The 43714-nt window shown below is 67.4% G+C and carries 42 protein-coding genes; 12 read left to right on the top strand and 30 right to left on the bottom strand.

Going from position 1 to position 43714, the window contains the following annotated elements; all coding sequences use genetic code 11:
- Window positions 1-179 precede the first annotated feature (179 nt).
- The 3 genes from QH195_RS14905 to QH195_RS14895 all read right to left on the bottom strand — a co-directional run bounded on the left by QH195_RS14905 (window position 180) and on the right by QH195_RS14895 (window position 3076).
- Window positions 180-1343, bottom strand: a complete 1164-nt coding sequence (locus QH195_RS14905) for an anti-sigma-D factor RsdA (RefSeq protein ID WP_280435800.1) — start codon at window positions 1341-1343, stop codon at window positions 180-182.
- Window positions 1336-1914, bottom strand: a complete 579-nt coding sequence (locus QH195_RS14900) for a sigma-70 family RNA polymerase sigma factor (RefSeq protein ID WP_033243420.1) — start codon at window positions 1912-1914, stop codon at window positions 1336-1338. The genes QH195_RS14905 and QH195_RS14900 overlap by 8 nt, the downstream gene beginning before the upstream one ends.
- 127 nt (window positions 1915-2041) lie before the next feature.
- The gene (locus QH195_RS14895; protein WP_280435799.1) at window positions 2042-3076 is read right to left on the bottom strand and encodes a hypothetical protein; all 1035 of its coding nucleotides are present in this window, start codon (window positions 3074-3076) and stop codon (window positions 2042-2044) included.
- Between the two features lie 764 nt (window positions 3077-3840).
- Here QH195_RS14895 and QH195_RS14890 point away from each other — a divergent pair.
- Window positions 3841-4134: a WhiB family transcriptional regulator gene (locus tag QH195_RS14890; protein WP_062973464.1), complete on the top strand. Its 294-nt coding sequence runs from the start codon at window positions 3841-3843 to the stop codon at window positions 4132-4134.
- Window positions 4135-4278: 144 nt separating this feature from the next.
- On the top strand, window positions 4279-4893 hold the full coding sequence (gene sigK / locus QH195_RS14885) for an ECF RNA polymerase sigma factor SigK (RefSeq protein ID WP_280421633.1): 615 nt from the start codon (window positions 4279-4281) through the stop codon (window positions 4891-4893).
- Between the two features lie 57 nt (window positions 4894-4950).
- Here the strand turns inward: sigK and groL are convergent, their stop codons facing one another.
- A complete protein-coding gene (gene groL / locus QH195_RS14880; RefSeq protein WP_280435798.1) occupies window positions 4951-6558 on the bottom strand; it encodes a chaperonin GroEL in 1608 nt (535 codons plus the stop codon).
- Between the two features lie 105 nt (window positions 6559-6663).
- Window positions 6664-6966, bottom strand: coding sequence for a co-chaperone GroES (gene groES / locus QH195_RS14875; protein WP_033243423.1), 303 nt, complete (start codon window positions 6964-6966; stop codon window positions 6664-6666).
- A gap of 508 nt (window positions 6967-7474) precedes the next feature.
- On the opposite strand from groES, the gene QH195_RS14870 reads away from it, so the two are divergent.
- Complete coding sequence (locus QH195_RS14870; RefSeq protein ID WP_280435797.1) at window positions 7475-9058, top strand: Hsp70 family protein; 1584 nt, start codon at window positions 7475-7477, stop codon at window positions 9056-9058.
- A gap of 99 nt (window positions 9059-9157) precedes the next feature.
- Here QH195_RS14870 and tsaD read toward each other — a convergent pair whose 3' ends face one another.
- The 7 genes from tsaD to QH195_RS14835 are packed head-to-tail and all read right to left on the bottom strand — an operon-like array spanning window position 9158 to window position 15700.
- A complete protein-coding gene (gene tsaD / locus QH195_RS14865) occupies window positions 9158-10195 on the bottom strand; it encodes a tRNA (adenosine(37)-N6)-threonylcarbamoyltransferase complex transferase subunit TsaD (protein ID WP_280435796.1) in 1038 nt (345 codons plus the stop codon).
- On the bottom strand, window positions 10192-10704 hold the full coding sequence (gene rimI, locus QH195_RS14860) for a ribosomal protein S18-alanine N-acetyltransferase (RefSeq protein WP_280421643.1): 513 nt from the start codon (window positions 10702-10704) through the stop codon (window positions 10192-10194). The genes tsaD and rimI overlap by 4 nt, the downstream gene beginning before the upstream one ends.
- 2 nt (window positions 10705-10706) lie before the next feature.
- Window positions 10707-11414 carry a tRNA (adenosine(37)-N6)-threonylcarbamoyltransferase complex dimerization subunit type 1 TsaB gene (gene tsaB / locus QH195_RS14855; protein ID WP_280435795.1) on the bottom strand — a complete coding sequence of 236 codons (708 nt, stop codon included), beginning with the start codon at window positions 11412-11414 and terminating at the stop codon, window positions 10707-10709.
- Window positions 11415-11465: 51 nt separating this feature from the next.
- Complete coding sequence (gene tsaE / locus QH195_RS14850) at window positions 11466-11966, bottom strand: tRNA (adenosine(37)-N6)-threonylcarbamoyltransferase complex ATPase subunit type 1 TsaE (protein WP_432278478.1); 501 nt, start codon at window positions 11964-11966, stop codon at window positions 11466-11468.
- On the bottom strand, window positions 11959-12981 hold the full coding sequence (locus tag QH195_RS14845) for an alpha/beta fold hydrolase (RefSeq protein WP_280421642.1): 1023 nt from the start codon (window positions 12979-12981) through the stop codon (window positions 11959-11961). The genes tsaE and QH195_RS14845 overlap by 8 nt, the downstream gene beginning before the upstream one ends.
- Window positions 12982-13037: 56 nt before the next feature.
- Window positions 13038-14186 (bottom strand): alanine racemase, encoded by a 1149-nt coding sequence (gene alr / locus QH195_RS14840; protein WP_280435794.1) that lies wholly within the window; start codon window positions 14184-14186, stop codon window positions 13038-13040.
- Window positions 14165-15700 carry an NAD(P)H-hydrate dehydratase gene (locus tag QH195_RS14835; RefSeq protein ID WP_280435801.1) on the bottom strand — a complete coding sequence of 512 codons (1536 nt, stop codon included), beginning with the start codon at window positions 15698-15700 and terminating at the stop codon, window positions 14165-14167. The genes alr and QH195_RS14835 overlap by 22 nt, the downstream gene beginning before the upstream one ends.
- Window positions 15701-15765: 65 nt before the next feature.
- Between QH195_RS14835 and QH195_RS14830 the strand changes: the two genes are divergently transcribed.
- Window positions 15766-16167, top strand: coding sequence for a cupredoxin domain-containing protein (locus QH195_RS14830; protein ID WP_280435793.1), 402 nt, complete (start codon window positions 15766-15768; stop codon window positions 16165-16167).
- Between the two features lie 158 nt (window positions 16168-16325).
- On the opposite strand, the gene glmS is transcribed toward QH195_RS14830, so the two are convergent.
- Window positions 16326-18209, bottom strand: a complete 1884-nt coding sequence (gene glmS / locus QH195_RS14825) for a glutamine--fructose-6-phosphate transaminase (isomerizing) (RefSeq protein ID WP_280435792.1) — start codon at window positions 18207-18209, stop codon at window positions 16326-16328.
- A 36-nt stretch (window positions 18210-18245) separates the two neighbouring features.
- Between glmS and QH195_RS14820 the strand changes: the two genes are divergently transcribed.
- The 5 genes from QH195_RS14820 (at window position 18246) to QH195_RS14800 (ending at window position 25443) form a co-directional block, all read left to right on the top strand.
- The gene (locus tag QH195_RS14820; protein ID WP_280435791.1) at window positions 18246-19130 is read left to right on the top strand and encodes a dienelactone hydrolase family protein; all 885 of its coding nucleotides are present in this window, start codon (window positions 18246-18248) and stop codon (window positions 19128-19130) included.
- Between the two features lie 212 nt (window positions 19131-19342).
- Window positions 19343-21523 carry an amidase family protein gene (locus tag QH195_RS14815; protein ID WP_280435790.1) on the top strand — a complete coding sequence of 727 codons (2181 nt, stop codon included), beginning with the start codon at window positions 19343-19345 and terminating at the stop codon, window positions 21521-21523.
- A 76-nt stretch (window positions 21524-21599) separates the two neighbouring features.
- The gene (locus QH195_RS14810; RefSeq protein WP_280435789.1) at window positions 21600-22952 is read left to right on the top strand and encodes a cytosine permease; all 1353 of its coding nucleotides are present in this window, start codon (window positions 21600-21602) and stop codon (window positions 22950-22952) included.
- Entirely contained in the window at window positions 22949-24445 is a 1497-nt protein-coding gene (locus QH195_RS14805; RefSeq protein ID WP_280435788.1) for an amidase, read from the top strand. Before QH195_RS14810 ends, QH195_RS14805 begins: the two co-directional genes overlap by 4 nt.
- Window positions 24442-25443, top strand: coding sequence for a formamidase (locus QH195_RS14800; RefSeq protein ID WP_280435787.1), 1002 nt, complete (start codon window positions 24442-24444; stop codon window positions 25441-25443). The genes QH195_RS14805 and QH195_RS14800 overlap by 4 nt, the downstream gene beginning before the upstream one ends.
- Window positions 25444-25594: 151 nt before the next feature.
- Here the strand turns inward: QH195_RS14800 and QH195_RS14795 are convergent, their stop codons facing one another.
- The 8 genes from QH195_RS14795 to QH195_RS14760 are packed head-to-tail and all read right to left on the bottom strand — an operon-like array spanning window position 25595 to window position 33258.
- Complete coding sequence (locus tag QH195_RS14795) at window positions 25595-26542, bottom strand: ABC transporter substrate-binding protein (protein WP_280435786.1); 948 nt, start codon at window positions 26540-26542, stop codon at window positions 25595-25597.
- Window positions 26543-26564: 22 nt separating this feature from the next.
- A complete protein-coding gene (locus QH195_RS14790; protein ID WP_280435785.1) occupies window positions 26565-27272 on the bottom strand; it encodes a class II aldolase/adducin family protein in 708 nt (235 codons plus the stop codon).
- A gap of 10 nt (window positions 27273-27282) precedes the next feature.
- The gene (locus QH195_RS14785) at window positions 27283-28440 is read right to left on the bottom strand and encodes an LLM class flavin-dependent oxidoreductase (RefSeq protein ID WP_280435784.1); all 1158 of its coding nucleotides are present in this window, start codon (window positions 28438-28440) and stop codon (window positions 27283-27285) included.
- A complete protein-coding gene (locus QH195_RS14780; RefSeq protein ID WP_280435783.1) occupies window positions 28437-29483 on the bottom strand; it encodes an LLM class flavin-dependent oxidoreductase in 1047 nt (348 codons plus the stop codon). The genes QH195_RS14785 and QH195_RS14780 overlap by 4 nt, the downstream gene beginning before the upstream one ends.
- Complete coding sequence (locus tag QH195_RS14775; RefSeq protein ID WP_280435782.1) at window positions 29480-30529, bottom strand: ABC transporter substrate-binding protein; 1050 nt, start codon at window positions 30527-30529, stop codon at window positions 29480-29482. Before QH195_RS14775 ends, QH195_RS14780 begins: the two co-directional genes overlap by 4 nt.
- A gap of 11 nt (window positions 30530-30540) precedes the next feature.
- Window positions 30541-31338 (bottom strand): ABC transporter ATP-binding protein, encoded by a 798-nt coding sequence (locus tag QH195_RS14770; protein WP_280435781.1) that lies wholly within the window; start codon window positions 31336-31338, stop codon window positions 30541-30543.
- The gene (locus QH195_RS14765; RefSeq protein WP_280435780.1) at window positions 31335-32198 is read right to left on the bottom strand and encodes an ABC transporter permease; all 864 of its coding nucleotides are present in this window, start codon (window positions 32196-32198) and stop codon (window positions 31335-31337) included. Before QH195_RS14765 ends, QH195_RS14770 begins: the two co-directional genes overlap by 4 nt.
- Window position 32199: 1 nt before the next feature.
- Window positions 32200-33258 carry an NrtA/SsuA/CpmA family ABC transporter substrate-binding protein gene (locus tag QH195_RS14760; protein WP_280435779.1) on the bottom strand — a complete coding sequence of 353 codons (1059 nt, stop codon included), beginning with the start codon at window positions 33256-33258 and terminating at the stop codon, window positions 32200-32202.
- 268 nt (window positions 33259-33526) lie between these two features.
- On the opposite strand from QH195_RS14760, the gene QH195_RS14755 reads away from it, so the two are divergent.
- Both QH195_RS14755 and QH195_RS14750 read left to right on the top strand, forming a co-directional pair.
- A complete protein-coding gene (locus QH195_RS14755; protein WP_280435778.1) occupies window positions 33527-34282 on the top strand; it encodes an IclR family transcriptional regulator in 756 nt (251 codons plus the stop codon).
- A 127-nt stretch (window positions 34283-34409) separates the two neighbouring features.
- Window positions 34410-35600 (top strand): NAD(P)/FAD-dependent oxidoreductase, encoded by a 1191-nt coding sequence (locus tag QH195_RS14750; RefSeq protein ID WP_280435777.1) that lies wholly within the window; start codon window positions 34410-34412, stop codon window positions 35598-35600.
- Window positions 35601-35890: 290 nt separating this feature from the next.
- Here the strand turns inward: QH195_RS14750 and QH195_RS14745 are convergent, their stop codons facing one another.
- The 5 genes from QH195_RS14745 to QH195_RS14725 all read right to left on the bottom strand — a co-directional run bounded on the left by QH195_RS14745 (window position 35891) and on the right by QH195_RS14725 (window position 39195).
- The gene (locus QH195_RS14745) at window positions 35891-36283 is read right to left on the bottom strand and encodes a hypothetical protein (RefSeq protein ID WP_280435776.1); all 393 of its coding nucleotides are present in this window, start codon (window positions 36281-36283) and stop codon (window positions 35891-35893) included.
- Window positions 36284-36338: 55 nt separating this feature from the next.
- On the bottom strand, window positions 36339-38009 hold the full coding sequence (locus tag QH195_RS14740) for a hypothetical protein (protein WP_280435775.1): 1671 nt from the start codon (window positions 38007-38009) through the stop codon (window positions 36339-36341).
- A 5-nt stretch (window positions 38010-38014) separates the two neighbouring features.
- Window positions 38015-38332, bottom strand: coding sequence for a hypothetical protein (locus QH195_RS14735; protein ID WP_280421607.1), 318 nt, complete (start codon window positions 38330-38332; stop codon window positions 38015-38017).
- 131 nt (window positions 38333-38463) lie between these two features.
- Window positions 38464-38772, bottom strand: coding sequence for a DUF6802 family protein (locus QH195_RS14730; protein ID WP_280421606.1), 309 nt, complete (start codon window positions 38770-38772; stop codon window positions 38464-38466).
- Window positions 38773-39003: 231 nt separating this feature from the next.
- Complete coding sequence (locus QH195_RS14725; protein WP_280421605.1) at window positions 39004-39195, bottom strand: PspC domain-containing protein; 192 nt, start codon at window positions 39193-39195, stop codon at window positions 39004-39006.
- Window positions 39196-39626: 431 nt separating this feature from the next.
- Here QH195_RS14725 and QH195_RS14720 point away from each other — a divergent pair, with 431 nt between their 5' ends.
- Window positions 39627-40097, top strand: a complete 471-nt coding sequence (locus tag QH195_RS14720) for a hypothetical protein (protein ID WP_280435774.1) — start codon at window positions 39627-39629, stop codon at window positions 40095-40097.
- A gap of 13 nt (window positions 40098-40110) precedes the next feature.
- Here the strand turns inward: QH195_RS14720 and glmM are convergent, their stop codons facing one another.
- The 4 genes from glmM to QH195_RS14700 form a co-directional block, all read right to left on the bottom strand.
- The gene (glmM, locus tag QH195_RS14715) at window positions 40111-41493 is read right to left on the bottom strand and encodes a phosphoglucosamine mutase (protein WP_280435773.1); all 1383 of its coding nucleotides are present in this window, start codon (window positions 41491-41493) and stop codon (window positions 40111-40113) included.
- A 195-nt stretch (window positions 41494-41688) separates the two neighbouring features.
- Entirely contained in the window at window positions 41689-42201 is a 513-nt protein-coding gene (rpsI, locus tag QH195_RS14710; RefSeq protein WP_280421602.1) for a 30S ribosomal protein S9, read from the bottom strand.
- The gene (rplM, locus tag QH195_RS14705) at window positions 42198-42641 is read right to left on the bottom strand and encodes a 50S ribosomal protein L13 (protein WP_033243446.1); all 444 of its coding nucleotides are present in this window, start codon (window positions 42639-42641) and stop codon (window positions 42198-42200) included. Before rplM ends, rpsI begins: the two co-directional genes overlap by 4 nt.
- A 151-nt stretch (window positions 42642-42792) precedes the next feature.
- Window positions 42793-43293, bottom strand: a complete 501-nt coding sequence (locus tag QH195_RS14700; protein WP_280435772.1) for a hypothetical protein — start codon at window positions 43291-43293, stop codon at window positions 42793-42795.
- Between the last annotated feature and the right edge of the window lie 421 nt (window positions 43294-43714).

The raw sequence follows: 43714 nt of genomic DNA, 5'->3' as shown, positions 1-43714 counted from the left end.
ATCCGGCATGATCGACCGCCATACGACGGCCGATCGTTTTCGCATGCCCGCACCAGGGTCTGAACGCACAGCCCGCCGCATCACGCGTAAAACCCGTGTGGCCGTCCACCTCGGGGTTAACGGCCACACGGTGATATCAGTTCACGAACCGCGCCCGAATTCGGGAGGCGAGCCGCGTTTCAGTTGGTGGGCGTGCCGGGAACGATCGTCGTCGGAGCCGACGGCACTCCGGTCTGCGGAACCTGCGGAACCTGCGGCACCGACGGCTCGGCCGGGCCGGGTGAGCTGATCGTGGACGGTGGGGCCTGCGTGGTCGGCTCCACCGAATCTGCCCCGGGCCCGGCCGGAGTGGTCGGGCCAGGGGTGTTCGCGTCGGTGGTGTCGTCCGGTGCGATATCGGGCGCCTGGGTATCCGGCGCCTGGGTATCCGGAGCGTCCGTATCGGGTGCCGGCCGGTCCGGCGACGGCAGGACCGGCGCGGTGGCATCGGGCGCCGTCGGCCGATCGTCTCCGGAGCCGGGAGCCTGCATCGGGAGTTGCTGACCCGGCGCGGGCGTGGTGGTCACCGTGGCGCCGGGACGCTCGGAGGTGCCCCCGGGCGTGACCGGCTTCACCGGCGCCTCCGGATCCGGCGCGGGAGCCTTCTCCTCCAGCTCTGCGGCGATCTCCGGAGCGACTTGGCCGACCTTGTCGACCAGCTCGCGCCATCGGGCCACGAGCTCGTTGCGTTTGACCGGATCGTCGATCTGCGAGGCATTGGCCGACGCCTGTTCGAGGCGGGCCTTGGCCTGATCCGGTTTGTCCTCGTCGAGCAGCTCCTGCGCAGCGGCCAGATTGTCGTCGGCGTACTGCACAACGGTGCTCTGTGCTTGTTCGCTGAAGACCACCTCTTTGACACGCCAGAGCGCATCGCCGGGTTCGGCCTGATACGAGAACACCGAAAGCCCACCGAACACCAGAGCCAGCGCGGCCGCCGTCGTGGCGATCGGGCGGAGCAGCCGCAGCCGCCCGCCGGATTGCGCGCTGACCCGCGCCTGCCGGGCACCGATCTCCTGATTGACCGCCGCGACGACGGTATCGAGATCGGGCGCGTCCGGTAGCGGCGGAGCCACGATCTCGGCCCGCCAATCCGCCAGCAATGTCGCCAGCTGGAGTTCCTCGGTGCTCTCGGTGGGTATGGGCCCGCCCCGGGCGATAGCGTCGATCAGTTCGTCATCACGACGAACCGCGCCGATATCGACCGGTTCGGACCCGGCACCGGAGCCCTCGGCGTAGGGATCGGTGTTCCGCGATACGCGCCGCGCCCACTTGTCGCCCCGACCGCGCCCGCCATCCCTAGCCATATATTTCACCTGCCCTCGCCACTTGTGCCTTCAGTTTTGCGAGCGCCCTGTGCTGGGCGACCCGTATCGCTCCCGCCGTACTGCCCACGGCGGTCGCGGTTTCCTCCGCTGACAAACCCATCACCAGTCGCAGGATCAGGATCTCCCGATGTTTCTCCGGCAACGTGGCCAGCAGAGTGTTCATCTGCCGGCTCGTTTCGGATTCGAGAGCTCGCTGCTCCGGTCCGTGGTCGGTGGATATGACATCTGGTACTTCGGCCATCGCCTCCGCCTTGTTACGGGAGGCGTTGCGATGGGCGTCGGCGACCTTGTGCGAAGCGATTCCGTATACGAAGGCCATGAACGGCCGACCCTGGTCCTGATACCTGGGTAGGGCGGTCATGACCGCTAGACAGACCTCCTGCGCGACGTCGTCCGCGGAGAGTTGTCCACGCTCCGCAGCACCGATCCGCGCGCGGCAATATCGCATCACCAGCGGACGGACCAATTTCAGTACCTGAGCTAGAGCAGACCTGTCGCCCTGCGCGGCAGCGGCGACGGCGCGGTCCAACTCTTCGCCCGTGTGCGTCATCGTCAGCGGATTTCCTGGCGTTACAAAGTGGCACGGCCGGTGACGACCTGTGCTTCCGCCGGTCCAGCGGAACGGGATCAACAATAGGACACGGCCGCCCGCGCGGGTCGAGACGGTAGAACCTGGGTTACCTTCCGTTGTCGCGAAATCGCCCGCCACGCCTGGAGATGAGGGCACGACACGCCTCCGCGTCGGCCGCCGCCGACGCGTGTCCGGCGGCCGGTCCCGCGCCGGGCGCAGGTAGTCCGGTTCGTAACATGGCGCAGGCCCAGCGCAGCGGCACCAGGCCCGCTTCCCGGCATTGCTCCTCGACCAGAGCTGCGAGCTCGACGGCCCGCGCGGTATCGCCGGTCACGCCGGCGGCCGCGGCGACCAGCAGTCGCGATTTCACCCGGTGCCGGATCGAGGGGCCGTGCTCGGCCGATGCCAGCGCGACCTCCGCCGCGGCCAGGGCTGCTTCACCCCGGCCACCGGCCAGTGCGGTTTCGGCACGTACCCAGTGCAACCGGACGAGCGCACGGGAGCGATCGACCGCCGCGCCCCCCGTCTCCCCCCGCGCGATCCCCTCACCGGTCGAGCCGGAGGGACACTCGTCCTCCAGTAGCGCGGCGCAGCGGTCCAGCAACCTGGTGGCGAGCGCGAGCCTGCCGGTGCCCAGCGCGTCGGCGGCGAGGCCGATGAGGGCATCGGCCGCGGCGTCGATCGAGTCCGGAACGCGCTGATAGCCGGCCGCCTCCGTATCGTCCGGTCGCCGAGGTGCGGCGCCCGCAGCGTCCAGGGCGTCCACGCCGAGCCCAGCACTCGCGGCGGCGACCCCAGCACCCGCGCAGACCCCACCGCACGCAACACCCGGGGCGATCTCACCGCCTGCGGCACCCGCGGCATCGAGCAGACCGTCCGGATTGCGGCGCCCCGGGGCGTCCGGATAAATGAGCGCCGGGCGCGGAAGTCCGGCCGGCGAGACGCCGGACAATCGCGGCAGTACCAGCGCGGCGGCGAGCCCGTCGTCGTGCGCGGCCCGCGCATGCCAGCCGAGTTGACGCCGCAAGGAACCCTCGGTGGATGCGGCGAGCGAGAGCAGCACCGGATCGGTGGTGCTCGCCCGCAGCCGGCGCAATGCGGTACGGGCGGCCGCATAGTGGCCTGTACCACCCAACGCCACGGCTCGCCACCATATTTCGACACTGCAGCCCGGCTCCGGCAACTCGGCAGCGGACCAGTGTTGCCGCGAGCCGAAAGCAAAGCCGGCAAGCCGGTGGGAAGGGGTTTCGGAGGGGAGAACCGGGGCGGACACCGGTGCACTGTACCGAGACACACCCGGATCGGCGCCCGGCGAATCGGCCGGACGGATCCGCTGCGAGTGTTTCAGCAATCTTTCAGCATTAATCGAATCACCAGTGTTTCGATCAGGTTAAACTCCACCCATCAATCCATGAGCGGATACGCATCGAATTCCGCAACGTTTCGCTTAATTAACCTGGAAGCCGCCCGGCCGCCATCTGTAATCGTACCGAGATCAGCGATTCCCGCCCCGGTCCGCGCTCCGATCGTGTACGCATTCCGGTCCGGACCGATCCCGCGACCCCGGCCGTAGATCCTCACCTGCGAAAAGGCCGACCAGCGCCGACGGATCGAGAATCAGGCATCGGGGTAACCACACAGTATCGCCGGAAGATTAGCGGAAGTAAACAGCCGGACGGGTTAAATTCAAGCCGCAAAATATTCGACAAATCAGCGCGCCGAACTGTTGACGGAATTTCCCCGTTACCCCTAACGTAACTCATCGCCACGAACGGCGCCGGGCGAAAAATCGCCCGGTATGCCTACGGTCCGCGCGTTCATACGGACGCCGGGCACCACCCGAGAAGTTGACCCATCACTCGCTCGACAATGCCGACGAGCTCGCGTCTACGAGGAGTTCAACCCATGCCCATGCCCACCCACCTTCCCGGACCGAACGCCGATGTCTGGGACTGGCAGATGCGCGGTTCCTGCCGGGGTGTGGACTCGGCGGTGTTCTTCCATCCCGACGGGGAGCGCGGCCGGGCCCGGGCAGCTCGCGAGCTGCGCGCGAAGGAAATCTGCCGGACCTGCCCGGTGCTCATGCAGTGCCGGTCTCATGCGCTGAAGGTCAGTGAGCCCTACGGAATCTGGGGCGGGATGTCGGAAACCGAACGCGAAATGCACGCGCGCCGCAACCGGCGCCGGATGGCGGTATAGCCCGCTTCGCCGGCGTCTGCCGTGGCAGCGCCTGTTTCGGCGCTGCCCGGCAGGCCGGGGCGTCTTCACCAGCGGGCGCGACACCGTCTCTTCCGCGGGGCCACATACGGTCTCGGTCATAGCGTGGGGTTATTGTTATGACCGATGACACACGAGAGTACGGAGCTCTCAGCGCTGTTGCAGCGCTGTGGCCATTCGGACGCCGAGGCTTTCGCCGAACTCTATGATCGAACCCGCACGCGGGTCTTCGGTCTGGTGTTGCGTGTCCTACAGGATTCGGGGTTCGCGGAGGAGACCACGCAGGAGGTCTACCTGCAGACCTGGCGTACCGCGGCAAGTTTCGATCCGGCCCGCGGTTCGGCGGTGACCTGGCTGTTGACGCTGGCCCATCGCCGCGCGGTCGACCGCGTGCGTGCCGAGCAGGCGCATACCCAGCGGGAAATCGCCTACGGCGCCCGGGTGCTCGGGCACGACTACGACGAGGTCATCGAGGAGGTCGAGCGCAAACTCGACCATCAGGCCGTGGTGGTCGGTCTGCGCAGTCTCACCGAGAACCAGCGCGAGGCGATTTCACTGGCCTACTACGACGGCCGCACCTACGCGGAGGTCGCGCGGCAGCTCGAAATCGGGCTGCCGACCGTCAAATCCCGGATCAGAGACGGGTTGCTCCGGTTGAAGAAGAGTATGGCGGCCGCCCCGCCCATCGGCGAGCGGCGGCCGATACGAGAACGGGCCGTTCACATTCCACGCAGAGTGTGAACGGCCCGTTCTCTGTGTCCCTACCGATTCCGGCCGGCAGCCGACCGGGAAATCGGATCAGTGGGCGTGCCCGTGCCCGTGGTCGTCTTCCTCTTCGGCGGGCTTGTCCACCACGGCACTTTCCGTGGTGAGCACCATCCGCGCCACCGAGGCGGCGTTGATCACGGCCGAGCGAGTCACCTTGACCGGGTCCACGACGCCGTCGGTGAGCAGATCACCGTAGGTCAGGGTGGCGGCGTTGAAGCCCTCCTTGCCCTCACCGACCTTGCTCACCACAACCGCACCGTCGAGGCCGGCGTTGCTGGCGATCCAGTACAGCGGCGCCCGCAGCGCACCCCGCAGCACCTCGGCACCGACGGCCTCGTCTCCGGACAAGCCGGCGATCAGGCTGTCCAGCTTGGTACCGGCCTGTACGAGCGCGGTACCGCCGCCGGGCACGATGCCTTCCTCGACGGCCGCCTTGGCCGCGCTGACCGCATCCTCGACCCGGTACTTGCGCTCTTTGAGCGCGGTCTCGGTGGCCGCACCGACCCGGATCACCGCGACACCGCCGGCCAGTTTGGCCAGCCGCTCTTCCAGCTTCTCCCGGTCCCAATCGGAATCGGTGGCCTCGATCTCGCGGCGCAGCTGCGCACTGCGGGCGGCGATATCGTCCTGAGTACCGGCGCCGTCGACGATCGTGGTGGTGTCCTTGGTGACCACCACCCGGCGGGCCGAACCCAGTACCTCGAGGCCCGACTCACGCAGGTTGATACCCAGGTCCGGGTTGACCACGGTACCGGCGGTGACGACGGCCAGATCGTCGAGGAACGCCTTGCGGCGGTCACCGAAGAACGGCGCCTTGACCGCGACGGCCTTGAGGGTCTTGCGGATGGAGTTCACCACCAGCGTGGACAGTGCCTCGCCCTCGACGTCCTCGGCGATGATCAGAACCGGCTTACCGGATTCGGCGATCTTCTCCAGCAGCGGCAGCAGGTCCGGCAGGGAGCTGATCTTCTCGCGGTGCAGCAGGATCTGCGCATCCTCGAGCACGGCTTCCTGGCTGTCGCCGTCGGTGATGAAGTAGGGCGACAGGTAGCCCTTGTCGAACTGCACACCCTCGGTGACCACCAGTTCGGTCTGCATGGTGGAGGACTCCTCGACGGTGACGACACCGTCCTTGCCCACCGTGGTCAGCGCCTTGCCGACCATTTCGCCGATCTCCGCGTCCCGCGAGGAGACGGTGGCGACCTGGGCGATGGCCTGTTCCCCGTCGACCGGGGTGGCCGCGGCCACCAGGGCCTCGGAAACCGCGTCGGCGGCCTTGGCCAGACCGGAACCGATGGCGATCGGGTTGGCGCCCGCCGCGATGTTCTTCAGACCGCCGCGCACCATCGCCTGGGCGAGCACGGTGGCGGTGGTGGTGCCGTCCCCGGCCACATCGTTGGTCTTGGTGGCGACGCTCTTGACCAGCTGGGCGCCGAGGTTCTCGAACGGGTCCTCGAGATCGATATCACGCGCGATGGTGACACCGTCGTTGGTGACGGTGGGGCCGCCGAACGATTTGGCCAGCACCACATGCCGGCCACGCGGGCCGAGAGTGACCTTGACCGCATCGGCGAGCTTGTCGACACCGCGCTCCAGTGCCCGGCGAGCCTGCTCGTCGAACTGGATCTGCTTTGCCATATGTCTTCGCTCCTGTATCTGGTGCGCTTCGAGTTGTGTGGCACAACGCACTCCGCCCCGGGTCAGCGTTCGACACCGGGGCGGAATGCATGCGCGGCAGTCGGATTACTTGCCGACGACAGCCAGCACGTCGCGCGCGGACAGGATCAGGTATTCCTCACCCTGGTACTTGATCTCGGTACCGCCGTACTTGCTGTAGATGACGGTGTCGCCCTCTGCGACATCCAGCGGGATGCGCTTTTCACCTTCGTCGTCCCACCGGCCGGGGCCGACGGCGACAACGGTGCCTTCCTGCGGCTTCTCCTTGGCCGTATCAGGGATGACCAGGCCGGAGGCGGTCGTCGTCTCGGCCTCGTTGGCCTGGACGAGGATCTTGTCCTCGAGCGGCTTGATGTTCACGCTCGCCACGTTGAGCCCTCCACTTTCAGGGGATAACGGTCGTCCGGAACTGTTGTCCCGGACCATCGATTCGGTCACGATGCTGACCCTGCGCATAGCCCCGTCGTCGCGGGTGCCGGGACCGCCTGCTCAGTAGTCAAGCCTGGCACCGGGCAACAATCGGTGCCAACTAGCACTCTATACATGAGAGTGCCAGCGCTCAAGGGCAGGAGGTGCCAACCCGCCGATCGGGCCGTATTCACGGCGAATGATCTTGCTGTCACCAACACGCCAGACAACGAGGTCGCTGGTCGCCGGGTTGGGTCGGACTACGGCGGGTAGCCCGAGAGAAACAGGGCTTCCCAATGATTCTCCGACTCTGTAACGTTCGGATAACAGATCGTGGCACCATGGGTGATGGTTGTTCGCGAACCCACCGCTCCCCGCAGACGGCGGTGGTTTCGCGAACAGCCTCGCCCCATGTCCGGACCGGCCGGCGCGAACGACGAGGTTCCGCTCGAAGGGAGGTGAAGAGAATATGCGTACGTCGCTCGGCATCTCCGCCGGGAACGAGGTGGTGTGCTCCGCACTGGTCACCACCGCGGCCAACGGTGCGCGGAAGTTCGACTACCGGGTCGTCTCGGCGGAGGAACACTCCGACCTCGGCGATCTCGTTGCGTCCTCGATCGAGCTGATGACCACGCAGCTGCCCGCGAGCCATCAGCACGAAGCCGTTTTCGGACCGCATGTTCCCACCCCCCAGACCTCCGGCCTCGACGTCGTCGCCGAGCGCCCGCCCACCGGTGTCGCCGTGGCCTACCGGGGTAAGGAACAGGCCCAGGCGATCCGGATGGCGACCGGGAAACACCGCGAACCGCAACTGGTCCCGGAAACCACCGCGGCGCTCACCTTCCTGCGCGATACCGGCCTGCTGGACCGATACGGCACGGTCGCGGTGATCGACCTCGGCGCTTCGGGCTGCACCGTCTCGGTGGCCGATCCGGCCGACGGTACGGTCCTGCACACCGCTCGCAGCACCACGGTCAGCGGGCGCGCGATCGATGATCTGCTGTACCGGCACCTGGTCGATCAGCACTATGCCCGGCGCGGTACCCGGCCCAATCGCAGTGTGCTGATCAACCGGGCGCGTACCGCCAAGGAACATCTGTCGGTCACCCAGGCCGTCACCATCGACCATATCGCCGGTCGGCCGCTCAAACTCACCCGTACCGATTTCGAACTGCTCGCCGCCCGCCTGCTGCGGGAACTTGCCCGGTTCACCTCGATGACCTTCGGCCTGGCCGACCGGGCCCCGGAAGCGGTCGTGGTGATCGGCGGCGGGGCGAATATCCCGGCGGTACTGGAAACCCTGCGCAGCGAACTGGGTCTGCCCGTACTGACGGTGCCGGACCCGGACGCCGTGATCGCCAAAGGTGCCGCGCTGCTGGCCGATACCGCCAGCTCCGCCGCGCCGATCGGCGCACTCACCCCCGACAAGTCCGGGAACACCCTGCTCAAGGCGTTCGGTACGGTCGCCGGCGCGATCGTGGTGGTCGGGCTGATCGTCGGGTACGGGGTGAACACGGGCACACCGAATTCCGACGACGAGGTCTCCCCGGCCGGAACGACCAGCAGTGCGCAGGTCCCGCCCACCACCACGGCCGACCCCACCACGGTGGCGCCGACCACCACCGAAACGGCACCGCAGCCGATCGAGGAACCGGCCACCGGTGACGAACCCTATACTCCGACCTACGAGCCGACATATGAACCGCCGGTGACCACCGAGCCCAGTACCGGCACGGCGCCGTCCACCAGCGGCGAACCGACCCCCAGCGAGCCGACGACGACGATCACCGGTACCACGTCCACCACCCCGCCGTCCTCGCAGCCGACTCTGCGCCCGGATCCGAACCTGCCGCCCATCCCGTTCCCGGAAGGCTTGGGACCGGGCGCCCTCGCCCCACCGCCGCCTCTCGAAGACCGACCTGCCCCGGACTCACCGTCCACCTCGGACACCCCCTCCGAAGACGGCACCCAGAGCACCGAAACCACCTTCCAGGTCACACCCCCGCCACCCGCACCGGCACCCCGACTCCCCGGAACGGGGTCTGCGGGATAGGTATCCGCACCACGCCGCCGCTCGCGCCGTCGCCCGACGCGCGGACCCTGATCGACAGACCATCCAGGCGCCCGTAATCAGTGCGTGACTGTGGCCGGCTCAGCTCACCTGGCTGACCGATACCGGCAGCCCCGGATCACTGGCCACCGACAGCGGCGACGGTTCGGCGCCGCCGCCGATCATATGGGCGCCCAGTGCGGCGATCATCACGCCGTTATCGGTGCACAGCCGCGGTTTCGGGATCCGTAGTGTCAAACCCGCTGCGGCGCAACGTTCTTCGGCCATCGAGCGGATCCGGGTGTTCGCGGTGGCGCCACCGCCGAGGACGAGGGTGTCCACGCCCACGTCCTGCGCCGCCCGGACCGCTTTCATGGTCAGTACATCGGCGACCGCTTCCTGGAACGAAGCCGCGATATCGGGTATCGGGAGCTCGTCGACGCCCTGCCGGTGCTGCGCCTCCACGTACCGGGCAACCGCGGTTTTCAGGCCGGAGAAGGAGAAGTCGTGACGGGCGTCGCGCGGCCCGGTCATGCCGCGCGGGAAAGCGATCGCCGCCGGGTCACCGGTCACCGCGGCCGCGTCGAGTGCTGGGCCACCCGGATAGCCCAGGCCGAGCAGGCGGGCCACCTTGTCGAAAGCCTCGCCGGCGGCGTCGTCCACGGTGCTGCCCAATTCGACCAGCGGCCGCGACAGATCCTCGACATGCAGCAGATGGGTATGCCCACCGGAAACCAGCAATGCCACACACGGCGGCATCGGACCGTGCTCGAGCGTGTCCACGGCGACGTGACCGCCGAGATGGTTCAATGCGTAGAACGGGATATCCCAGGCCGCCGCATAGGCTTTCGCGGCCGCCACACCCACCAGCAGCGCACCCGCGAGCCCCGGCCCGATGGTTACCGCGAGAGCATCGGGGGCGACGATCCCGGCGGTGGACAGGGCGCGGCGCACGGCCGGCACGATGGCCTCGAGATGGGCGCGGGACGCTATCTCGGGGACCACACCGCCGAAGCGGGCATGTTCGGCCACACTCGAGGCGACCTCGTCGGCGAGCAGTTCACAGCTGCCGTCCGGATGGCGCCGCACGATCCCGACGCCGGTCTCGTCACAGGAGCTCTCGATTCCCATGACGATCACGACAGCACCCCGTCCGGGGTTCGCGGGACAACCCCCGCCGGAACATCTTCGAGCGCGGGACGACGCATCGTGTACGCGTCGGCGCCACTGGGGTGGTAGTAGTTCTTGCGCAGGCCGATGATGTGGAAGCCGTGCTTGGCGTAGAGCGCGATCGCCGGCGCGTTGTCGGTGCGCACCTCCAGGAAAACCGGCCCGCCGCGGCGCCCGGCCTCGGCGAGCAGGGCCTCCAGCAGAATGGTGCCGATACCGGCGCGGTGGTAGGCGGGATCGACCCCGATCGTATGCACCTCGGCTTCCGGGTGCTCGGCGTCACCGAGCAGCGCGATCCCCGCGTAGCCGACCATCTTCCCGGACTCGTCGCGCGCGGTGATGTAGCGGTTGTAGCGGGCCGCCAGTTCCGAGCGGAACGATACGGCCTGCCACGGGTCGTCCTCCGGGAACAGCAGCTGTTCCAATTCCACACAGCCTGCGATATCGGCCGGTGCCATGGGTTCTATCCGGATCCCCATCGTCACGCTCCCATCCGGTCGAGGGTGCGGTAGCTTTTCTCGACCGCGTCGGGTCGCCGCAGGTACAGCGGAACCAGCGGCTCCGGGGCCGCGCCCGAGAGCAACACGGGCGCCGCCACCCGCACCAGACCGGCCGGTGACGGGCTCTGCGCGGGCAACGCGGGCAGGCCGAACAAGGCGGTATGCGCAGCGGACCCGGCGATCTTGGTGGCGCCGGCGATATCCAGGTCCGCGGGTTTGCCCACTTCGGGTCCGGTGCTGCGGCGGAGGCCGCGGTCGCGATAGCGCGCGGAGTACACCTCGCGGCGGCGGGCATCGGTGACGATCAGCAGTTCGTCGTCGGGCCCGAGTTCACCGGCACAGTCGGCGGCGAGAGCGTCCAGACTGCATACACCGTGCACCGGGATACCCAGCGCATCACCGAACGCGGCGGCCGTGGCCATTCCGACCCGCAGCCCGGTGAACGGACCGGGACCGATTCCCGCCACTACGGCCGCGATATCCGTGCGGGCTATCCCCGCTTCGGAAATACACTCCAGAATCTGCGGGGTGAGCGCTTCGGCGTGGGCGCGGGCATCGACGAGCGTCCGGACGGCGAGGGTCCGCGGGCGGGCGGTGTCCGGGCTGTTCGCACCGGCCGCCGCCTGCTCCAGCTCGACCAGTCCCGCCGTGACGGCAGGCGTCGCGGTGTCGACAGCAAGTGCAAGCATGATTTGGTCCACGATACCGGGTGACCGACCGCACACGGTGGTGGCGCACGGCTACTCGCCGGGGCCCGTGGCCACCCACTCCCAAGTAGCCGTCCGCACTTCGGATTCCGGTTCCCGGGCCATCCGCACCAGTAGATGCCGGCCGGTCAGCCGTTCCACCACACCACTGCCCCACTCCACGACGACGACCGCATCGTCGAGTTCGGTATCGAGGTCCAGGGCATCGAGTTCGTCCAGGCTGCCGCCGAGCCGATAGGCGTCGACATGCACCAGCGGCACCGGCGGACCGTCCGCGCGCGTGCCCGCGGGATGCCGGCGGGCGATCACGAAGGTCGGCGAACTGACTCGGCCCCCGACCCCCAGCCCCGCGGCGATACCACGGGTGAGCGCGGTCTTACCGGCCCCGAGCGGGCCGTCGAGTACCACCAGATCACCCGCGCGCAGACCCGCCGAGAGTTCCCGGCCGAGCGCCTCGGTATCGGCGACGGTCGGCAGTTCGCGCACCCCGCGCTGTTCGCCGGCGCCGGTCTGCTCGTCGATATGCTCAGCCACCGCTGGCCTCACACAGGCCGTCGTCCTCGCCGACCACGCCGGCGCGTAACAGCAACCGGTCCAGGGCGGCATTCGTTTCGTCCGGATACTGCAGCTGCGGCATATGCGCGCATTCCGGCAGCCGGACCAGTTCGCAATCCGCCAATTCCCGCGCCAGCACACGCGAATTGCGGAAGGGGATCACCAGATCGCGGACACCGCCGAGTACCAGCACCGGAAGATCGCGCAGTACCGGCAGTGCCGCGGCCTCGTCGTGTAATTCGATGGCCTTCAGGAACTTCACCACGGTTTCCACCGGCGTCCGGTCGATCATCATGGTGGTGAACCGCGACAGGGTCGGGCTCACCGAGCCGTGGAACGAACTCACATGCAGGATCGGCGTGATGATGTGCCGCGCGGTGACCCGCCCGGCCTGTACCAGCGCCGGCGCTGCGTGCACGGCCAACCGGAACCCGTCGATCGCCGGATTACGCAGCAGCTGGCCGATCCCGGCGGAGGTCACCTCCGCGGCGGCGGTGGACAGCAGCGCCACTGCCCGCACCCGCTTCGCGAACAGGTCACCCGCATGGGCGGCGGCGGCCAGCACCGCCATACCGCCGAGGGAATGCCCCACCAGGATCAACGGGCCGCGCGGCGCCTTGGCGTCGATCACTGTGAGCAGATCGCGGCCGAGCTGCGACACCGTGCAACTGTCGGTTTCCGGGGTGCCCGACCGGCCGTGCCCACGAAGATCGAACAGCACCAGCCGCAGCCGCGACCCCCAACGCTGCGCCAGATGCCGGCGCTGGAAATGGAAGGACTCCATGCTGTTACAGAAGCCGTGGACGAAAACCACGGTCGCCTCGGCGTCGCCGGTCCCCCATTCGCGGGTGGCCAGGCATACCCCGTCGTCGGCGATCACCTCGCCGGCGCGGTCGAGGTCGATCAGCGCGAAGTTCTCGTCCCGGTATTCGTCGCGCACCGGTGGCCACAGCACTTTCGCGCCCGCCCGGCGCAGCGCGTGCACGCCTGCCATGGCGCCCACCACACCTGCTGTGGCCAGCCCGCCGCGTAACAGTGTCGTCCGTGGTTTCACCGCGCTCCTCCCCGATAGCGACGGTGTACCCGGCCGCGCGGCGCGCACACCACTTCATAGTGGATGGTACCGAGCAGATCCGCCCAGTCCTGGGCGCGCGGTTCACCGCGGGTGCCGGAACCGAACAGGATGGCGGTATCGCCCCCCACGACCCCGTCGCTGTTGTCACCGAGATCGACCACGAGCTGGTCCATGCAGACCCGGCCCCGGTTCGGCCGCCGCCGACCGCCGACCCACACCTGCATCCGGTTGCCGAGCGTCCGGAAGACCCCGTCGGCGTAGCCGGCCGGGATCAGCGCGACCGTGGTGTCGGCGGGCGCGATCCACTCGTGGCCGTAGGAAACGCCTTCCCCCGCGGCCACCTTCTTGACGAGCGCCACCTCGGCCTGGAAGGTCATCGCCGGGCGCAGGCCGAAGTCGCCGATTTCCGGAACCGGCGTCAGGCCGTACACGGCGATTCCCGGCCGCACCATGTCGAAGGCCAGATCGGGCCTGGTCAGCGTGGCCGCGGAGTTGGCCAGGTGGACCAGTTCGGGCTCCAGTCCGTACTCCTTGGCCGTGGCAATGGCCTCCAGGAAGCGGTCGCGCTGCCGATCGATCACCGGGTTGTACGGCTCGTCGGCATGAGCGAGATGGGAGAAGATCGCACGGAACCGGACGACCTCCTCATCGACGAGTTCTCGCAGGGCGGCGAGCACCGTCGGATAGACCACCGGGTCGATCCCGTTGCGGTTGAGCCCGGTATCGACCTTCAGCGTCACGATCGCCCGGCGGCCCAGCTCCCGGGCGGCCGCGGCCACCGCTTCCAGCTGTTCCGGTGAGGAGACACCGATCTCGATATCGGCGGCGACGGCGGCGGCGTAATCGGCGTCACAAACATTGAGCCAGCACAGGATCGGTGCCTCGATCCCGGCGGCCCGCAGCGTCACCGCCTCCTCGATCGTGGTGACCCCGAGCTCGGCCGCGCCCGCGGCCAGCGCCGCCCGCGCGACCTCGACGGCTCCGTGGTTGTAACCGTCGGCCTTGACCACCACCATCACCGCGGCGTCGCCGGCGTGTGCGCGCAGGACGCCCACATTGTGCGCGATGGCATCCAGATCGACGATCGTCTCCACTTGCCCATTCACATCTGCCGATACTGCCATCTCCGCGAATGGTCCGGTGCGATGCCTACCTGCACAGGCCTCGGAACACCGCCTCGACGACCGCGCGCTTGCGACCGCAGATGCGCGATGGCCTGCGGGAGATGGCGTAGCAAGGGGCCGGCCGAAATCGGGGTGGCGGAGCCGGACCCTGCGACGTGCGCGGCGATATCGGCGGCCGTTGCGTGCGCTCGCGCCGCCGCTGCCGCGGCCCATCCGGGTTCCCGTCCCGCAGCGAGCAGGGCACCGATCACACCCGACAGCACATCGCCGGCCCCGGCCGTTGCCGCCCAGGATCCACCGGCCTCGTTGACCAGCACCGGTCTGCCCGGTTCGGCGATCAAGGTCGACCGCCCTTTCAGCAGTACGGTGGCCTGCCACGCTTCGGCGAGTTCACGGACCGCCGCGACCCGATCCGGGCCGGGCTCGCTGCCGGTGAGCCTGGTGAACTCGCCGGCATGCGGAGTGAGAACGGTCGCGGCCCGGCGGCCACGGACCAGGTCGGGCTCCTTCGCAAGCAGGGTGAGACCGTCCGCATCGATCACCACCGGCAGATCAGTGGCCAGGATCTCGGCGAGGCGGTCGCGGGTGTCTCGATCCGTTCCGGAACCGGGGCCGAATACCCACGACTGCACCCGGCCGGTAGCTGTGAGGTCGGGCGATGCGATCACTTCCGGATACTGCGCGAGAACGGCCGGGCCGGCAGTACCGACGTAGCGGACCATCCCGGAAGTCGCCGCGACCGCCGCCCCGGTACAGAGCACGGCCGCCCCCGGATACATCTCGCTACCGGCGTGCACCCCGACGACTCCCTGCGTGTACTTGTCGTCCTCCGCCCCGGGCACCGGCCAGCCCGCACCCACCTCCGCCGGTTCCAGCGCGGCGAGACGCGCGGCGGGAAGCCGTAACCCGATGGGCACCAGTTCGATTCGTCCGCACCGGGCTGCGGCCAGCGCGTGCACCGGTTTCCGGGCGCCGAACGCGACGGTGACCGCCGCCTGCACCGCGGGCCCATCCACCACCCCGGTATCCGGATCGACCCCACTCGGCAGATCGGCGGCGATGACCGGGACTGCCAGGCCCGCAACGATTCGTGCCGCGTCGGGACGCAACGACCCCCGCCCGGAGATCCCGACGATCCCGTCGACCACCAATTCCGCCCCGGCCAATTCCGCAAGAGCCGCAACCGGATCGGCACATATCCGGCCTCCGGCCCGGCGTAATGCGGCAAGTCCCGCGGCATGCGTCCGTTTCGGCTTCAACAGCACCGCGGTAACCGCCACGCCGCGCCGGCGCAGCATCGATCCCGCCCACAACGCGTCCCCGCCGTTGTCCCCCGAACCCACCAGCAGGCCTACCTTGCGGCCCGCGACTCCACCGGTGCGGGCGCGTAGTTCGGCCGCCACCACCGTGGCCAGCCCATAGGCGGCGCGCCGCATCGGTTCTCCCGCGGGGACCCGGGTGAACAATTCGGCTTCCGCCGCGCGCACCTCGTCGGCGGTGTAATAGCCGGACAGCTCGCTCACCGAACCCACCTCCGCAGTCGACAGCCAACGACGCCAGCAGACTACGCTTGGCCGTCATGCCCAGACCTCACCGCGCCGCATCGGCCGCCGCCGCCGGACTCACTCTCGTGGCGGCCCTGCTGGCCGGTTGCGGGTCCGACGAACCCACGCCTTCCCGCACCGATACGTCGGTCACCGGTTCCCCGCAGAACACGGAGGCGACGGTCACCGTCATGGTCGAAGAGGACGCCTTCTCGCCCGCCGAGATCACCATCACCGCCGGAGACACCGTGGCCTGGCATTTCGACGGCGGTATTCCACACGGGGTCCAGGGCATCGGCGACAGGGCCATGGGCCTGAACAGTCCGCTGTTCGAGGTCGGCGATTGGAGCTACACCTTCACCTCGCCGGGCGAATACCGCTATCTGTGCCCGATTCACCCGGATATGCGCGGGACGATCATCGTCGAACAAGCCTGAACTGGGCACAGCCTTCGGGGTCGGCTCGGGTCGGCACACAGGCGAGATCCCGCCCGGCCCGGCGCAGCCGGTGTTTCCGGCTGCGCCTACCGGACCGAGACAAGGGTGAACCCAGTCGAGGTCATGGTGCACCCGACCGGAGCGGAGGCGGGGTCTGTCTACTCGACCGTCACCGATTTGGCGAGGTTACGCGGCTTGTCCACATCGTATCCGCGGGCCTGCGCCACCTCGGCGGCGAAGATCTGCAGCGGAACCGTCGACAGCAGCGGCTGGTACAGGGTGGGCGCGGACGGGATCTCGATCAGATCGTCGGCGAACGGCCGGACCAGATCGTCACCCTCCTCGGCGATCACGATGGTGCGCGCCCCGCGAGCCTGGATCTCCCGGATATTGCTGAGCAGTTTGGCGTGCAGCACCCCGCGTCCCTTCGGCGACGGCATCACCACGATCACCGGCAGCCCGTCCTCGATCAACGCGATCGGACCGTGCTTCAACTCACCCGCCGCGAAACCCTCCGCGTGCATATACGCGAGTTCCTTCAGCTTGAGCGCACCTTCGAGCGCCACCGGGTAGCCGACATGGCGACCCAGGAACAGGATGGTCCGCTCGCGCGCCAGTTCCCGGGCGATCGCCCGCACCTGCGGCGCCGTTTCCAGTACCCGGTCCACCAGCTTCGGCATGGCCTCCAACTCGGCGAACTCGCGAGCCACCTCGTCGGGGTACTTGGTGCCGCGCGCCTGCGCCAACGCCAGCCCGACCAGCAGGTTCGCCGTCACCTGAGCGAGGAACGCCTTGGTGGAGGCGACCCCGATCTCCGGCCCGGCGCGGGTGTAGAGCACCGCATCGGATTCGCGCGGGATCTGCGCGCCGTTGGTGTTGCAGACCGCCAGCACCCGCGCTTTCTGGCTCTTGGCATGCCGGACGGCTTCCAGCGTGTCGGCGGTCTCACCCGACTGCGATACCGCGACCACCAGAGTGGAGCGGTCCAGCACCGGGTCGCGGTAACGGAATTCGCTGGCCAGCTCCACTTCCACGGGCAGCCGGGTCCAGTGCTCGATGGCGTACTTGGCGACCAGGCCGGAGTGGTAGGCGCTCCCACAGGCCACCACGAAAACCTTCTCCACATCGCGGAGTTCCTGGTCGGAGAGGCGCTGCTCGTCCAGTACGATCCGGCCGTCCTGGCCGGGGGTCTGGTCGAAATGACCGATGAGCGTATCGGCGACCGCGCCGGGCTGCTCCTCGATCTCCTTGAGCATGAAGTAGTCGTGACCGCCCTTCTCGGCGGCGGCCAGATCCCAGTCGATGGTGAACGGCCGGGAGTGCACACCCTCGGTGGAGCCGTGGAAATCGGTGACGCGGTAGCCGCCGGCGGTGATCACCACCGCCTGACCCTCACCGAGCTCGACGGCCTCGCGGGTGTGCTCGATGAATGCGGTGACATCGGAGGCGATGAACATCTCGTTCTCGCCGACGCCCACCACGAGCGGGGTCGAATGCCGGGCCGCCACGACAGTGCCCGGATGGTCGGCATGGGTGAAAACCACCGTGAAGGCACCCTCGAGCCGCCGCAGCACCGCCAGCACGCTGGCCTCGAAATCCCCCTCGGTCGGCCCCTCGGCATAGGCCCGCGACACCATGTGCACCGCGACCTCGGTATCGGTTTCGCTGCGCAGTTCGACCCCGGCGTCCTCGAGTTCGCGCCGCAGCTCGACGAAGTTCTCGATGATGCCGTTGTGCACGACCGCGACCTTGCCGCTCGCATCCTGATGTGGATGGGCGTTGCGATCGGTCGGAGCGCCGTGCGTCGCCCAGCGGGTATGACCCATTCCCGTGGACCCGGCGAACACGCCCGGGCCCGCGGCCTCCAGCGCCTCTTCCAGATTGCTGAGCCGGCCGGCGCGCCGCTCGATCGCGGCATGCCCGGTGCCGTCGAGAATCGCCACGCCCGCGGAGTCGTAACCTCGGTACTCCATGCGGCGCAAGGCAGCGACGACGACGCCCAACGCGTCCCGGTACCCGACGTACCCCACGATTCCGCACATGGCTCCCCAGAGTACTTATCGGCTAACGTTCACGTCGTGTCGGCGTCTGTGAAATCACTTCTGAGCACTCTGACCAGCCGCGGCCCGCACCGGGTGCTCCGCGGGAATCTGGCCATCGCGGGCCAGCCCGGGGTGGTGTACACGCCCGAGAGCGGCCGCGACCTACCGGCCGTCGCCTTCGGCCACGGCTGGCTCAACAGCGCCGGTAACTACGCCACGCTGCTGGAACACCTCGCGTCCTGGGGCATCGTCGCCGCCGCGCCGGACACCGAACGCGGCCCGCTGGCCTCCCACCTGAACCTGGCCACCGACCTGCTCACCACCCTCGATATCTGCACCGGCGTCCGCCTCGGCGACGGCACTGTCACCGTGCATCCCGAACGTCTGGCCCTCGCCGGCCACGGTATGGGCGCCGGCGCGGCCGTTCTCGCCGCCGCCCAGCGCCGCGTGGCCGCGGTCACCCCTTTGTTCCCGGCCCCCACCGCTCCGGCCGCCGAATCGGCGGCCCCCGATATCGACACGCCCGTCCTGATCCTGGCCGGTGTCTCCGATATCGACTCCCTCAACTCCAACGCGGTCCCACTGGCCGCGGCTTGGTCGGGCCCGGCGATCCTGCGCTCCCTCGAAGGCGCCGGCCCCAACGGCCTCGCCGAAGGTCGCCGCCTGCTCGCCGCGCTCGGCGGCGGCAAACACGAACCGAAAACCGCCCGCGCCACCCGCGCCCTCCTCACGGGCTACCTCCTGCACACCCTCCTCGGCGACAAGACCTACGCCGCCTTCTCCGACCCGGAGACGTCGATCCGCCACACCCACGTCATCGACCCGGCGGCCGCACTCCACGACCAAGAGGAAACCCGCCGGGCCGCCGCGACCCCCGATCCGGCGACCGTGGGCAAACTGGTCCGGACGCTCCGCAAGTAACCCTCGGTCTTTCGACCACTGCGCCCACACCGGACCCAGGCCACCGGTTCTCGTCTCCATGAACACCGTGAGCAGGGAATCGGCGGTGCTCCGCAGTACGACGCTGCACTCGGTCACCAGGTCGTAACGCAAACCGAACAGTCATGACATTGTCCCCCACCAAACTTCCCAGGGTGTGATCACGCCGGGCAGTGAAGGTGAGGTGATATCACATGACAGCGGAGAAGACGGCGGAGCGGACGGTAGCGGATGCGGTGTATCAGCAGTTCCGCCGCAGGATTCTCGAAGGACGTATCAAACCCGGAACTCGGGTTTCCATCCGATCGCTGGCATTGTCGGCCGGAGTTTCGACCATGCCGACCCGGGAAGCGTTGAAACGTCTGCAATTCGAGGGTCTGGTCGCATTCGATCGGCGAGCGGTCACGGTGGCCGCACTCGACGCGGACGAGATCCGGCAATTGTTCGCTATCAGGCTGACATTGGAATTGCTCGCCACCGAATGGGCACTGACACGTCTCGACGACGACGGCATCACAGCTATGCGGGCAGTCCTCGACGAAATGGCCGATCCCGATATAACGCCTGATATCTGGCGTGAACTCAATCGCACATTCCATCAGACCTTCTACGGCCATGCCCGGAGCCGCTACCTCATCGAGTTGATCCACAACATCTGGGATCGGATCCAGCCGTACATGGCGATCTACGCCTCGGCGGCGCACAACCTGGACGACGCGCGGCAGGACCATGAGCACATGTTCCGGCTGATGACCGGCCGGAAACTCGATGAGTTGCTCGACGCAACCCGGCATCACATCGAGACAACCGCGGAGGCCATTGTCGGCGCACTCGCTACACCACACGCACCGGATACCCGAGCAACCGCGAATTACGAAGAGCTGTCGATCGCCTCGTTTCATCGAATGGTCGAGCGTGGCGAGACCACCAGCGCGCAGCTCACCAGCTGGTATCTGGCGAGAATCGACGATATCGACTCGGCCGGCAACCCGGACGGCCTCCAGCTCAACTCCGTCGTGACGGTCAATCCGGCGGCGCTTCGCGAGGCCGCCCGGCTGGACGAGCAGTACGCGCGAACAGGCAAGCTCGCCGGGCCGCTCCACGGGGTTCCGGTTCTCGTCAAGGACCAAGCCGAAACACGTGGTATTGCCACTTCTTTCGGCTCCGAGGTTTTCGCCGATTACGTGCCCGATGCCGATGCGGTGGTAGTACGGCGTCTGCGGGATGCGGGCGCGGTGGTCCTGGGTAAAACCGCCATGTGTGATTTCGCCGCGGGTTGGTTCTCCTTCTCGTCTCGGACCGGCCACACCAAGAACCCCTATGACACCGACCGGGAGACCGGTGGTTCGAGCGCCGGTACCGCGGCGGCCGTGACCGCGAACCTGTGCCTCGTGGGAGTCGGCGAGGACACCGGTGGATCGATTCGGCTACCGGCTTCGTTCACCAACCTTTTCGGCCTGCGGGTCACCACCGGTCTCATTCCCCGCACCGGCTTCTCGCCGCTTCTGCACTTCCAGGACACGCCCGGACCGATGGCGCGCACGGTCACCGATCTGGCGGCTGTCCTCGACGTCATCGCCGGGTACGACTCCACCGACCCGTATACCGGTATCGCAGCAGCCGATCCCGATGCCGGAAACTATGCCGCCGCGATCGGTGAAGTGACCGCGGAAGCGCTGAGGGACTTCCGAATCGGAGTGTTGCCGGACGCATTCGGCACCGGGATCGATCAGGAGATGACGAACGCGGTGGTCCTGTCGGCGATCGACGATCTCGGCCGCTTCGGCACCGAGGTGATCGAAGGACTGCGCCTCGGGAATCTGGAGTCGTGGATCGAGCGAACCTCGCTCTATACGCGTTGCTCCAAGAAGGACATCAACGAGTTCTTGGCGCAGCGTCCCGGCGCGCCGGCCACTTCGGTGGACGAGATCGTCGCGGCCGGGCGTTTCCACCCGCTCACAGACCTGTTCGGCGCCCTCGTCTCCGGCGCGGACGATCCCGGCGACGACCCCGCCTACCTGCGCGGCCGGCTACGCCAGGAGGAATGGCGGCGCACCCTCGTCTCGATGATGGCGCAGGCCGGCGTCGACTTCCTGGTCTATCCCACGGTTCAGGTCCCGGCCCCCACGCGCGCCGAACTCGAGGCGAAACGCTGGACGGCCCTGAACTTCCCGACGAACACCGTTATCGCCTCCCAGACATCGCTGCCGGCGATGAGCATCCCCGCCGGCTTCACCGATTCCGGACTCCCGGTCGGTCTGGAGGTGCTGGGCCGGCCGCTGTCGGAACTCGCGCTGCTGCGATTCGCACGGGCATGGGAGCTGGCCGCCGCTCCACGGCGACCGGCGGTGCTCACCTCCCGGTCTACCAGCTGACCACCGATTCTCCACGTCAACGGTGACCTGGGCGTGCGCTTCGGCGCGCAACTCTTTTCGACAAAGGATGGACCGGATGACAACGCGTACCCAAGTACCACCCGCCGTGGAACACGGAAAACACGCCGGGCTGGAGGAAGAGTTCGAGAACGTACCCGTCCCTGCAGCGCATCGGCGCTCCGTATTCTCGGTATCGGCGGTGTGGTTCGGATTCCCGATGGTTCTCACCTCCGCCATCTTCGGCGGAACGATCGCCTACGGCCTGGGCTTCTGGAAGGGAGTCCTGTCCATTCTGATCGGCAACCTCGTGCTGTTCGCCTACGTCGGCGCGCTGTCCTACCTCGCGGGCACAACCGGTAAGAACTTCGCGCTCAGCGCGGCCGAAACCTTCGGGCGCAACGGGGCCAAGATCGTGGCGGGATTCCTGTCGACCGTCGTGATCGGCTGGTTCGCCTTCCAAACGGGATTGACCGGCGCGACCCTGGAAACATCGCTGGGCTGGAATGCCACTCTCCTCGCTCTGGTCGCCGGGATCCTGTACATCGGCATCACCTTCATCGGTATCCGGGCGCTGACCGTCATCGGTCTCATCGCGGCGCCGCTGTTCATCGCCCTCGGTATCGTCGCTGTGGTGATCGCCACGCGATCCGACGGTATCGGCGCCATCACCTCCTATCGCGGAGCGAGCGACGCGACGGTGCTCTCGATCGGCGCGGCGATCTCGATCGTGGTCGCGGGATTCGTCGACTCCGGAACGATGACCGCCGACTTCACCCGCTGGTCCCGTAACGGTAAGGAAGCGGTTGCCGCCACCTTCAGCGCCTTCCCCGTCGCGAACGCGATCGCCATGATCGTCGGCGCGATCGTCGTGGCCGCGGGCGCCGCGGTGGATCCGGCCGCGAACGGCGGCGACTTCCTGCCGATTCTCACCGACCACGGCGCGGTGCTGACGGTTCTCGCGGTTGTCTTCGTATTCGTCAATCTCGGATCCGTCTGCGCCCATTGCCTGTACAACGGCGCGGTCGGGTGGAGCCAGCTCACCGGATCGAAGATGCGGCTGCTGACCATCATCCTCGGTGCTGTAGGCGTGGTGATCGCGCTCGCCGGAGTGTGGAGCCATTTCAGCACCTGGCTCAACCTGCTCGGCATCTTCGTGCCCTCGATCGGCGCGGTACTGATCGTCGATCAGTTGCTCACCCGGCGCGCGACGGCGCGGAAGATCACGGGGTTGCGGGTACAGCCGTTCGCCGCCTGGATCATCGGCGCTGCCTGCGCCTATGCAGTGCACCACTGGGCGCCGCAACTCAGCGAAGCCATCGTCGGAATGGTGTGTGCGGCCGTCGCCTACCTCGTCGTCGAGGCAGTCGTCCCGGATCGGGCCGGCCGAAGCACGGCTCCCGGCGCCACAGCAATCGAGGTAGCACAATGACAATCGCATCCGCCGCCGCCCTGGCCGGAGCTTCCGCGGTCGAGATCAGCTCGCTGATCCGGGACGGCCGGGTCACCGCCGCCGAGGTCGTCGAGAGCGCGCTCGCCCGGGTCGACGCCCTCGACGACAGCCTGCATGCCTTCGTCGAACGGACCGACGCGCTGGCGCGGACGCAAGCGGCCGAGGTGGACGCCGCCTTCGCGCGCGGTGACGATCCAGGACCACTGGCGGGTGTACCGATCGCCGTCAAGGATCTGATCGCCACCGCGGGGGTGCCCACCCGGAACGGGACGGTCGTCTATGGGGACTGGATCCCCGACGAAGACGACATCGTGGTGGAACGGCTGAAGAAAGCCGGAGCGGTGATCTTGGGGAAAACAACCGTTCCGGAGTTCGGTTACAGCGCGGTCGGCCACAATCCGGTGTCGCCGCCGGCGCGCAATCCGTGGAATCCGGAGTTGACGCCCGGTGGATCGTCGGCGGGTTCCGCGGTCGCGGTGGCCACCGGTATGTCTCCCCTCGCACTGGGCAGCGACGGCGGTGGGTCCGTACGGATACCCGCGTCCCTGTGTGGGCTGGTCGGTTTCAAGGCGTCGATGGGCCGGGTGCCGCTCTACCCGGGGTGCCGGGACGAGCGGTTTCCCGGTATGTCGAGCTGGGAGACGATCGAGCATATCGGTCCGATGACGCGCTCCGTCACGGACGCGGCACTGCTGATGTCGGTGATCGCGGGCCCGGATCCGCGCGACCGGCATTCGCTTCCCGCCGGTGATGTCGATTGGTGCGGGGCGGTTTCCGATGGCCCGGCCCGGGACCTTGCCGGCAAGAGAATCGCCTATTCGGCGGATCTGGGCTATCTCCCGGTGGATCCGCGGGTCCGGTCGATCGTCGCGAAGGCGGTCGAGGCATTCGAGGAACTCGGTGCGACGGTGGTCGAGGCCGACCCCGGAATCGACGACCCCCGGTCCTACATCTGGTCGATCGTCATGGCCGACAGCGACCTGGTCGGTATGCGCGGTCTGGTGGCACAGTATCGGGACAGAATGTCGCCGCACCTGGTCGAACTGATCGAACGCCGCTGGACAGCAGAGGAATTCACGACCGCGCAGATGATGCGCAAACGCGTGGTCAACCAGCTGTGGCGGTTCATGCAGAACTATGACCTCCTGATCACTCCGGCCCTGGCCGTACCCGCGTTCCCGATCGGCATACAGGGCCCTGAGCTGATCGACGGCCGGATGGTGGATTCCGGCAGCTGGCTGGGATTCCTGAACATCTTCAACTGGTCCGGGCAACCCGCGATATCGGTCCCGGCGGGATTCACCGACGACGGATTGCCCGTCGGACTACAGATCGTCGGACCACATCTGGGCGACGCCGCAGTACTCGCGGCGGCGGCGCTTTTCGAGCAGCAACGGCCGTGGCAGCACCGGTGGCCCGAACTCGCGCCACCGGTGACCGGCGGAGCACGAGAGGAGCAGTCCGCACGATGACCGGACTCGACGGACTCAACCCGACCCCCGGCGCGCTGGTCTTGGGATTGGTGCAGGCACAGGTGCCCACGATCCGCGAACCCAGCGATCTGAAAGCGACCGCCGAGCGGCTCGCCGACATCGTCCAGGGCGCCAAGCGAGGCATGCCCACGATCGACCTGGTCGTCATGCCGGAGTACAGCATCAACGGGCTGGATCCGCAGACCTGGCTCGACAACGCATTGCTGTGTGACCGGGACGGGCCCGAGCTGGCGCTGCTGGCCGACGCCTGTCGCGAAGCCGGGGTGTGGGGGTGCTTCTCGATCATGGAACGGAATCCGGACGGAGCACCGTGGAACAGCGGGGTCGTCATCGACGACGAAGGGCGCGAACGCCTCTACTACCGCAAAATGCACCCATGGGTTCCCGCCGAACCGTGGGCGCCGGGTGACCTCGGCATTCCGGTATGTGACGGGCCCTCCGGATCCAAGCTCGCGTTGATCATCTGCCACGACGGCATGCTGCCCGAGATGGCGCGCGAGGCCGCCTACAAAGGCGCGAATGTCATTCTGCGGACCGCGGGCTATACCTACCCGATCCGGCAGGCCTGGCAGATCACCAATCAGGCGAACGCCTTCCAGAATCTCGCGTATACCGCATCGGTGGCCCTGGCCGGCCCGGACCAGAACAATATTCGGTCGCAGGGCGAGGCCATGGTCTGCGATATCGACGGGACCGTCCTGGTGCAGGGGGACGGGACGCCTGACCGGGTGGTCACGGCGGAGGTCGTCCCGGCACGTGCGGACCAGGCCAGACAGACCTGGGGTGTCGAGAACAACATCTATCAACTGGGTCACCGTGGGTACTCGGCCGTCGAGGGCGGAGCACGCGACTGCCCGTACACGTTCATGCAAGACCTGATGGCGGGTAGGTACCGGGTCCCGTGGGAATCCGAGGTCCACCATGTGGACGGGACGGGCGCCGGCTGGGGGCCGCCGGGCGAAGTGCGTGCGCGATGAGCGGAACAGGGTGAAATCTCGCCGCGCTGCCCGATACCCCGGCCCCCTCATCGGGCCGGGGTATCTCGTTGCCACCATGCCGACCACCCGCACCGGGCGCGGACAGGCCGGGTTGTCGGCGGGGACGCCGGTCCGGTCGTCACCCGCGTGCTCAGACCGCCGAAACCGAACGATGCGCGTCCACGAACTCACCGATCCAGGGCAGGACCGCGTCTCGAACCTGCACCGTTCGTGGCAGCAAACCGTTGGTGTACAACAGGTCTGCGGACCGCTGCTGTTCATCGAGGAACTCGTCGGTGACCGAGCCGATCCCGAAGGGGCGGCCACGCAGCGCCGCCTCCCAGCGATCGAGATCAGCGGTACCACCGCGCCGTTCGGCGTCGTCGACGAAGAACCGTGCTGCTTCGCGCGGGTTGGCGACTATCCACGCATCCGATTCCTGCAGCGCCGTGATGATCGCTTCGAGCTCCGGGCGATGGTTCTCGGCGAACTCGCGCCGGACGAACCACAGCGACGGGTGGCTGAACAGTCCTTCGGTGTCGACGAGCGTATGTACCTGCGCGGTGGCCTCCACCTCCGCCAGTGCCGGGTAGGCGCCGACCCACGCGTCGAGTTCGCCGCGCAAAAGCGCGGCACCTCCGTCGTTCACGTCGGTATCGACCGGCACGATATCGGACCAGCGCAACCCCTCGCGGTCGAGAGCGAGCAGGGCCAGCGTGGTCTGCCACGAACCGTGCGCGATCCCGACCCGTTTGCCGCGCAGATCGGCGACGGTGTGGATACCGGAGCTCTCGAGGCTCACCAACCGCCCGTTCTCGACGCGAGGCCCCGAGATCCCGACATACACCAGGTCACGCCCTTGCCCCAGGCCGGTGACCGGCGGGGTGAACCCGGTACCGATGAAATCGTAGCCACCGTCGTCGAACAGCCAGTCCGAGTGCAGTGTCGGTAGGCCGGTGCGGGGATCGGCGCGCGGCGGAGCCGGGAGGTCGCGCAGGTCCACCCACTCGACGTCCCGGAGGTGGGGTTCGAGCAGGCCGTTGTGGCGCAGCACGAACAAGGAGTTGTTGTTCGGGAAATAGCCGATTCGAACAGTCATCAGGGAGCCCCTTCCGGCTTTGTCAGACCAGACCGCGGCGGCGGGCCTCGTCGAGCAATCCACTGCGGCCCCATTGCGCTACGAGGTTCGTCGGGTCGAAGTCGACAGCGCCACCGACGAGTTCACCGAGCGCCTGGTATTGGGCGCCCTCTTCGAGCAGGACCACGAATTTGGCGAGGTCGAGCAGGCCCGACCGGCCGATCACGTTGACGCCGCCGTTGGCTTCGAAGATCGCGACCAGGTCCGGGTCGTCGGCGAGACGGTCGAGGATGAAATCACCGGGTGCCCGGCTGCGGTCGATATGCGCGGGGATGTCGCGGGAGAGGGTCAGGCGCTGCGAGGCCGCGTATTTGATGCGCAGGGTGCGGTGGGTCTGTGCCCACCCACCCAGCCATGGTGTGTGCACGTGCACGATCGAGGTGATCTCGGGGTGCTTGCGGAACACCCCGGCATAACCGGTGACGAATCCGGCCGGGCCGTCGCCGGCGAGTACCTCGCCGTCGAAGGTCGCGAGGATCGGCTTCGCGTTCCGGTCCTGCGCCCACGGGCCGGGTTCGTTGAGCGCGACGGCCAGTTCTTCGCCCGGGACCCGCTCGACGAAGTTCACGGTGCCGTTGGCGGAAACGGTCCCGGTCTCGCGGAACACTCGGAAAGCGGTGTCGGCGGCGCGACGAGCGTCGTCGACGAAAGCCTCGACTGCAGGGGTGACCCGGGTTTCGGTGCTGGTCATGATCATTCTCCTATCGGGTGGAAAGGGTGCGGACCCGGGTGGGAGTGGTGCGCCGGAGGAGCGGCAGCACTTCTTCGCCCACGCGGTAGGCCTCTTCGAGGTGGGGGTTACCGGCGAGGATGAACGCGTCCACGCCGAGGTCGATCAGTTGGTCGAGGCGTTCGGCTGTTTGCTCGTAGCTACCCACGATTCCGAATGCCGGGCCGCCCCGGATCAGGCTGAATCCGCACCAGACGTTGGGCTGGACTTCCAGGTCGCGGTAGCCGGTGATGTTCTCCGGCACCCACCCTTTGATACGGGCGGCACCGACGGAGTCGCCTCGGGCGGCGCGGTCGGCGGCCGCGCGGTCCACGAACGCCCAGCCCTTCTCGATCTCCGCCCACGCGGCCTCTTCGGTATGCCTGGCGACAATGTCGATCCGGACGGCGAACTTCGGTATGCGGCCCGACTTCTCGGAGTGCGCACGGACACCGTCGAACTTCGCCCGCAGGTCGGCGAACGGTTCGAGCCAGGACAGGTAGTAGTCGGAGTGTCTGCCCGCGGCGTCCACGGCGGCGCCGGACGACCCGGAGAAGTACACCTCGGGGAAGGGCTGTGCCGCCAATTTCGGTGGCAGGGCCGCGCCGTGGGTCCGGAAGAACCGCCCGTCGTAGTCGAAGGGCGTGCCCTCCCACACGCCCCGCAGAACATCGAGGAACTCCGAGGTCCGCGCATAGCGGTCGTCGTGCTGGACTTTGTCGCCCCACCACAACTGCGGTGCGCCACCACCGCCACTGATGATGTTGTAGACCAGGCGTCCCCCGGTGGCACGTTGCAGGCTCGCGGACATCCGGGCGGCCTGTAGTGGATGCAGGAATCCGGGCTGGAACGCCACCATGAAACGGTAGGTATCGCTTTCCCGGGCGAGCGCGGACGCGGTGGCCCACGGGTCTTCGGTGACCGGGAAGGAGGGCAACAGCCCACCGACGAATCCCGCGGACTCCGACGCCTTCACCACTGCGGCCATATGGTCGATATAGCTGTATCCGTCCAGCCTGCCGCCGCGGATCGCGGGCGCGATATTGCCCGGCCCGTGGCCGCCTGCGTGGCCGCGGTTGTAGCGACGTGGGGTACGCAGCGACGCATGGTCGCCCTCCATACCGATGCGCCAGTAGAAGTCCGTGCTCACGCGTGGTTCTCCTGTCCTGCGAGAGTGCGGCCGGCCGGGTCGACGAGGTGCAGCAGATGCTCGCCGGCTCGGTGCAGTTCCTCGATATGCGGTTGCCCGGTCAGCTCGAATATCTCGATGCCCCGCGCCCGGTAGTCCGAAAGTGCCTGCGCCACCTGTTCGTAGCTGCCGACCAGACCGATCGAACGGGTGTAGCCGATACGGTCGAAGCCGGACCAGCGCGAGCCGTCGAGTACGAGTGCCCGGATCTCGGCGTCGGCCGCCGCCGGACGAACCTCACGCCACTGGCGCAGCACCCGCGCCCACGCCTCGTCCGCGGTCTCCCGCGCAATGACCGGCAGGGCGAGGCCCGCGCGCACGGTGCGCCCGGCCTTGCTCGCCGCATTCCGCAACGTCGCCACCGCGTCGTCTACACCCGCTGAGGTCTCGTCGAACACATGCAAATCGCCGTGCCCGGCCGACAGTTCGATCGCCTCGGGCGAATTGCCCGACAGGTGGACACCGGGGAATGGCAGACCGGACAGAATGCCGCGGAATCCGCCGTCGACGACGTCGTAATATTCGCCGGCGAACTCGAACCCGGTGCCGCCGAACCGGCCGGGCAGTATCTGTTCCTCGTTCCACACACCCCGTGCGACCGTGAGGAATTCGGCGGCCCGCCGGTAACGGTCGGCGCCGGTGACCCGATCACCGTGCGCTGCCGCGTCGCGCGAATCGGTTTCGACGCGCAACCGCCAGTCGAGCCGGCCGTTCGAAAGTCGTTGCAGGGTCGCCGACAGTTTGGCCGCGTACACGGGCGTCCCGAACGCGGGATGGAATTCGACGCCGACCCGCAGGTGCCGAGTCTGTCGCAGGGCCGAGCCGGCGACCACCCACGACTCCTCCCCCTCCGGATCGTAGGGGGCGACGACACCGTCGAGCCCGGACAATTCAGCGGCGAGGACCACCTGATCGAGGAAATCGAAACCGCCGCGGTGGGCGGAGACCGAGCCGACATGCCGCCCGTCCCCGCGAACCGGCAGTTCCCAGCGGAACTCGGTCACGATGACACCTCTCGTTCGGCGGCGAGTTGCGCGCTCGCCTGTTGCAGCGGCTCCGGGGCGACCCACGCCGCGAGGTCGAAGTCGGTGGCGAGGAAGCCGTGGGTGTAGAGGAACCTTTTCTGAACGTCGAGCAGTTCGATCCGCTCGTCGGACAGCGTGGGATGCAGACCACGGTGGAAGGTGCCGCCGTACGCGGCCTCCACTCCTGCCGTGCCGGAGAAGGTTTCCCGCGCGAGTACGGTGCGGACCTCGTCGAGGTGGTCCGCGGCCCAGTTCGCAGCCCGCAATGTCTGTGTGAGGAACCCGACGACCAGGTCGGGACGCGACTCCAGCAGTTCCGTGTGCACGGTGATCGGGCGTGGGGTGCCGTTGTTGACGCGGGAACGCCTCGATTCGGTGGCGTCCAGGTCCACCGCGGTCCGCAGGCCGTGTTCGCGGGCGACCTCCTGAGCGCGCGCGCCCTTGACGTAGATCGCGTCGACATCACCGGCGAGCAGCGCCTCCACACCCCAGGTGGTGATTCTGCGACCCCCGGCGTTCTCGCCCCGTACCTGCGGGTCGCGCTCGACCGCCACTTCGACGGGCCGGACGTCCGCGAAGGTCAGCCCACCGAGCGCGAGCGCACTCGCGAATCCGTGCAGCGCCATCGCCCGGGGGAAGCTGCGGGCCCGGTCCTGCGCCCATGCGGGAACCGCGATCCGCAGCCCGGCCAGGTCTTTCGGTCCGGAAACCGGTGAATCGGGCGCCACCAGGATCGCTTGCGCTTCGTCGATCCAGGTCAGGCCGATCAGCCTGGTGGGTGAGCCCTCGGCCCGGGCGGCGAGGGCGGGCACATTGCCGCCCTCGCGGATCAAGCCCAGCAGCTGGTGGTCGAAGTGTCGCGGTGCCAGTTCGGGGCCGGCGTCCTGCAACACACCCAGACCGATCCCCGCCGCGGCGGCGGTCTCGCCCAGCCAGCCGAGACTGTGGGCCAAACCGCTCGCGGTGGGCACCGGGCAACGCGTGTACCAGAGAGTGTCGAGGACAGTGTCGGCTGCAGCGGTCATCGCATGCTCCTTCAAGTGGTCGTGGGGGAAGCTGTCCGGCCGACACCCAGCTCGGCGAGGAAAGCCGTGCGATAGCGCAGGGACTCCGGATCGGTGCGGTCCCGGGGGCGGGCGAGGTCGATATCGGTATCGACGGCGAACCGGCCTTCGTTGAGGATCAGTACCCGGTCGGCCAGCCGGACCGCTTCGTCGACATCATGGGTCACCAGGAGCACCGCCGGACGATGCCGGGCGACGAGGTCGCCGACCAGGTCCTGCATCTGCAGCCGGGTCAGTGCGTCGAGCGCCGCGAACGGTTCGTCGAGCAGCAGCAGTTCCGGTTCGCGAACCAGCGCCCGGGCCAGCGCCACCCGCTGCGCCTCGCCACCCGACAGCGTCGCCGGCCACTGACGCGCCTTACCGTCGAGATTGACCTCGGCCAGTGCGCGGGTCGCGCGCTCCTTCGCCTCGCCGGTGCGCCGCTGCCCGATGGTGACGTTGCCGAGAACCCGCTTCGACGGGATCAGTCGCGGCTCCTGGTAGACGGTTGTCCGGCGGCCGGGTACGAGAATCTTTCCCCCGTCCGGCTTTTCGAGGCCCGTCAGTAACCGCAGCAGGGTGGTCTTTCCGGTTCCGGACGGGCCGAGCAGGACGACGAACTCGCCGCGGCGGATCTCCAGGTCGATTCCGTCGAGAACGGTTTTCTCGCCGAACTTCTTGTGCAAGCCGGTGATCGACACCGCGATCGGTTCGCCTTCCCTGCGGGCGGTCGCCGCCACCGGGCTCGGTGTGCGCGTGGACAACGGTGGCAAAGGCGCTTCGGGGCTCATCGCGCGGCCACCTGGGCACGCCACGGCATCGCGAACCGCTCGATGATCCGGACCGTTCCGTCGAAGATCAAGCCCAGTAGCGCGTACAGCACCACACACAGCACCATGTAGTCGGTGCGGTTGTACTCCTGTGCGAGAGTCACCAGGTATCCGATTCCTTCCCTGGTTCCCACCTGTTCGGCCGCGATCAGGCCGGTGATCGCGATGGAAAGGCATATCCGCAGCGCCATCAGCACCCCGGGCAGTGCCGAGGGAAGAATCACCTCGACCACCAGGCGCGGCCCCCGTGCACCGAAGCTGCGCGCCGCTTCGACCACCTTGCGATCGACATTGCGGACCCCGAGATAGGTGTAGGCGTACATGGGCCCGACGGTGGCGAACGCGATCAGCAGCACCTTGAACGTCTCGTCGATACCGAACCAGGCGATGAAAAGGGGAACCAACGCGAGGAACGGAACAGCTCGGTTGATCTGCATCGTGGAATCCACGAGTTCCTCACCGAGGCTGGACAAGCCCGAGAAGATGCCGAGGACCAACCCCGTCACGACCCCGAACAACACACCGAGAGCGGCGCGATGGAACGAGGCGATCGAGTAGTCGACCAGCTGTCCGGTCTCGTACAACTCCGCGAAAGCCGTCCACACCTTCGGCGGTCCGGCCAGGATCTCCTCGGGAATCACACCGGTTGCCGAACCGATCCACCACACCGTGACGAGCAGGGCGGGGACGAGGAAGCGCAGCGGGATCGACACCCACCGGCGCCGGCGCCGGCCCGCCCGGTATCGCGGCACCTCCAGGCCGGATTGCGCGAGGCGCTGCCCGGGACCGCCCTTCACCGGCGGTGTCGTCGCGATGGCCATCTCATTTCCCCGTTGTCGGTGCGGGCTGATTTCCCGCGGCGGCGAGCTTTTCCTCGAGCGGATAGAAGACATCCGCCGCGGTGACGGCTCGGGTGATCACACCGTTCTCGTAGAACAGATCCGCCACTCCTTGCAGATCGGCGGCGTCCTCGGCGGTCGGATAGTGCGGCACCGACGCCCGGCGGCCGAGGTCTATCGCACGCTCGAGTCGTTCACCGGACAGCGCGCGCGGCCCGGCCTTCTCGAATACGTTCTCGAAGTCCTCCGGGTCGGCCCGCTGACGCTCGACCAGTTGCTGCAGCGTCTCGAGGTACTTGGCGGCGACATCGGGCCGTTGTTCGAGCACCTCGGTGCGGAACGCGACGATCGTGTTGTCGGTTGAGCCGACGGTGGCCTCGGTCGCGATCTCGACGGCCCCGCGGGCCTTGGCTTCCGCGTACGGATCGTTGAACGATGCCCAGGCGTCGACCTGCCCGGTGGAGAAGGCGGAGGCGGCGTCCGATATCTGCAGCGGCACCCGCTCGACCCGGTCGAACGGAATTCCGGCCTGCTCCAGTGCTTTCAGCGTGATGTACTCGCCTTTACCGGCCGGGTTGACGGCGATCCGCTTGCCGACGAGATCCTCGACTTTTCTGATTCCCGAATCCGGTGAGGCGATGATGCCGGCCTGATCCTGATCGACAGGGTCGGCGACGGCGATGATCCGAACGCCGACATCCTTCGACAGCGCACCCACCACCGGGCTGTAGGCGCCACCGGAAACGTCCAGTTCGCCGGCATTGAACAATTTGAGGTTCGCGCTGAACGAAGGCGGCGCGTCGACCCACTCGATCTTCGCACCCAACGGAGCGAGTGCTTCGTCGAAAGTACCGTCCCGCTTCGCCACCGCGAGCGGTCCGGAGTTTCCTTCGTCGGTGACCTTGAGGATGAAGGTGGGTTCGCCACCCGCTCCGGATTCGTCCGGGTTTCCGCCGGAACCGCAGGCGGCGGCAACCAACGCAACGACGGGAAGGATCGCGAGGGCAGCGCGCACTCGAGGTAGTCGGCGGTGGGAACGCATCGGTGTCGGCTCCTGGTCGAAAGATGGCGGGGTACTCGAGAAAGCTATGCCGCTCCCATCGAGGTGCCCACCTTTACCTTTCCTTTGACCGGAAAGCTTGACTCCACAGCTGGATGTATGTTTGTTCGCTGCAAGACATCAGTTCTGCGTAATTTCCCAGTTCCAGGCGACCGCCGAAACCTTGGAACCGCTTCGATCCAGCACCACACTTTCCGTATAACGGAAAGATTGTTGATCGAGCAGGCGCATCCCGTGCTAGCGTCGCCACGTGGATCCCACGTCCTCGGCCCATGGACAACTGCAGTCCGTCGCGCGTGCGCTGTCCGTCCTCGCCTGCTTCCGCGACAGCGAAGACCTCGGCGTCTCCGAGATCGCCCGGCGACTCAACCTGCCGGTGAGCACTACCCATCGCCTGCTCTCCGCACTTGTCGAGGCCGGCTTTCTCGACAAGGTGGACTCGCCCAGCCGATACCGATTGGGTACCGCACTGGCCGAATACGGCCAGATCGCCTACCGACAGCACCGCATACACCTCGCCGAACCGCACCTCGAGGAGCTGGCGACGATCACCGGCGCAAAAGCCTCCATCGCGACGCGGCACGGTAACGATGCCGTTCTGCTGGGGACCAGCAGCTGGCGCGAGGCGGAGGGTCATGAACTACAAGGCCTCCGGCTTCCCCTGCACGCGAGCGCACTCGGCAAGGTACTCCTGGCCTGGGCGCAGGCCGGCGAGGACGAGCTGGCCCGGTTGCCGTACGACACCGGCACCGCACGGTCGATTGCGGGGCCGGTGGAGCTCGGCCGGGAACTCGCCCACACACGGCAACGTGGGTACGCGTTCAACGACGAAGAGCTCGTGCACGGCTTCCGGACCATCGGCGTACCGATAGGTGAGGAGCCGGGACAGGTCCGGTTCGCTCTCGGGCTGCGCGGGCCCCTCGAGCTGATGATCGACGAACGGGTGCCGTTCTTCGTCGACCTCGCGAAGGTCACCGCCCGCAAGATCGCGGATGTCCTCCACTGATCACGACCCTGAACGGTCGCCTCACTACTGAATGAACCACAGACAATAAGTGATCTGACTCACACACTGTCAGGATCTTCGAAGCTGCGCTGTCTTGTTTTCGAACCCTCGAAACGAAGGAGACACCGTGAGCAACAACATCGATGTGGTGGTGATCGGCGGCGGATATGCCGGAGTGATGGCGGCCAACCGCCTGACCAAGCGCGACGACGTGACGGTGACCGTGATCAATCCCCGCGAGGTCTTCGTTCCCCGACTGCGGTTGCACCAGCTGGTGGGCGGGACCCACGATGCGGTCGTCGACTATCAGGCCGTCCTGGCCGAGGGAGTCCGGCTGGTCGTCGACAGTGTCACGCGGATCGATGCGGCCGAGCGCAGCCTGACGCTGGCCGGCGGCGGCACGATCGGCTACGACTACCTGATCTACGCGGTGGGCAGCGCCGGCGCAGTGTCGCGAGTGCCGGGTGCGGCCGAATTCGCCTATCCCGTGGCAACGCTGGAGGCAGCGCAGCGGCTACGGTCGGCGCTTTTCGATATCCCCATGACAGCGCCGGTGACAGTGATCGGCGGCGGCCCGACCGGTATCGAAACCGCCGCGGAGCTGGCCGAGCAGGGACGTGCGGTCACCTTGATCTGCGGCAGCGTTCTCGGCGCCTACCTGCACCCGAAAGCTCGGCGCACGGCCCGCAAATACTTCGCCCGGCTGGGAGCAACCGTGATCGAAGGCCCCGATGCGACGGTCACCGCGGTCACCCGGGACGCCGTCGAACTCGGCAACGGCCGGACACTCGCAAGTGAGATCACCATCTGGACAGCAGGTTTCGATGTGCCGGATCTGGCCGGGCGCAGCGGGTTGAGCACCGACGCCACCGGCCGTCTGCTCACCGACGAAACCCTGACCAGCGTGGACGACAACCGCATCGTCGCGGCCGGCGACTCATCGGCCCCCTCGGACCTGCCGTTCCGCATGAGCGCCTACACCGCCTACTGCCTGGGCGCCCACGCCGCCGACACCGTGCTGCACCGCATCGCGGGCGAACAACCCACCCCGATCGACCTCGCCTTCCCCGCCATGTGCCTCAGCTTCGGCCGGGAAGCCGGGATCTACCAGCTCGGCCACAAGGACGAAACCGGAATGCGGCTGTACTTCAGCGGGTTCGCGGGCAAGAAACTCAAGGAATTCGCCTGCGAGGCCGGTATCAAGCATCTGGCGACCGAAGCGCAGAAGCCCGGCTCGCACCGCTGGTTCAAGGACGGCAAACACCGCCCACAGCTCCTGCAAGCCCAGCGCGACAACACATCGACACCGGTCACCTAGAGCGCACAAGCCTCCGACCCAACCCGCGGACGCTGAACCATCAATGTCCCGGCCGCGCCGCTATTGGCTGTGGCGACCTCGCTCGTTGCCGCCTCGGTCACCGGTAGGGTCGAAAATGCCGGGTCCAGCAGGTAGAACGGTTGCGGCGCGGCCGGCGTAGGTACCGCAATGTAGACGAGGTTGCCTCGTCGATCGCGGCCCCTGGCCGGGTACTGGGGAGCCGACCACCGTAGACAGCGGACAGGAGGTGTGGGCAAAGGCGGTATGAGCGCCCAGGGCACCGCAAGGGCTCAGACCAACCAGCTCCTGCGCCGGTAGTACTCCGCCTCGTCGTCACCGTCGTCGTCGATCGGCGTAACAACAGTTCCCGAGCGACGAGCCGCGGCCGAACGAGCGATTGCTTCCCGTTGGTCGTACATGTCACCGAGAGCCGGTTGAACTGTCTCCCCCGGCGCAGACAGCTCATTATCTAGCGCCGTAGCCTGCTCATCGGATCTGCGCCCTGCCTCTTGCGTCTCGTACTCGGCTCGCTGGACAGTCTGGCGAATCTTTTCGGCCGTCTGCTCCGTCAACGCCGCGAGCTCCGCAGCCACCCGCTGGTTTGCCGCGCGCAACTCACTGAGCCGGGCAGAACTTCGTCGATACACATCCTCGGCGATCTCGTCGACATCCCGAAAAACCATGGTTCCGATCCTCCTCGAACGGCATTGCGTCACGACGACGGTTGTGGCCGCCTGGTCACAGCGGGCCGGCCTCGGCCAATTGGGCGCCGGTATCTACCGGGGGAGCCGGTGGCGGGGGTGGTGCCGCTGCGGTCTCCTCGCCACCTTGGATCATCGGATCGTCAGCGGGCGGGAGGTCCTCCTCATCCGCGGGAGCCGGATAATCCTGTGGCTGGTGTTCACCATCCTCGCCGTTCGTCCCCTTGGGGACGCCAGGAATACCGGGCGGCACGCCCGTGCCGACCGGATTCTCCGTATCGGACTCGCCGTTTTCCGAGTCGGTTTCACCGGGTGATTCTTCGGGGACAAGTGTTGGCGTACCGTCCGCACCGATAGTCAACTTGTAGTTCTGCGGTTCGCCGTCCTCACCACTCACCACAAGACGCAATTGGCCATCAGGCCCCATTTCGAGCTTGTACTCCTTGCCGTTCAGCTCGATACCTTTGTCCTGGCCGTCTTGTTCGGTGTCGCCTGGTTCGTCGGGCTTCCCGTCACCATCCGCGTCCTCGTCCGGCTGTCCATCGCCGTCGAGGTCGACTTCCTGCTCCGCTTGCTCGCGTAACTGCTCGAGGGTGCTCGTAATCTGTTCGTTCGCGGAAGTCACCAATTGACTCAACCCCGAGGCGAGCTGAGTACCGAGGCCCGAGGAAGCGAGCTGTGTGCCCAACTCCGTCAACGCCGAAAGTGGGTTATCGCCGCTGGGTGTGGTTCCAGGGTCCCCGGCCGTAGTGGGATTTGTGCCCGTCGGAGTCCCCGAGGGCGTACCTGACGGGGTCCCGGCAGGAGTACCGGACGGGGTTCCTGCCGGGGTACCGGACGGGGTCTGAGGTGTCCCCGGAGTTTCCTGCACACCCTGGGGGCAGGGATAAGCCTGCTCCGAAAGCTTTCCCATCAGATCGATGATCACACGATATTCACCCCGCACAGCCTCATTTACCGCGGTACAGGTATCGATGAAATGCTTTAATTTTTCTTCATAGCTTCCCTTGAACTTGTCAAGCCAGTCCCGGCAGTGATCTTCAATATCACCACCGATCCCGGGAACAAGAAAAAGTGTCCCATCACTGAGACTCGGAAATATCCTCTGAATCTTACTCAGAAGAGAGTTCTCCGTACTGTTTGTCCACCCAATTCCCTGCGCCGCAGAAATTATGGAATCGACATCCTCCGGAGTTTTATGGTCGTGCGTGACATGATCCGGCGTCTGGAGTATCTCCGGAAGCATCTCCACCTTGGGGAGAATAGTCCGACGCAGCGCGTCGGGCGCCTTTTCCAGTTGCTCCTTCACCTTTTGGACGACCTCGATATCGCCAGCGGAATAAGCTAGCTGGTCCGCGACCATAATCGACGCGTTCGCGGCGCTCTGGCCAGACCATATCGACGGCAGGTTCTGGGCTAGACGGGTCAATTCGTCATGTTGCGCTCTCGCATTCCCGATGACATCGGCCAGAACCCCCGAGAGCGTTCGGAACTTCTCCTCGTCGAGCCCGTTCTGCGCGTAGAACAACTCGTGTAAGTCCGAATAACTTTTCATGAAGACCGGCGGACTGCCGACCCAGCGGTCGTATCGAGGCCCGAAATACTCGAAATACAGCAGAGCTTTCGAACCCTCCTCGAGCATCTTGATGACCGGCCAGGTCAAGTCGGGTGTGGGGAATGCTACGCAATCTTCGATCTCAACAGGCATAGGAATCAGCTCGCCGCCTTATCGGTCTCGCTCGCATTCTCGTCATCGACATTGGAGATCGTGACAACGTCATCGCCTATAGCCTCTCCGGTGAGCTGTGTTGCCTCCGCCCAGTCGTTGAGCCAGTTCTCGATTTCTCGGAGGCCCGACTCCAGCTCACCGCCTTCCTTTGCGTACGCGGCGCCTACATGGGCTTTTCCGATAATATTTCCGGCTACCTTGGCCGCTTGGCCCTTGATTACCCCCGCACTGGTACGGAAGCTGTTTCCCATCACCCCCAGTGCGTCCGCATCCATCCCGACCGGCTGATCACCCGTACTCATGGGTCTCCCCTCCGTCCTGCCCGCCCCTCCCGGGAGGTCCCCGATCGGCCCTGCGGCGCTGTGTTGCCAACTGATTCGACGCGCCCGCCCCGGTTCCGGTTCCACCCCGACTCCGGACGTTTCGTACGTGCTTACTCCCCCACAGTCCCCTGATCCGTCTGCCGCCATTCCCCGGTCCCGTCCGGGTTGCGGTGGTACTCCCAGGCAGCGTAGTCGCCGTCGTTTTCCACCACGCTGAGCTGGTCGGCGTAGCCGTCGAGGTCGGAGTCGGTCCAGACGCTCATCGAGTCGGAGTTCGTGGTGGTGAAGGTGTCGAGGATGCCGTCGCCGTCGAGGTCCTGGGTGGGGCTTTCCATCTCGACCGGCCCGAGATCGTCCAGCGATGAGGTGGCGTCGAAGCTCGGCATTCCGAGACCTGGGAACTCTCCGGATACGGGCATGGGTCCTCCTGAGTTCCATATCGGTGGCGCTACGAGTTTCGGCCTATCTTTCCATCCCGGGCATCGGAACGCAGCCCCCGGAGACTTGCTCGAATCCGGCAGGTACAGCGCAACCACAGTCGGTACCGCGCGCAACCGGGCGACCCCGGCGATACAGCGCAGCCCCGCTCCCATACGGGAGCGGGGCTCGGTAGCGGCTCACGGGGAGCCGACGGATCCTCCGGTGCGCGGTCAGCGTTTGGGCATCATCAACCACAGCACCAGGTAGACGACGAACTGCGGGCCGGGGAGGATGCACGATACGACGAAGAGCAGGCGGACGATTCCGGAGCTCCAGCCGAAGTATTCGGCGATACCGCCGCAGACACCGCCGACCCACTTGTCGGTGGTGGAGCGAGTGAAGCGGCGTGTGGGGGCGGTCATGGCGGTCCTTTCGACAGCGGGGACTACACACTCCACTGTCCGCGCCGTAGAACGGGCGCGCATCGGTAGCGATACCGATACGCACCCTGATATCCGGCGACCCGGGCTCAGGGTCGACCCCGAATACCGGAGCGCACTGTGGACTTCGCGCGCCGCGACGCACTCTCGCCGGGCAGATGCCGACCGAGTTCGACGGCGAGACATCATGATCGCGACCGCGAATATTCTCCGGCCTTATCTTTCCCCTGGCCGAGGCACCTGTCGCCGCGCCTCGGTGCCGTGGCGCAGCCGGCCGCGCGGGGTACCGAGCCGGTCGACCGCTGCAATGGGTGCCGCGCGGTCGGCAGCGAACGCTCGGGCAAGATGGGCAGCGAACGCGCGGGCAAGACAAGGGGAACACCGCAACAGTTCACGCGCGGGTCAGGAGTGGGATGCAGGACACCGTGGGACCGATGAGCGCACCGGGCACCCTCTCGGCGCAGCTCGGCGTGGACACCCGGTTCACCCTGGTGGTGACCGGACTCATCTTCCTGTCGGCGCTGGTATTGGGGACCTGGAAATACCATGGCATCCGCACCTCACCGGACGGCGCGGCGCACGTATACGTCGATATAGCGCATCGCGCCGCCCTGATGTACGCCTTCGCGGGGCTGCTGCTGGCCACGTTCACCGAACTGAGCGGGTGGCCGACCGCGGTGAACCTGGTGGCCGCCGCGATCGTCCTCGCGTTCTTCGTCGGTGCCATCGCGACCTATGCGTGGCACGGATACCGCCGTGACACGACCAATCAGTTCCGCGGCGATATCGGCGGGCAGCTCAGGGGCACCATGATCGCGCTCGTGGTGGGCGAGATCGGCGGATTCCTGGTGTTGTTCAGCGGTTTCCTCTGGTCCCTGCGCTGACGGCTGTCGAGACCTATACGGCCGCTACCCGTTTGGCGATATCGTCGGCGATTTCCTCGGCCTGCGCGGGATCGGTGGCTTCCACCATCACCCGTACCAGCTGTTCGGTACCGCTCGGGCGCAGCAGCACCCGCCCGGACTCGCCGAGCACGCGTTCGGCCTCCTGCACCGCGGCACGCACCTCCGCGGCCCCGGTAGCGGCCGCCTTGTCGGTGACGGGCACGTTCACCAGCACCTGCGGTACCTTCTGCACCACATTCGCCAACTCCGCCAGCCGTTTTCCGGTCGCGGCCATCCGGGCCATCAACTGCAGGCCGGTGAGAATACCGTCGCCGGTGGTGCCGAACCGCGGGAAGACCACATGGCCGGACTGTTCGCCGCCGAGGGTGAAACCGCCGCTGCGGAGTTCTTCGAGCACATAGCGGTCGCCGACACCGGTGGTGCGCACGGTGATTCCGGCGTCACGCATGGCGATATGCAGGCCCAGATTGCTCATCACGGTGGCGACGAGGGTGTTCTCGGCAAGAGTTCCGGCTTCGTGCATACCGAGAGCGAGGATCGCCATGATGGCGTCACCGTCGACGAGTTCGCCGGCGGCGTCCACGGCCAGGCAGCGGTCGGCGTCGCCGTCGTGGGCCAGGCCCAGATCGGCACCGTGTTCACGGACCGCGCGCTGCACCTGCTCGATATGGGTCGAGCCCACGCCGTCGTTGATATTGAGGCCGTCGGGCTCGGCGTTGATCGGAATGACCTGTGCCCCGGCTTCCCGGTACGCGGCCGGACCGACCTCCGACGCGGCGCCGTGAGCGCAGTCCACGACGACGGTCAGGCCGTTCAGGTCTCGGCCGGTGACCTCGACGAGATGCTCGATATAGCGCTCATGGGTGCCTTCGAGACTGAATTCGGGCATATCGAAACCGGGATGCCGCGACCCCGGCGCGGCGAGCACCCGTCCGATACCCGCGCCGGTCGGCCGGACGAAATCGCCGGATGCGGCCACCGCCTCGATTCGGTCTTCGACGGCGTCGTCGAGCTTGTGCCCGCCTGCCGCGAAGATCTTGATCCCGTTGTCTGGCATGGGATTGTGTGAGGCGGAGATCATCACCCCGAGGCTCGCGTCGTGGAGCGCGGTCAGATAGGCGACGGCGGGAGTCGGCAGGACACCGACCGGTAACACATCCATTCCGGCGGCGGACAGCCCCGCGGTGACGGCGGCCTCCAGCATCTCACCGCTCGCGCGCGGATCCCGGCCCACCACCGCGACCTTGCGGCGACCGGACCGGATCTCGGTCCCCAGAACCTGCGCCGCCGCGCCCGCGAGGCGCAACGCGAGCTCCGGGCTCAACGAATCATTGGCCAGCCCGCGTACACCGTCGGTGCCGAACAAACGTCCCATACCTTGCCCCTCGTCAGTGAGTCCACAGCGCGCGACGGCCGCTGCCGGAAACACCGTCGAGACGGCCGGCCGGCGAGCACCGCGGTAGATACAGCACGAGAGCAGGCGACCAGACTCCGGCTGGTTGCCTGCTCTCGGAACCGACACCGGCCCGCCCGCCCACATACCGTGAGCGGACGACCGGCACCGGTGATATCAGCGCTTCGAGTACTGCGGCGCTTTACGGGCCTTCTTGAGGCCGTACTTCTTGCGCTCGGTGGCACGCGGGTCACGAGTGAGGAACCCGGCGCGCTTGAGCGCGGGACGATCGTCGGCGTTGGCCACGGTCAGCGCACGGGCGATGGCCAGGCGCAGCGCGCCCGCCTGCCCGGAGGGGCCGCCGCCGTGCAGACGCGCGAACACATCGAACGATTCGAGGCGCTCGACGGTGACCAGCGGGGACTTCACCAGCTGCTGGTGCACCTTGTTCGGGAAGTAGTCCTCGATCGAGCGGCCGTTCAGCACGAAGTTGCCGGTACCCGGCACCAGACGCACCCGGACCACAGCCTCTTTACGGCGGCCTACGGTCTGGACGGGGCGGTCCAGCGGGGCCGCGAACTCGACGAATTCGGTGTCGTCGTCGTAGACGACGCCCTCGTCCAGCACCTCGGCGGCGGCGTCTTCGACGACCGCTTCGTCGTATTCGGTGTATTCCTCGGGAGCGGTCACTGGGCCACCTGCTTGATCTCGAACGGAACGGGCTGCTGGGCGGCGTGCGGATGGTTCGGGCCCGCGTACACCTTCAGCTTGCCGGCGATGGCGTTGCCGAGCTTGTTCTTGGGGATCATGCCCTTCACGGCCTTCTCCACCAGGCGGTCGGGGCGGGTATCCAGCACCTCACCGACAGTGCGGGACTTGAGGCCGCCGGGATGCCCGGAGTGGTGGTAGATGCGCTTACCGTCGCGCTTGTTGCCACTGATGGCAACCTTGTCGGCGTTGATGATGACGACGAAATCGCCACCATCCATATGCGGAGCGTAGGTCGGCTTGTGCTTGCCACGCAGCAGATTCGCTGCCTGAACGGCAAGACGGCCGAGCACTACGTCAGTGGCGTCGATGACGTACCACTGCCGGGTCACGTCACCCGCCTTCGGGCTGTACGTAGGCACAGTGCTTCCCTGTCTGTCGTCGATGCTGCCGGCCGAGATGCGCGGACGAGGGGTTCCCGGCGGCCGGTTGAGACCCGGGCCTCGGTGTTCCGCACACCAGCGGACCACGATACCAGCCGGCCCGTGACCCCTGAAATCGGCCGCTACCGGCTCAGATGTCGAACGGCGGACCGGGGTCGGTGACCCCCGGCCGGCCGGGCACCAGATAGCGCAGCGTGTCGATACCGGATCGGCCGCATTCGATGCCGTCGTCCTCCGGCGCTTCCCGGCCGGGCACGGATTCGCCCGCCCCGGGTACCGGTACCCGGGCATAGAGCGGACGCTCCGGCGCTGCCCCGGCCTCGCCGGGCGGTTCCAGCTGCACGCGCGGCATGGGTACACAGCCCGCGGCGTCGGCCGGGCCGACGGTCTCGACGCTCTTCCCGGTCGAACTGACGACACCGGGCGGCGCGACCTGCGCCTGCGCGGGGGCGGCACCGCCGACCGCCCCGGCGGAGGCGGCCGCCAGAGCCGCGACACCCAGCACGGCGTGCGCGCCGAACAGGTTGTCCTTCATCTTGTTCCAGAGCTTGCCCTTGCCCTGCTCGTCGTCGGCCTCGGTGCCACCGGTGGACGACCCGCCCGGCTGTCCGGGGACGGACGGCTGGGGCACCGCCGACTGGCTGCCGGTTTCCGGGTCGGGGGCACGGGTGAACCGCCCGGCCGGCCCGGCGATCGGGGGCCGCAGATCACCGCGGTCGATCTGAACGGTGGCGTCGTCGCCCGCCGGTCCGCCCGGGGTGCCGTACTGCTGCTGCGGTCCCGGATAGGGACCGGTCGCCGGATCGCCACCCGGCGCGCGACCTCCACCCTGTGGAACAGGTCCCGGGACGGTCGCGCCGGGGCCGGGCTCACCGGGCCGCGCCCGCCCCGGGGCCGCGGGGACCAGGCCGGGGGGCGCGGGGTTTATATTAGGGTACCAAAGGGTTGCTGGGCCTGGGCGGTTCCGCCGCTATGAATTTAGTGTTACGCACCGCGGGGCGCCCCCGCGGCCGCTGGCCGATCGGGGCGGGGGGGGGGCTCGGGCGGGATTG

The sequence above is a fragment of the Nocardia carnea genome (assembly GCF_029868855.1).
Taxonomy (GTDB): Bacteria; Actinomycetota; Actinomycetes; order Mycobacteriales; family Mycobacteriaceae; genus Nocardia; species Nocardia carnea_A.
This window is presented reverse-complemented; position numbering and strand designations above follow the sequence as displayed.

Coding starts and splice junctions, on each gene's coding strand:
- QH195_RS14735 (WP_280421607.1), bottom strand. CDS start 38,332: ATGAGTACGGGTGATCAGCCGGTCGGGATGGATGCGGACGCACTGGGG.
- QH195_RS14805 (WP_280435788.1), top strand. CDS start 22,949: ATGACAATCGCATCCGCCGCCGCCCTGGCCGGAGCTTCCGCGGTCGAG.
- QH195_RS14900 (WP_033243420.1), bottom strand. CDS start 1,914: ATGACGCACACGGGCGAAGAGTTGGACCGCGCCGTCGCCGCTGCCGCG.
- QH195_RS14810 (WP_280435789.1), top strand. CDS start 21,600: ATGACAACGCGTACCCAAGTACCACCCGCCGTGGAACACGGAAAACAC.
- sigK (WP_280421633.1), top strand. CDS start 4,279: ATGACACACGAGAGTACGGAGCTCTCAGCGCTGTTGCAGCGCTGTGGC.
- QH195_RS14830 (WP_280435793.1), top strand. CDS start 15,766: ATGCCCAGACCTCACCGCGCCGCATCGGCCGCCGCCGCCGGACTCACT.
- QH195_RS14800 (WP_280435787.1), top strand. CDS start 24,442: ATGACCGGACTCGACGGACTCAACCCGACCCCCGGCGCGCTGGTCTTG.
- alr (WP_280435794.1), bottom strand. CDS start 14,186: ATGGCAGTATCGGCAGATGTGAATGGGCAAGTGGAGACGATCGTCGAT.
- QH195_RS14905 (WP_280435800.1), bottom strand. CDS start 1,343: ATGGCTAGGGATGGCGGGCGCGGTCGGGGCGACAAGTGGGCGCGGCGC.
- QH195_RS14795 (WP_280435786.1), bottom strand. CDS start 26,542: ATGACTGTTCGAATCGGCTATTTCCCGAACAACAACTCCTTGTTCGTG.
- QH195_RS14725 (WP_280421605.1), bottom strand. CDS start 39,195: ATGACCGCCCCCACACGCCGCTTCACTCGCTCCACCACCGACAAGTGG.
- QH195_RS14745 (WP_280435776.1), bottom strand. CDS start 36,283: ATGGTTTTTCGGGATGTCGACGAGATCGCCGAGGATGTGTATCGACGA.
- QH195_RS14720 (WP_280435774.1), top strand. CDS start 39,627: ATGCAGGACACCGTGGGACCGATGAGCGCACCGGGCACCCTCTCGGCG.
- QH195_RS14845 (WP_280421642.1), bottom strand. CDS start 12,981: ATGGCAGGCGTGCACGCGCTGCGCCGGGCGGGCGCGAAAGTGCTGTGG.
- QH195_RS14770 (WP_280435781.1), bottom strand. CDS start 31,338: ATGAGCCCCGAAGCGCCTTTGCCACCGTTGTCCACGCGCACACCGAGC.
- QH195_RS14890 (WP_062973464.1), top strand. CDS start 3,841: ATGCCCATGCCCACCCACCTTCCCGGACCGAACGCCGATGTCTGGGAC.
- QH195_RS14730 (WP_280421606.1), bottom strand. CDS start 38,772: ATGCCCGTATCCGGAGAGTTCCCAGGTCTCGGAATGCCGAGCTTCGAC.
- rimI (WP_280421643.1), bottom strand. CDS start 10,704: ATGGGGATCCGGATAGAACCCATGGCACCGGCCGATATCGCAGGCTGT.
- glmM (WP_280435773.1), bottom strand. CDS start 41,493: ATGGGACGTTTGTTCGGCACCGACGGTGTACGCGGGCTGGCCAATGAT.
- QH195_RS14760 (WP_280435779.1), bottom strand. CDS start 33,258: ATGCGTTCCCACCGCCGACTACCTCGAGTGCGCGCTGCCCTCGCGATC.
- QH195_RS14815 (WP_280435790.1), top strand. CDS start 19,343: ATGACAGCGGAGAAGACGGCGGAGCGGACGGTAGCGGATGCGGTGTAT.
- QH195_RS14775 (WP_280435782.1), bottom strand. CDS start 30,529: ATGACCGCTGCAGCCGACACTGTCCTCGACACTCTCTGGTACACGCGT.
- QH195_RS14740 (WP_280435775.1), bottom strand. CDS start 38,009: ATGCCTGTTGAGATCGAAGATTGCGTAGCATTCCCCACACCCGACTTG.
- QH195_RS14870 (WP_280435797.1), top strand. CDS start 7,475: ATGCGTACGTCGCTCGGCATCTCCGCCGGGAACGAGGTGGTGTGCTCC.
- groL (WP_280435798.1), bottom strand. CDS start 6,558: ATGGCAAAGCAGATCCAGTTCGACGAGCAGGCTCGCCGGGCACTGGAG.
- QH195_RS14765 (WP_280435780.1), bottom strand. CDS start 32,198: ATGGCCATCGCGACGACACCGCCGGTGAAGGGCGGTCCCGGGCAGCGC.
- glmS (WP_280435792.1), bottom strand. CDS start 18,209: ATGTGCGGAATCGTGGGGTACGTCGGGTACCGGGACGCGTTGGGCGTC.
- tsaB (WP_280435795.1), bottom strand. CDS start 11,414: ATGCTTGCACTTGCTGTCGACACCGCGACGCCTGCCGTCACGGCGGGA.
- QH195_RS14790 (WP_280435785.1), bottom strand. CDS start 27,272: ATGACCAGCACCGAAACCCGGGTCACCCCTGCAGTCGAGGCTTTCGTC.